Origin of the sequence: Pseudomonas sp. W2Oct36 (assembly GCF_041060465.1) — a bacterium.
Taxonomy (GTDB): domain Bacteria; phylum Pseudomonadota; class Gammaproteobacteria; order Pseudomonadales; family Pseudomonadaceae; genus Aquipseudomonas; species Aquipseudomonas graminis_B.
Window position 1 is genome coordinate 1 of record NZ_JAUERW010000009.1, and the last position, 57671, is coordinate 57671.

A 57671-nucleotide genomic window follows, 5' to 3' on the forward strand; every position below is an offset into this window, starting at 1 on the left:
AGCCGGGAAGAGGCCAGCTGCAGTACCCTCAGTTCTGCGGCGTGACGACCGACGCCTTCCCGGCTAAAGCCAGTCCTACAAGGGTTACGCGCGGTGTTAGTAGGACCGGCTTCAGCCGGGAAGAGGCCAGTGGCAACACCCTCAATTCTGCGACGTGACGACCGACGCCTTCCCGGCTAAAGCCAGTCCTACAAGGGTTACGCGCGGTGTCAGTAGGACCGGCTTCAGCCGGGAAGAGGCCGGTTGCAGCATCTTCAATTCCGCGGCGTGAATGCCGACGCCTTCCCGGCTAAAGCCAGTCCTACAAGGGTTACGCGCGGTGTAAGTAGGACCGGCTTCAGCCGGGAAGAGGCCAGCTGCAGTACCCTCAGTTCTGCGGCGTGACGACCGACGCCTTCCCGGCTAAAGCCAGTCCTACTCGAGCACCCATTCACAACCCCACAATGGATAGTCCTCCCTCTGCCTGACCAGACCTGCCCGTATTGGGTTATTCACGACGTAGCGAGCCATCTCGACGAGGTCCTCTTCGGCCCTGACCCCGTGATCGTGATAACCCTTCTGCCATGTGAGTGTTTTTGTGCCGTGAGCCTTGTTCACTGCGAAGGCACTTCTACCCTTCAGTGCTTGCATGAGCGTGGGCAGCAATCCTGACTTGAGCTCGAACAGCCAATGCAGATGGTCGGGCATAACTACCCACGCCATCGAGTGCACAAGGTCTGAGGAATGCAGGTGCTCCATTTCCGCGACGACCCTGCGAGCTATCTGAATATCACTGAATATAGGCAGGCGATTCTTGACCACAGAGGTCACGAGATAGACGTTCCCTGGCTGGGAGGCTCGACCGATGCGCAGAGACCGAGCATGTTTGAGTTCCTGCATTCCATTGCTCCTCTTCGTGTGAGGGCAAACAATAAAGGCAGAAAGCGGATTCAAGGATGGCGAGTGATTGTCAGAAGATTTCTGGCGGCCGGTGATGTTCAGTAGGACCGGCTTCAGCCGGGAAGAGGCCAGTGGCAACACCCTCAATTCTGCGACGTGACAGCCGACACCTTTCCGGCTAAAGCCAGTCCTGCGAAGAGCGCCCGGTGTGTCAATGGGACTGCTTAGTTCCCCGCCAGACTCGGCGGCATGCAGACGCCGGTGCCGCCAATACCGCAGTAGCCCTGGGGGTTTTTCGCCAGGTATTGCTGGTGATAGGCCTCGGCGAAGTACACGGTGGGCGCCTGGTCGATCTCGGTGGTGATTTCCCCCAGGCCGGCCTTGCTCAGCTCGGCCTGATACACCTCGGCGCTGGCCTTGGCCGCCTGCAGTTGCTCAGGCGTTGTCGCATAGATCACCGAGCGGTATTGCGTGCCGATATCATTGCCCTGACGCATGCCCTGTGTCGGATTGTGCAATTCCCAGAACATCGCCAGCAGTTGCTCATAGCTGACCTTCGCAGGCTCGTACACCACGAGGACCACTTCGGAGTGGCCTGTCAGCCCCGAGCAGACTTCTTCGTACGTCGGGTTCGGCGTGAAGCCGCCCGCGTAGCCCACGACGGTGCTAACCACACCCTCCTGCTGCCAGAAGCGCCGTTCAGCCCCCCAGAAGCAGCCCAAACCGAAGATCGCGAACTCAACGTCGTTGAAGAACGGCCCAAGCAAAGGAGTGCCGTTGACGAAATGGGTTTCGGGCAGGGCCATGGGAGTTTCGCGCCCTGGCAGTGCCTGCTGAGCGGTGGGGAGAGCGTTTTTATTCACAAGAATTTCCGAGCGCAAGACCATGAGGCACATCCTCTCTGGGGCAGGACAACCAACATGCGTTGTCAGTGAAAACCGTATATGGGGTCAGAATCGGCTGATGCAAATGCAGGGCGGCAAGTGTGCCGCACTGGTGTGATGCGGGGAAGGGGGGTCAGGCCAGTGGGCCACGCGGGTAGCGACGCAGCTTCTCGATCAGCTCTTCGCCAGGAATCGGTTTGTCGAACAGATAGCCCTGACCCACATCGCAACGATGACGACGCAGGAACGCCAGTTGTTCCGCCGTCTCGATGCCTTCGGCGACCACGGTCAACTTGAGGTTGTGGGCCATGGCGATGACCGCCGAGGTGATTTCCATGTCGTCCTGATCATCCGGGATGTCCCGAATGAAGCTGCGGTCGATCTTGATCACGTCGATGGGGAATTTCTTCAGGTAACTGAACGACGAATAACCCGTACCGAAATCATCCATCGCCAAGGTCAGGCCCAAGGTTTTCAGCGACTCAAGTTGCAATCGCGTGTCCTCGGTCGCTTCCAGCAGCAAGCCCTCAGTCAATTCCAGTTCCAGCAGGGACGGGTCGAGCTGTTCGTCACGCAGAATGCTGGCCAGCGACGAGACCAGCTCCGGATCGGAAAACTGCTTCGGCGAGACGTTTATGGCCACATGCAGCTTGCCGTAGCCGGCAGCAGTCAGTTGCTTGCTCATGCGGCAGGACTGACGCGCGACCCATTTGCCGATCGGGATGATCAGGCCGGTCTCTTCGGCGACGCTAATGAACTGGTCCGGGCGGATCATGCCTTTTTCCGGATGATTCCAGCGCAACAGCGCTTCCATGCCCAACAAGCGGCCGCTGCGCAAGCATAGTTTCGGCTGGTAGAAGACTTCCAGTTCGTTCTGCGTCAGCGCGCGGCGCAGGTTGTTCTCGACGAACAGCTTGTAGCTTGCTTCGGCGTTCAGCGCTTCAGTGAACACCTGCACCTGATGCTTGCCGTTGGCCTTGGCCTTGTGCAGCGCCAGGCCGGCGTTCTTCATCAGCGTCTGCGGGTCGCGGCCATGGATGGGGGCGCAGGCGAGTCCGACGGAGCCGGTCACGCTGATCAACTGATTGTCGACGAACATCGGCTTGTCCAGCGTGCTCAGCACTTGGCTGGCAACGCGTTGGCCTTCTTCGGGACTGGTGTCGTCGAGCAGTACAGCGAATTCGTTACTGGCGAAGCGCGCCAGAATGCCGGTCGGGCTCAGGCTGTTGCGCAGGCGGCGAGCCAGGCTGATCAGCAACTTGTCGCCAGTCTGGTGGCCGAGGCTATCGTTGATGCGTTTGAAGTTGTCGATGTCCACCAGCAAAAGACTGATCGGCGTTTCGACGTCGCGGGCAAAGTGCTCGTCCAGGGTGCGGATGAACGCCGGACGGTTGCCCAGACTGGTCAGATTGTCGGTGTACGCCAGGCGCTCGATCCGCTGTTGGGAGAGCTTGGCCTGAGTGATGTCTTCGTAGATGCCGATGTAATGGGTCAGCTCGCGGTTATCCCCGTACACCTTGGAAATCGACAGCTGGCCCCAGTACGGTTCCAGGTTTTTGCGTCGGCTCTTGAACTCGCCCTGCCAGCTGTTTCCGTTGACCAGGCTGGAGTTCGCATCGAGCAGCAGCGTGCTGAGATTCTCCAGCGCCGGAAGCTCCGAGAGTTGCTGTCCGTGGACTTCCTCGGCGGGGTATTGAGTGATCTCGGTGAAGCTCGGGTTGACGTACTCGACCACGCCGTCGCGATTGACCAGCAAAAACGCATTGGCGCTCTGCTCCACGGCACGCTGAAACAGGTGCAGGGCGCTGGTGGCGGTGCGGCGGTTGTGGTTGTTGATCGCATGGGCAAACTGATCGGCGAGCTCACCGGCAAAAGCAATCTCATCGGACTGCCATTCCCGTGGCATACCGGTTTGCTCGAGGCACAGGACGCCCACCACCTGGCCATCGATGCGCACAGCAGCGTCAAGAATGGCGGTGATGTCCTGGGTTCGCAGTCGCTGAACCAGCTCGCGCGTGCGCGGGTCCTGCTCGACATCGTTGACGTCGATGGCGCGGCTGGTGTGCAGCACGTCCAGATAGCTGGGAAATTCGCTGATATCGATCGCGCCAGTCTTGGGGAATGTGCTGGTATCGCGGCGATACTCGGCAATCGGCTCAAGGGTTTTGCCGTTGAGGTTCCACAGGCTGGCGCAGGAGATGTTGTAGATCTCGCAGGCGCTTTTGGTGATCAGCTCCGCCGCTTCCTGCAGCGAATTGTTCGAACTGTAACGATGGCGCGCCAGGCGCAGGATCAGGCTTTGCTGCGCGCGGACCCGCTCCAGATGCAGCAACTGTTCGTGCTGGGCCCGTTGATTGAGTTCCAGCGCGATCTGCAGGCGGGAGTTCTGCACCTCCAGATCGGGGCTGATGATCAGTTCGCCGGGCTCGACCTGCCCATCGACCACCATCAGGTAACCTCGCAGCAGATGCCGATTGTGTTGCTTGTACCCTTCACCAATCTCCACCAGACCCAACGGGCCGCGCGTCGTGTGCAGGGTGTAGCGGATCAGGTAATGGGCGCTGCCCGCCAGCTGCATCTGCACGGCGTCGTGCAATTGATAGCGCGCTTCGGGCTCCATGAGACTGGCGTAAGGCGTACCCACCAGCGCGCAGAGTTCGACGGCGGGCATGCTGAAGTGCTTTTCGCAGTTCGGGTCCAGGTACAGCATGGCCCAGCTGGGTTCATTCAGCCGCTCGAAACGCAGCATGCCGAGCCGCGAGGGCACCGGTAGTTGCGTCACGACCTCGGCCGCCGGTCTTCCGGCAGCATCAGGTTGGCTTTTCATGGAAGGAACTCGCTTTCAGGGTGCTGTCGCGCGGGCAAGGAGCCCGTCTTTAAGTCGCGTGCCGCAAGGTTGCATCATGGCGCACGGGCTGACAAGTGAGCGCGATGGCTTAGTGCTATAAATCTGTCGGCAGACGGTTGATTTACTGGAGGTAATTGGTCGGATTGTCGGGGTGAGGGTTAAGCGGCTGGTGTTTGTGCATGATCAGCTATCGGCAGCGCGACCGAATACTGTAGGAACTTGTTGCCGTGAATGAGTGCTTTTCAAACGGCAAAAAAAGCCCCGCCAGTGAGCGGGGTTGAGGTACGAGCGTGGCAGCTCGTTAAACCTGGCGCTGAACGGGGGCGCTGAACGGGGACAGATTCATTTACGGTGGAGCGTTGTAAATAAATCAGTCCCCTTTACCGTCCCTTTACCGCCCGTTGGCGGCTTAGAGCAGAATTGTGCGGATGTCCGCCAACAATTCGCTCAGACGCTTGGTAAAGCGTGCAGCAGCGGCGCCGTTGATCACGCGGTGATCGTAGGACAGCGACAGCGGCAGCATCAGGCGGGGCTGGAAAGCCTTGCCGTCCCAGACCGGTTGCATGGTGGCCTTGGACACGCCAAGGATCGCCACTTCCGGCGCGTTGACGATCGGCGTGAAGCCGGTCCCGCCAATGTGACCCAGGCTGGAGATGGTGAAGCAGGCGCCTTGCATGTCGTTGGCCGACAGCTTTTTGGAGCGCGCTTTCTCAGCCAGCTCAGCTGCTTCGGCCGCCAGTTGCAGCAGGCTCTTCTGATCAACGTTCTTGATGACCGGGACCAGCAGGCCTTCCGGTGTGTCCACCGCGAAACCGATGTTGAAGTATTTCTTGCGAATGATCGCCTTGCCACTCGGTGCCAGCGAACTGTTGAAGTCCGGCAGCTCCTTGAGCATGTGCGCGCTGGCCTTGAGCAGCAGCGGCAGCACGGTCAGCTTGACGCCGGCTTTTTCGGCCACGGCTTTCTGCGCGATACGGAAAGCTTCCAGGTCGGTGATGTCGGCCTGGTCGAATTGCGTGACGTGCGGAATGTTCAGCCAGCTGCGATGCAGACCGGTTGCGCCCAGCTGCATCAGACGCGTCATCGGCACTTCTTCGGTTTCGCCGAAACGGCTGAAATCGACTTCCGGAATCGGCGGGATGCCCATGCCGCCGGCAGCGCCGCCAGCAGCAGGCGCGTCCTTGGACTTGGTCATGATCGATTTGACGTACGCCTGCACGTCTTCTTTCAGCACACGGCCGTGAGGGCCGGTTGCCGAAACAGCGTTCAGCTCGACGCCGAACTCGCGAGCCAACTGACGAACCGCCGGGCCAGCGTGAACCTTGGCGCCATTGTTCGCAGGTGCAGCGGCAGGTGCAGGAGCGCTTTCAGCTTTGGCAGCCGGTGCGGGAGCAGCGGCAGCCGGAGCAGCCGATTCTGCCTTGGCCGGAGCCGGGGCAGCCGCCTGAGCAGGCGCGGCAGCCGGTGCAGCACCCGCCACTTTCAATTTCAGGATCAGGTCGCCAGTGCCGACTTCATCTTCGACCTTGACGCTGATGCTTTCGACAACGCCTGCGGCAGGAGACGGGATCTCCATCGAGGCTTTGTCGGATTCCAGAGTGATCAAGGATTGATCAGCTTCGATGCTGTCGCCCACTTTGACCATCAGCTCGATGATGCGAGCCTTGCCCGACGAACCGATGTCCGGAACGTGAATATCCTGAACCGTATCCGACGCAGCAGGTGCAGCCGCTGCGGCAGGGGCTGCTTCGGCTTCGGCTGGCTTCTCGGCTGGCTTATCAGCAGCAGGGGCGGGCGCGGCAGCAGGTGCAGCAGCAGGCTCGGCCGCCGCTTCGCCTTCCACTTCCAGCTCAAACAGTTCGTCGCCTTCTTTCAGACGGTCGCCCAGCTTCACTTTCATCGCCTTGATGACACCGGCTTTAGGCGCAGGGATTTCCATGCTTGCCTTGTCCGACTCCAGCGTCAGCACGCTCTGGTCAGCTTCGATGCGATCACCGACCTTGACCATCAACTCAATGACTTCACCTTCACCGTTGCCGATGTCGGGTACCCGAATTAACTCACTCACAATGTCTCTCCTTAGGAGAACCTGTTCCTCGACTGCGCTGATTCATCTGCGACGAAACAGCCTGGATGCTCATTTACCGAAGTAAATTCCGCATCGGCGGCTGTTTCGCGCACATTTCAGCGCTCTATTCGATCGTTACGCAGACCTTAGCAGTCCAGCGGGTTGCGCTTTTCAGGATCGATGCCGAACTTGGCAATGGCTTCCGCCACGACCTTAGGTTCGATATCGCCGCGATCGGCCAAGGCTTCCAGGGCGGCCAGCGCCACGAAGTGACGGTCAACTTCGAAGAAGTTGCGCAGCTTCTTGCGGCTGTCGCTACGGCCGAAGCCGTCGGTGCCCAGAACTTTGTATTCCTTGGTCGGAACCCACTGACGGATCTGGTCAGCGAACAGTTTCATGTAGTCGGTCGAAGCGATCACCGGACCTTTACGGCCGTTGAGGCATTCTTCAACGTAGCTCAACTGTGGCTTCTGGCCGGGCTTCAGGCGGTTGCTGCGCTCTACGGCCAGGCCGTCGCGACGCAACTCGTTGAAGCTGGTGACGCTCCAGACGTCCGCGCCAATGTTGAACTGCTCGCGCAGGATCTTCGCCGCCTCGCGCACTTCACGCAGGATAGTGCCCGAACCGAGCAGCTGTACGTGGTGTGCGGCTTCCTTGGTGTCTTCTTCGAGCAGGTACATGCCCTTGATGATGCCTTCCTCGGAACCGGCCGGCATGGCAGGTTGCGTATAGGACTCGTTCATCACGGTCAGGTAGTAGAAGACGTCCTGCTGTTCTTCGAACATCTTCTTCATGCCGTCCTGAATGATCACCGCCAGCTCGTAGCCGTAGGTCGGATCGAAGGTGCGGCAGTTCGGGATGGTCGAAGCCAGGATGTGGCTGTGGCCGTCTTCGTGCTGCAGACCTTCACCGTTCAGGGTGGTACGACCGGCGGTGCCGCCAATCAGGAAGCCACGGGTGCGGCTGTCGCCTGCGGCCCATGCCAGATCGCCGATACGCTGGAAACCGAACATCGAGTAGAAGATGTAGAACGGAATCATCGGCTGGTTGTGGCTGCTGTACGAAGTACCTGCAGCGATGAACGAAGACATCGCACCGGCTTCGTTGATGCCTTCCTCGAGGATCTGACCTTTCTTGTCCTCGCGGTAGAACATCACTTGTTCTTTGTCGACCGGCTCGTACAGCTGGCCTACGGACGAGTAGATGCCGAGCTGGCGGAACATGCCTTCCATACCGAAGGTACGGGCTTCGTCCGGAATGATCGGAACGATGCGCTGACCCACTTCCTTGTCCTTGACCAGTTGGGTCAGGATGCGGACGAAGGCCATGGTGGTGGAGATTTCGCGGTCGCCGGAGCCATCAAGGATCGCCTTGAGGGTTTCCAGTGGCGGGGTCGGCAGGCTGAAGCTCTGCGCGCGACGCTGTGGCACGAAGCCGCCCAGTGCAGCGCGACGCTCGGACAGGTAGCGCGCTTCGGCACTGCCTTCTTCCGGCTTGTAGAACGGCAGGGCTTCGAGCTGATCGTCTTTGATCGGGATGTCAAAGCGGTCACGGAAGTGACGCAGGCTGTCGACATCGACCTTCTTGGTGTTGTGCGCGGTGTTTTTCGCTTCACCGGCGCCGGTGCCATAACCCTTGATGGTCTTGGCCAGAACCACGGTCGGCTGACCCTTGTGGTTCACCGCTGCGTGGTACGCCGCGTAGACCTTGTACGGGTCGTGACCGCCACGGTTGAGTTTCCAGATTTCGTCGTCGGACATATCCGCAACCATCGCCTTGAGTTCTGGCGAGTTGAAGAAGTGTTCGCGCACGAACGCGCCGTCTTTGGCTTTGTAGTTCTGGTATTCGCCGTCGATGACTTCGTCCATACGACGTTGCAGGATGCCGTCGACGTCCTTGGCCAGCAGTGGGTCCCAGAAACGGCCCCAGATGACTTTGCTCACGTTCCACTGAGCACCGCGGAACACGCCTTCCAGTTCCTGGATGATCTTGGCGTTGCCGCGAACCGGACCGTCCAGACGCTGCAGGTTGCAGTTCACGACGAAGATCAGGTTGTCGAGCTTCTCGCGACCGGCCAGGGCGATGGCGCCCAGGGATTCCGGCTCGTCGGTCTCGCCGTCGCCCAGGAAGCACCAGACTTTCTGCTTGCCTTCAGGGATGTAACCGCGGTGCTCCAGGTACTTCATGAAGCGCGCCTGGTAGATCGCCTGAATCGGACCCAGACCCATGGAAACAGTCGGGAACTGCCAGAAGTCTTTCATCAGCCACGGGTGTGGATAAGACGACAGGCCGTTGCCATCGACTTCCTGACGGAAGTTGTTCATCTGGTCTTCAGTGATGCGGCCTTCCATGAACGCACGGGCGTAAACGCCTGGCGATGCGTGACCCTGGAAGTAGATCAAGTCGCCGCCGTGTTCGTCGGTCGGGGCCTGGAAGAAGTAGTTGAAGCCGATGTCGTACAGGGTTGCACTGGAAGCGAAGCTGGAGATGTGGCCGCCCAGATCCGGGTCGCCGATGTTGGTCTTGACCACCATCGCCAATGCGTTCCAACGTACCAGCGAGCGAATGCGGCGTTCCATGAACAGGTCGCCAGGCATGCGTGCTTCGTGGGTAACGGGGATGGTGTTGCGATAAGGCGTGGTGATGGCGTAAGGCAGTTGCGAACCACTTCGTGTGGCCAGCTCACCCATACGGGTCATCAGGTAGTGAGCACGGTCTTCGCCTTCTTTGTCGAGAACCGATTCCAGGGCGTCCAGCCATTCCTGGGTTTCGACGGGATCGAGGTCTTGCATGGCTTGCTCCAGGGCGGAAAGGCTTCCAGAATCGGTTGCCTGAGTTTGTTACGACTGGCCTTGTGGGCAGACGATGTAAATTCTTGGATGGCCGGATGGGTTCCCGGCGTTGTGTAGTTTTACTACAAATCTTGGGCTAATTCAGCTTTTTGACTTGTATATACAGTAGTAAAACTACAGCGCAGCGATGTTTTCGCTCGTGTTGCAGTGTCCGATAAGGCAGCGTTGTCGGTGCAAAAATCTGACGAATCGCCTGATATAACCTGCTGGCAGCCAAGAAACGCCAGCCATCAGCAATTTTTAACCTTTGTTCGACAGTCCGTCCGTGGCGTGTTTACGACCGCCTTGTCGGGTTGGCAATTGAACGCCGATCAAGGATAGAACATGAGCCTTCCCCTGCTGGCCGAGCTGCCGGCTGTCCTTATGCCGTTGGTCGCGCGGGCCGGCCAATCCTGGCGCACCGCGCTTGATTCCCTGACAGATGAAGCCAGGCAGTCGTTTCAGACCTGGCCCGAGGCGCGGCTGCAGGCGTTCGAACGCGTCTGTGCGGCCAGCGATTTTGTTGCCGATCAGGTTTCGCGCGATCCGCTGATGTTGCTCGACCTCGCTGAATCCGGTGAGCTGGAGCGCAGTTTTGCGCCCGGCGAGCTGCTTGGGCACATCGCCAGTGCCGTCATTCAGGCTGCCAGCGACGATGAACTGGGGCGTAATCTACGTCGTCAACGTACGCGCCAGCAAGTGCGAATTATCTGGCGGGATCTGACCCGGCAGGCCGATCTGGTGGAAACCTGCCGCGATCTCTCGGACATGGCAGATGGCTGCATTGATCTGGCTTACAAGTGGCTGTACGAGCGGCATTGCCAGCAATTCGGCACGCCGACCGGCCGTCGGACCAGCGAGCCGCAGCAGATGGTCATCCTCGGCATGGGCAAGCTGGGCGCCGTCGAGCTGAACCTGTCCTCGGACATCGATCTTATCTTTGCCTACCCCGAAGGCGGCGAAACCCAGGGCGTCAAGCGGCCGCTGGACAATCAGGAATTCTTCATCCGTCTGGGGCAGCGATTGATCAAGGCGCTGGACCCGGTCACGGTCGACGGCTTTGTCTTCCGCGTCGACATGCGCCTGCGGCCGTACGGGTCTTCCGGTGCCTTGGTGCTCAGTTTCAACGCGCTGGAGCAGTACTACCAGGATCAGGGCCGCGACTGGGAACGCTACGCCATGATCAAGGCGCGGGTGGTGGGCGGCGATCAGGAGAAGGGCAGTGAGTTGCTCGACATGCTGCGGCCGTTTGTCTATCGCCGCTACCTAGATTTCTCCGCCATTGAAGCGCTGCGCACCATGAAGCAGCTGATTCAGCAGGAAGTCCGCCGCAAGGGCATGGCCGAGAACATCAAGCTCGGTTCCGGCGGCATCCGCGAAGTGGAATTCATCGCCCAGGCGTTCCAGCTGATTCACGGCGGTCGCGATTTGAGTCTGCAGCAGCGGCCGCTGCTCAAGGTGCTGAAAACCCTGGAAGGCCAGGGCTATTTGCCGGCTGCGGTCATCGATGAGTTGCGTGAGGGCTACCAGTTTTTGCGCTACACCGAGCACGCCATTCAGGCGATCGCCGATCGGCAGACGCAAATGCTCCCCGACGACCCGCAGGATAAATCGCGCATCGCCTTCATGATGGGCTTTGCCGACTGGGCGAGTTTCCATGAACGACTGATGTATTGGCGTGAGCGGGTCGCGTGGCACTTCCGGCAGGTCATCGCTGACCCGGACGAGGAAGATGGGCAGCAGGACCACGGCGAAGAAATCGTCGGTGGCGAGTGGCTGCCGCTGTGGGAAGAGTCGCAGAACGAGGAAAGCGCCTGCCTCCAGCTTCAGGAGGGCGGATTCGCCGACGCGCAAAAGGCCCTGAAAAATCTGAGCAACCTTCGCAACAGTTCACAGCTGCGCTCAATGCAGCGTCTGGGGCGCGAACGGCTTGATGCCTTTATTCCGCGCCTGCTCGCCCAAGCGGTCGAGCACGACAATCCCGATCTGGTGCTGGAGCGGGTACTGCCGCTGGTGGAAGCGGTGGCCCGTCGCTCAGCGTATCTGGTGTTGCTCACCGAGAACCCCGGCGCACTGCGTCGATTGCTGACCCTGTGCGCGGCCAGCCCGTGGATTGCCGAACAGATCGCCCGCTTTCCGTTGCTGCTCGATGAGTTGCTTAACGAAGGTCGCCTGTTCAGCCCGCCCCAGGCGCTTGAATTGGCGGCTGAGCTGCGCGAGCGTCTGACGCGAATTCCCGAGGACGATCTCGAACAGCAAATGGAAGCCCTGCGGCATTTCAAGCTGGCGCACCGTCTGCGCGTGGCTGCGTCGGAAATCACCGGCAGCCTGCCGCTGATGAAAGTCAGCGATTACCTGACCTGGCTCGCCGAGGCGATTCTGGAGCAAGTGCTGGCGCTCGCCTGGCGCCACACTGTTGCCCGCCATGGCGCGCCGCGGCGTCCGGATGGCACCTTGTGCGATCCCGGTTTTGTCATCGTCGGCTACGGCAAGGTCGGCGGCATTGAGCTGGGGCACGGCTCTGATTTGGACCTGGTGTTCATCCACGACGGCGATCCCCAGGCTGAGACCGACGGCGCCAAGCCGATCGATGGCGCGCAGTTTTTCACCCGGCTCGGTCAGCGGATCATTCACCTGATCACCACCCAGACCAACTCCGGGCAGTTGTACGAAGTCGACATGCGCCTTCGCCCGTCTGGCGCGGCGGGCTTGCTGGTGAGCTCGCTCGGGGCGTTTTCCCGGTATCAGGAGAACGAGGCCTGGACGTGGGAGCATCAGGCGTTGGTGCGCGCGCGGGTGCTGGTGGGCAGCACCGATGTCGGCCGGCAGTTCGAAGCCGTTCGCGCTTTGGTGCTGGGCCGTGAGCGGGATCTGCCGAAGCTGCGTCAGGAGGTCAGCGAGATGCGCGCCAAGATGCGCGACAACCTCGGCACCCGCGCAACGGCGGCCGGCAAGGGGGCGAATGCATTTGAACCGACGGTGCGGTTCGACCTCAAGCAGGACGCCGGAGGTATCGTCGATATTGAATTTATGGTGCAATACGCGGCTCTGGCGTGGTCCAGAGAGCACCCCGCGCTGCTTCGTTACACCGATAACATCCGTATTCTCGAAGGCCTTGAAGAGGCGGGCTTGATGGCCGCCGCCGATGCAGGACTGCTGCGTGAGGCCTACAAGGCCTACCGCTCGGCCGCTCACCGACAGGCGTTGCAGAACGATCCGGGTGTTGTGGCCGGCGACCAGTTCGCCACCGAACGGCGTGAAGTGATGCGGCTCTGGGGGCAGCTGGGGCTGGGTTGATTGCTGGCAGGGTCCGGATCTGACGGATCTATATAAAGCTATGACAGGGAGGCGTCAGGCTGCGTGTGCAAGCATCACGCAGTTTGATGGGCCTCCCTGCTCGTTTCTGGTCGTTTTTGGATGAGCATGAGAATTCTGATCGTAGGGCCCAGCTGGGTGGGTGACATGGTGATGGCGCAGACGCTGTTCCAGTGCCTGAAACAGCGTCACCCGCAGTGCGAAATCGATGTGCTGGCGCCCGAGTGGAGCCGGCCGATCCTTGAGCGCATGCCTGAAGTGCGCACGGCCTTGAGCTTCCCGCTCGGCCATGGCGCGCTGGAACTGGCCACGCGCCGGCGCATCGGCAAATCCCTCAAGGGCCAGTACGATCAGGCGATTCTGCTGCCCAACTCGCTGAAGTCGGCGCTGGTGCCGTTTTTCGCCGGCATTCCCAAACGCACCGGCTGGCGTGGCGAGTTTCGCTACGGCCTGCTTAATGACGTGCGCACCCTCGACAAACAGCGTTACCCGTTGATGATCGAGCGTTTTATGGCGCTGGCCTACGACAAAGGCGCTGAATTGCCGCGCCCTTATCCCAAACCCAGCCTGCAAATCGAAACCGCCAGCCGTGACGCGGCGCTAACCAAGTTCGGTCTGAGTCTTGATCGGCCCGTGCTTGCGCTGTGCCCGGGCGCCGAGTTCGGTGAATCCAAGCGCTGGCCTTCCGAGCACTACGCCAAAGTCGCCGAAGCAAAGATTCGTGAAGGCTGGCAGGTCTGGCTGTTCGGCTCCAAGAACGACCATGGGGTGGGCGAAAGCATTCGTGAGCGGCTGATTCCGGGGCTGCGCGAAGAATCCATGAACCTCAGCGGTGGCACGTCACTGGCCGAAGCCATTGACCTGCTGTCCTGCGCAGACGCCGTGGTTTCCAACGATTCCGGGCTGATGCACGTGGCGGCCGCGCTGAATCGCCCGCTGGTGGCGGTGTACGGCTCGACCTCGCCGGGCTTCACGCCGCCGCTGGCCGATGAAGTCGAGATCGTCCGGCTCGGCATCGAGTGCAGCCCGTGCTTCGAGCGCACCTGCCGCTTCGGCCATTACAACTGCCTGCGCCTGCTGGAGCCGGATTCGGTGATCCAGGCCCTTGGCCGCATTGGCGCCGCCCCGGTCGAGGTCGCCTGACTTGCGGGTACTGCTGATCAAAACTTCGTCACTGGGTGACGTGATCCACACCTTGCCCGCGCTGACCGACGCCATGGGCGCGCTGCCGGGCATCCAGTTCGACTGGGTGGTGGAAGAGGGCTTCTCCGAGATCCCGACCTGGCATCCGGCGGTCGCCAACGTGATTCCGGTGGCGATCCGTCGCTGGCGCAAGAACCTCTGGCAGACCGTCAAGAATGGCGAATGGCGCCAGTTCAAACAGCGCCTGCGCGACACTCGCTACGATCTGGTGATCGACGCTCAGGGCCTGCTGAAAAGTGCCTGGCTGACCCGCTACGTCAAAGCGCCTGTCGCCGGGCTGGGCAAGACTTCTGCGCGCGAGCCCATGGCCGCTCGTTTTTACGATCGCCCCTACGCCGTTGCCCGGGGCCAGCATGCGGTCGAGCGGTTGCGTCAGCTGTTCGGCCAGGCGCTGGGCTATCAGGTGCCTGCGGGACTGGGCGATTACGGCCTTGATCGCAGCCGCCTGCTCACTGCCACACACGACGCGCCCTTCGTGCTGTTCCTGCATGGCACCACGTGGGACACCAAGCACTGGCCCGAGCTGTATTGGCGACAATTGGCCGAACGCATGATCGGCCAAGGACTGGAAGTGCGACTGCCGTGGGGCAACCCGGCCGAGAAGGCGCGTGCCGAGCGCATTGCCGATGGCCTTGATAATGCCGTCGTGTTGCCCAAACTCAATCTGGCAGGGGTGGCTCGCGTACTGGCGAGCGCCCAGGGCTGCGTCGCCGTTGATACCGGTCTTGGTCATCTGGCTGCCGCATTGGACGTACCGACGCTTTCGTTGTTCGGCCCGACCAATCCGGGCCTGACCGGCGCCTACGGCCGGTCGCAGGTTCATCTGGCGGCCGATTACCCCGCCTGCGCGCCGTGCCTGCAAAAGAAATGCACCTACCGACCGACGCCTGAAGATCAGCGTCAGGTCGATACCGAACGCGAGTGGCCCATGTGCTTTACTCGCCTGAATCCCGAGCGGGTAGCGAACCAGTTAGGCGCGCTATTGCTGGCAAAGGAACATCCCTGATGCAACTGGCATTCGTGCTTTATAAATACTTCCCCTTCGGCGGCCTGCAGCGTGACTTCATGCGCATCGCCCTGGAGTGCCAGCAGCGCGGCCATAAAATCCGTGTGTACACGCTGATCTGGGAGGGCGACGTGCCGCCCGGCTTCGAAGTGCTGGTGGCGCCGGTCAAGGCGATCTTCAACCACCGCCGCAACGAAAAGCTCACCGACTGGATGAATGCCGACCTGGCCAAGCGTCCCGTGGACCGGTTGATCGGCTTCAACAAGATGCCCGGTCTGGACGTGTATTACGCCGCCGATGGCTGCTACGAAGACAAGGCCCAGAACCTGCGCCACGGCCTGTACAAATACTGGGGCCGCTACCGTCACTTCGCCGACTACGAACGCGCGGTGTTCGGCAAAGACGCCAAGACCGAAGTGCTGATGATCTCCGAAGTGCAGCAGCCACTTTTCATCAAGCATTACGACACGCCCCTTGCGCGCTTTCATCTGTTGCCGCCGGGGATCTCTCAGGACCGCCGCGCACCGCCGAATGCGGCTGAAATCCGCGCTGAATTCCGTCGCGAGTTCAAGCTGGCCGACGATGACCTGTTGCTCGTGCAGATCGGCTCCGGCTTCAAGACCAAGGGCGTCGACCGCAGCCTCAAGGCGCTGGCGGCGCTGCCTGCTGAACTGAAAAAACGCACGCGACTGTTTGTCATCGGCCAGGACGACCCCAAGGTATTCCAGCTGCAAAGCACGACGCTGGGCCTGGGCGATCACGTCACCTTCATGAAAGGGCGCAGCGACATTCCGCGTTTTCTGTTGGGCGCTGACCTGTTGATTCATCCGGCGTACAACGAAAACACCGGCACCGTGCTGCTTGAAGCGCTGGTGGCAGGACTCCCGGTGCTGGTCAGCGCGGTGTGCGGCTACGCCCATTACATCGCCGAGGCCGACAGCGGTCTGGTGCTCGATGAGCCGTTCGAACAGAACCAGCTCAATCAGTACCTGGCCCGCATCCTCAAGGACGACGCCGCGCGCAGCACCTGGAGCCGCAACGGGCTGACATTCGCCGACACGGCTGATCTTTACAGCATGCCGCAGCACGCTGCGGATGTGATTCTGGCGGAGCACCACGGATGAAACTGATCCTTGCTGAACCCTTCAAGAGCCTCTGGGCCGGGCGCGATGCGTTCGAAGCCGTCGAGGCGCTTGAAGGCCAGGTCTATCGCGAGCTCGAAAACCGGCGCACGTTGCGCACCGAGGTCAACGGGCGCGGTTACTTCGTCAAGATCCATCGCGGCATCGGCTGGGGTGAAGTGGCGAAGAACCTGCTGACCGCCAAACTGCCGGTGCTCGGCGCGGGTCAGGAGTGGGACGCGGTCAACCGTCTGCATGAAGTCGGCGTGCCGACCATGACCGCTGTGGCGTACGGCGAGCGCGGCAACAATCCAGCCACGCAGCATTCGTTCATCATCACCGAAGAACTGGCGCCGACCGAGAGCCTGGAAGACGTCAGCCTCAACTGGCGCACCGAGCCGCCCGAGCCGCGCATGAAGCGCGCGTACATCGCTGAAGTCGCTCGGCTGGTGGGCATGATGCACCGCGCCGGGGTTAATCATCGCGACTGCTACATCTGTCATTTTCTGCTGCACACCGACACGCCGGTCACGCCTGATGATTTCAGGCTCTCGGTGATCGACCTGCACCGCGCCCAGACGCGCCCGGCGATTACCCAGCGGTGGCGCAACAAAGACCTCGCCGCGCTGTATTTCTCGGCGATGGACATCGGCCTGACCCGGCGCGACAAACTGCGCTTTCTCAAGGGCTATTTCCAGCAGCCGCTGCGGCAGATCCTGGCCCAGGAATCGGCGCTGTTGAGCTGGCTTGAAGCCAAGGCCGAGAAGCTCTATCAGCGCAAACTGCGTTACGGGGATGCGCTCTGATGGCGGGTTGGAAGCTGGAGCCTGGCTACGCCGCGCTGACGGACGACTTCGGCACCCTCGACGCCGTGTTCGCCCTCAAAGGCGAGCGGCTGACCCGCGATCCGTTGTCCGAAGTCATCCGCGTCGAACGCGGTGGCGTGAACTACTACGTCAAGCGCTACGTCGCAGCGGGCAAGGGTCTGCGCCGGTATCTGGGACGGCCACGGGTCAAGTCCGAATGGCAGAACCTCAAGCGCTTCGCCAAGTGGGGCATTCCGACGGCAGAAGTCGTCGCCTGGGGCCTGGAGCGCAACGGCGCTGCGTATGATCGCGGCGCGCTGATCACCCGCGAGCTGCCGCGCACCGAAGATTTGTCCGAACTGGCGCGGGTCAACGACACGCGCCTGGACAGCCGTTCATGGGTCAACGGCGTCAGCCAGCAGGTGGCGCGTTACACCCGAACCATGCACGACCATCACTTCACCCATAACGATCTGAAGTGGCGCAACTTGCTGGTGGACGATCAGGCAACGGTGTTCTTGATCGACTGCCCCAACGGGGCGTTCTGGGTCAGCTTCATGCTGCGCTACCGGATCACCAAAGACCTTGCGTGCCTGGACAAGGTGGCTAAATATCATCTGTCGGCCACTCAGCGTCTGCGCTTCTATCTGCAATACCGTGGGCGCGAACGCTTGAACGAATCAGACAAAAAGCGCATCCGCCACATCGTCAGTTTTTTTGAGGGTCGTGAATGAGTGTTTTCATTGCTGACGCCGACAGGGGGCTGCTGGAGCGGCACGGTCTGGCGGACTTCGATGCGTTGTGGAACGTCGAACTCGACGCGGTGGATGAACCCAACACCGGTCGCGGCGGCTGGAGCAGTGTGTTTCGCCTAGAGCTGGAAGGCTCCGGTTATTACCTCAAGCGCCAGAGCAACTACCTGACGTACACCCTGCATCACCCGTTCGGCGAGCCTTCGTTTTCCCGGGAGTTTCGCAACATCAGCCTGTATCAGAAGCTGGGCATTCCGGCGCTGCATGCGGTGTTTTACGCCGACAGGAAAGTCGACGGCGAGCGCCGCGCGATTCTCATGACCCGGGCGCTGGATGGCTGGACAGACCTGGACACGCTGTTGCAGGACTGGCACGAGCGGCCGGCCACCGAGCGTCTGGCGATTCTGCAGGCCTGCGGGCAACTGGCGCGCACGCTGCACAAGGCCGGGCAGGTGCATGGCTGTTTCTATCCCAAGCATATTTTCATGCGTGCGCGGGGCGGCGAGTATATGGCGCAGCTGATCGACCTGGAGAAGACGCGCAAGTCGATCTTCGGCCAGCGCGACCGGGTCAAGGACATCGAGCCTTTGCTACGCCGCGCACCGGTCTGGAACGAGACGGAAATCCGCGAACTGCTCGCCGCTTATCTGCACGCCCCGACCGACAGCGGGCTGGTTGACGCTTGGTGGCAGCGGGTTGCCAAGCGGGGCAGTCACAAGCGCCGTGACCGGTGATTTCCGGTTTTGATGCACACGAGATTCACTGCCTGTCAGATCTGTAATCTGGACAGGCTTGATCAAAGAGGGCGCCGATGCGTTTGTCTGAACTGAAAAACGCCGGTCGCACTCCGGCGCTGCCGATGAACATTGCGCTGGAGGATGCGGCCGGTCCTGCCGAGCTGCAATTGCTCAGCCTGCTGCGCGTCCTGCCCGGGCAACGCTACGTCGGCGCGGGCATCTGGCGCGGACGCACGGTCCTGGCCAAGCTGCTGGTCGGGCCGAAAGCCCCGCGGCATTTCCAGCGCGAGCGCGACGGCGTGCAGGCTTTGGCAAAGCAAGGCTTGCCGACGCCGTTGCTCTTGGCCGACGGGCTGCAGGAAGGTGAGGGCGGCTGGCTGCTGTTCGAGTTTCTGGATCAGGCCGAAAGTCTGGGCGATGCCTGGAAATCGGTGGAAGCGCTGCCGTCGCTGGCCGATGAACAACAGTCGGTGCTCGGCGATGCGCTCGCCGTTGTGGGCCAGATGCACGCCAAAGGCCTGTGGCAGGAAGACCTGCACCTGGACAATCTGCTGCGTCAGGGCTCGACCTTGTACGTGATCGACGGCGCAGGCATTCGCGTCGAGGAAGCCGGCAAGCCGTTGTCGCGGCAAAAAGTGCTGGAAAACCTCGGCGTGTTCTTCGCCCAGTTGCCGAAGTCGCTGGAGCCGTTCACCGAAGAATTACTGGTCTATTACCTGCTGAGCAATGGCGAGCATGGCTTGCCGGTCGAGGCGCTGCAAAAGCAGATCGACAAGGTGCGCAGTTGGCGCTTGCGGGATTACCTGATCAAGATCGGCCGTGAATGCAGCCTGTTCAGCGTCGAAGACGGGCCGTTCGCCCTGCGCGCGATTCGTCGCGAGGAAGTGGCGTCGATGTTGCCGGTGCTGGAAAAGGCCGACGTGCTGGTCGAGGGCGGTCATCTGTACAAGACCGGTGGTGCGGCCAGCGTCGCCAAGGTAGACGTCGCCGGCCGCGAGCTGGTGATCAAGCGTTACAACATCAAGAACCTGGCGCACTGGCTCAAACGTTTCTGGCGACCGTCCCGCGCCTGGCACTCATGGCGCGAAGGCAATCGGCTGCGGTTCCTCGGCATCGCCACGCCCAAACCGCTGGCGCTGCTGGAAAAACGCTTCGTATGGCTGCGCCGAGAGGCGTTCCTGGTCACCGAGTTTCTGCCAGGCCCCGACATCATCGAGCGCTTTGCGCCCTACGTGGCCAGCGGCGATGCGCCGGAAGCCGAGTTGCAGGCGCTGGATCTGTTGTTTGCGCAGTTGATCCGCGAGCGCATCAGCCACGGCGATCTCAAAGGCCACAACGTGTTCTGGCACAATGATCGCTGGTCGCTCATCGATCTGGACGCCATGTGTCAGCATGGCTCCCAGACCTCGTTCGCGGCGGCGTTCGCCAAAGATCGCGCGCGCTTTATGCGCAACTGGCCGGCGGACAGCGCGCTGCACCAATTGCTGGAGCAGCGCATTCCGACGGTTTCAAAAGCGCCGGACTGACCCGTCAGCTCACGTGATTGAGGTTCATCTCCACCAATGCGTCGATCAGGGCCTGCACGTCATCGAACGGCTGACGATTGACCTGCGGCCATGACTCGCGCTCGACGTAGGCTTTGCCCGCGGTATTGAAGCGCACCGGCGTGTGCTTGAGCGTGCGGTCCCTTGAGCGATGCACGATCGTTGGCCGCAAGGCCACGGATTCGTCGAGCAGGAACATGCCCGGACTGTGCAATCTGCCGCCCACCGGGGTCGCGAGTTGAGGTCGCGCGGGCAGTTCGATCTCCACGCGGAAGTCATTCTTCACCAGCACCGGCTCGTGTCCCAGCCCCGCAGCGACCTGTTCGCCCGGATCGATCATGATGCCGCGCGCCTTGCCCGGGGCCACGTCCATCACCCGCACGCCAATCCCTTGCTCCAGTTCAGCGATGCCCGGCACGCTGTTCTTGAACGTATTGGCATGGCTTTCACCCACCAGGGCAATCCACTTGTGTGGCCCCATCACCTGCTGGTGCTTGCGTATCGTACGAGACGCAAAATAGCTGAGCACCTGTTGGCGCGTGGTGTTGGAGCTGCTCGGCAGATGGCGGATGAAATAGCTGGCGGTGCAGTCGATGGCACGGATTTCAATGCCGTGCCGCTTGGCCTGAATCACCAGGTTCTCAAATGAGTAGGCGCCAGTTGGGTCTGTCAGAAATGTTCTGTCCATGTGCTTGAGGTCGTGCAGCAGACGTTTGCTCATCAGCCCGGTTTCAGCGAAGCGATCAAGATCGGCTTGGTGGAGGTCGGTCAACAGGTGCTCCATGTACAGCGTGCGCACGTCCTGGCGCGCCAGATGTTCCATGTTGTCGAGGATGAAGCGCTTGCTGGCGCGTGCCGAATGGGATTCCCCGATGACCACGCCGGACGTGTTCTCGTACAACTCTTCGATGAACATGCTTAACGGCGTGTCGGCTTTTACTTCAGGCAACATCACGCGCTCAGGCAGGGCGAGGTTGAGCACCGAGCGCGCGTCTTTTTGCAGCGTATTCGCCAATTCGAAGAACCGTTCACGCACCTCGATCAAATGACTTTCGATGAAAGAGTAATCAGGATTCAGGCCTCTGTGACGGAAGTGAGCAAGGTCATGGAAGATGCTCTGCATGTCGCCAGGCAGTTGATAGCGGTCATCGATCAGTGACTGCTGAATGGCGCCCAGAGGATAGTCGCTGCTCCAGTTCGCCGCCTCGGCGCGGGTCCAGTAACCGGCCGGATTCCATTCAAAGCCGTGCTCGCCGATGTACGGGTTTACCTCGCTTCTGCGATGGGAAACGATGGCGCGGCGGTTAGGGTCCAGGCCCCACTCCATGGGCGAGCGTCGTTCGAAAAAGCTGTAAAGCGCGTCGTCCAGTGACGTGCCGGCCGGACTGTCGGGCGACGATGCGCCGGCCACGTTGTGGACAGTCGGGTTGCCGATCTGCACTTTGAAATCTGCGCGCGAGGCAGCGCTGCTGATAACGGCATCGCTGTCCAGGGATATCTGGGGTGGTGTGCCCACCGGTACGTCTTCGACGCGCACGCTGAGTACGCCTTGCAGTTCACTGATACCCGGCTGTTGCTGCCAGGTGTTGGCGGTGCGGTGGTCGAGCAGCGCGATCCAGCGCCTGCCAGGATGCGTCTGCACGTCGCCACTGATCACTTTGTGACCAAAGAAAACCGCCATCTTTTGCGGCGCAAGGGCGTCACCAGCAGCGGACGCCACTTCGTTATCGGCGTAGTCATAGCTGACCGAGGAGCTGAACGGCCGAACGTCGATGCCGTTTCGATGGGCCGCTTTGATCAGATGGTAGTAGTCGTATCGGTCGCTGCCGTTCTTGAGTGCGCCCTCATTCACGGTCTCCAGATAATGCTTGAGCATGTGGGAGCCGCTGCGCGTCTTGCTGCCGAGCGCTTTGTATTTCTGCAGCTTGTGCGTGTGCTGGTCGGTCTGCAGATGCTCGATGTACAGCACCTCGACCTTGCGCTCTGCCAGCAACGGCATGTTGTCGATCAGCAGTTGCTTGCTGGCAATGGACGTCGGTGCCTCACCAATCACCAGGCCGCTCGATTTCTCAAGTACTGCATCAAAGAAGCCCTGGGTCGTCACGCCATCTGCGAGCACTGGCAGCTCGGGTTTGCCGGGGAGGGGCGGCTGCTCGAAGAACGCTTTCGCATCGCGGTACAGATTCTGGCGCAGGGTCCTGTAGGTCGAGCGACCGCCCTGGAAAATGTCGTCGAAAAACTCATGCAGACCAAACGGGCCTTCTTCAAAGTGTTCAGCCTGCTTTGGGCTGACGATGCCGAAGACGTAGGGCTGCAGCGATTCCGGCATTTCGTAATCGCTCAAGTCACCCACCGCCGTGGAGGGGCCTGCCGGGGTTTCGTCCAGCCGGCGGAATGAAGGCAGAACGCCGCCGCGCAACCGCGCTGGCTCAAGCAGTTGCCAGTGCCCCTGGCTGTTGAGGCGCACCGTTTGGCGGCCAAAGAAGGCGAACGGGTTACGCGGATCGACGATCTGCCAAATGGCGAGCCGGGCGTCGTACTGGACCTGGTAGGTCTGGCCCTGCAGGGAAATGTAGCAATTCCCGCGAACGACGCTGACACCCTGCCCGTGCGGACGGGTCAGAGGCACGGCGTCCGCCAGAGAGACATCAACGGCGTGAAGCGGATGGACGAGTGTGTCTGCGGCGCGCACCGGCGGGTTGTCCTGCTGCAAGGCTCTCCACACACCGGTCACATCGGTTTGCGCATAACGCCCGGTGGGCTGAAGCGTTTCGGGGATCAGCGCGCGGGTTCTGTGGAGCGGAACGTGGCGGTTGGCAGATTGTGGCGGGGCCCAGAAGAGTTCGTTCTCCACCACGACCGGCTGCAGCGTTTCATCGGTGGCCTGGGCAACCGACCGGGCATACCTGCCGCCCGCATTTTGGTCGGTCAGGTCTTTGAGCACGCCGCCCAATCCTTTCATTCCCGAGTGCAGATCGCCCGCAGCGCCCGCCGTGTTCAGCCAGGCGCTGAGCACGTAGAAGCTGGCGGTCGCGTGATCCCGCTCGTCGAGGGCTTGCAGTGCGCGATAGCCGTCAGCGCCCGCGATGACCATGCCGACGGCAAAGCTGGCAGGGGGGAAAGGCAAGGTCACCGCGGTCGCGATCAGCTCCAGGCTGCTCCAGACCTGTCGGCAGAGCATGTCGGCACGACCGGTCGTGGTGTCCTCGACATCGCGGATCTTGCGCTCGATGACGTGGTTGAAGCACACCTCGTGGAGGTTGCTGAACGGCTTGCTCGGCAACGCAGGTTTGTGACCGCCGCCTTTCTTCAGTTCAGCCAGGGCAAATGCCAGCGGCATCCCGGCCTTCACACTGGCGCGCTTCAAGTAGTAGTCGCCCATGCCCGGGCTCAGCAGGGTGTTGCTGAAAGTACTTAGCAGTCGGAAGGCGCGGCCATCGGGCGCCTGAGGCGTATACAGCATTACCTGCCCCAGCGTGCTCGCCTCGGGCGGTGTTAGCAGGAAACAGCCTTGAATGGTCTCGGCGCGTGAGGCGACGCCCATCACGTTCACATTCAACTTCAGTGGATAGACGGGGTAGTGCAGGCGCTCCGCGGGGCTGCCCTGATGCATGTTGAGAATGGAAGTGCTAAGCCAGCGCAGTTGTGAAGCGTCGATGTGTCCCTGAAGAAAACCGCGCAGCGCGTCAGCGCGCATTTGCAGCTGTGTCAGCACCAGACTGTGTTGACGGCGCCAGTCATAACCCTCGCTGTCGGGCGCCAGCAGTTGCTGACGAATCATCGTGATGTACTGATCGGACAACCACTGGCCACGAACCGAACCGGCGACTTTCTCCGGACTCAGTGGCGTAAGGTCGACGCCCTCGGGGCCGCTGAAGGTGGCGGTGGTGTCGGCAGACGGCTTGAGCAGCCCAAGCGTGTCGTCGTAACCGTCGCGCAGCATCTGGGTGTAGGACAGGGTTTCGCGGGGCGTATGAATGATGATTCGGTCAGGGTCCACCGTGGCGGGCGGCAGACCAAGTAGCTCGTTGATCTTGCGGGTGGCTGTCTGATGGGCGTAGGCGTCGAACTCGGTCACCTGCGTGTGCGGAGCGGCCTGATAGATTTCACCTGCACCCACAATCGCATCTTCCAGTGCTACCAGTTGCCTGCGGTGTTCGGCGGAGGCTCGCAGGAACCAGTCAGGCGTGTGCAGCCGTTGTTCGGACAGTTTCACCTTTACCCGTGCCGACACCAGTGCCCGCAAACCGGCGTTGTAATCGGGCAGGGTCGCGTAGCTGATCCAGTCCTGAGCCGGCGCCGGTTTTTCGCTCAAGTCGCGCAACTGGTCTTCCAGGGCTTCGCGTCTGCCGACGGTGATCTGCTCCAGCAAGAATCGACTCAGATCTGCGGACCGACTCCAGCTCACGAGTTCGCCCAGCAATTGGCGTTCGTTCTCGAAGCGGTAAAACTGCCGAGGCAGTGGGCTGTCCGGGGTAAACATCAGCAACCCGTCCGACTGCCCCGAGGCATCGAGCGTACGCAACAGCAGCACGCTGCTCAGGGTATCGTGCACATTCAGCTTGATCTGCTGAACGGCCACTGCGGGGTTTCTCGGCGCGACGGTGTCCGGATTCAGTGCCTCGATGAGGGCCAGATCGGAGGGCTGAATGTGCCCTTGCAACTCCGCACCGCGGGCTTGGGCGATGAGTTGATGATGCATGGCCTCGGCCATCAGACGCTGGGTGGTCGGCGAGCCGAGGGATTCGCGTTGCGCGGGCCCGAATCGGATCCGCAGGTCCTGCTCGTTGACGACGTCGGCGAGGTAGGCCGGCGTCAGGGCACTGTATTCAGGCTCAAGCGGCTGGCCGTTGCGGGTCAGGCGGGTGCTCATCTGGAATGCCGAACCTGGCGTTGCATCGCCCGGGTGCAGGCCGTAAAGCGCCAGCTTCGTCAGCGTACGGCTGGCTGTGAAGGGTGTACCGGTGATGGGGAGTGTTCGTTGGGTGCTGATCAGGATGTCGTCAGGATTGACGTCGATACCCAAGTCATTGGCCAGTCGCGCGCGCAGACGGCTGCGTGCGAACTGCTCCGGGGACGCGGCACCGTCCATGACGCTCATCAACACGCTGCGCGCGCGCTCGTAATTCATCAGGCCCGAGGCGTAACGCTCCCGCTGCTCGGTGCTGGCCATTTCCAGCCAGCCGGGGCGTGCGCGGCGTTGATCGCGGTGGGCGCGACGTTCCTCGGCAGCGGCAATCGCGCCGTCGGGGCCCCAGGATTTCGGCTGGTGGAGCAGGTCTTCAAGTCGGGCCTGAAGGGTTTGATGCGACAGGTTGTGGGCGGTCGCGAACAGCGCGTCAATGTCCACACGCTGCCTGGCCAGCAGGCGATCAAAGGCATGGTCGTAGGGCGAGCCTTTGATGGGCTTCAGTTGAAAGTCCGAAGGCTGGGCCGGTTCCAGAAAGACATCGCCCCCAGATGAGATCTCGAGCCAGGCGTCGCGCGTGCTGTCTTGCATCAGGCGCAGGAGGGGCAACCGCAGAAGTGGGTGGTTGGTTCGACGGGCGAGCTCATGGCGCAATGCCTCGTTCGACACGAAGCATTCGACGGCTTGTCCGGGCAACCAGAGCAGCGTGTGCCCCGGTTGGGCGGTCGCAACGATCGCTCCGGCGAATTCGATGCTGCGCTGTGCATCGAGCTGGAGCTCAAGTGCGCTGAACACGACATGCTCCCGAGCCTCCATGCCTGGCAGGCAGTGCGCATAGTCGCGGTGCAGTTCGCCTTCTTCGATGTTCAGCAGCAGGTCATCACGCAGGGTTAATTCGATGCAAGTCACGAACAGCTCGCGGCGCGAAATGTCACGGGCGCTGGCGTGGGCCCAAAAGCGCTCGATGGTCGAGAGCAACAACCTTTGGTGCGCCGCGCTCAGCGGCAGGGGCAGGGTATTGAGGCAAGCCTCTGCATCCGGAAGATGCTGGAGCTCGGCGTCGAGTACGGTGGCCAGCGTCGTCAGCCGATCCAGCGCCGGCGGGTTGGGTGAAAATGTTTCCATGGCGTTAAGCATTCCTGAGTGAGCTCTGCGCAAAATGGCAGGCGCGAGCCGGGCGAGAGCCCGATGATTCGTCGAGCGATCAATCAATCAGAACGCCGGAGCGTGTGGTGCTAAATAGTTAACGCACGGGATGAGGAGCGAACCTGTAGGCCCGCCTCCAGCCGCGAAGGCGCCGGGTGTCACACCGCAGAATCGAGGGTGTCAATGCGGGCCTCTTCCCGGCTAAAGCCGGTCCCACTAGGACAGTGAGTTCAGTCAGTGAGATGGGCGAACGCGGACGTAGGACCGGCTTCAGCCGGGAAGGCGTCGGGTGTCACACCGCAGAATCGAGGGTGTCAATGCGGGCCTGTTCCCGGCTAAAGCCGGACCCACTAGGACAGTGAGCTCAGTCAGTGAGATGAGCGAATGCGGACGTAGGACCGGCTTCAGCCGGGAAGGCGTCGGGTGTCACACCGCAGAATCGAGGGTGTCAATGCGGGCCTCTTCCCGGCTAAAGCCGGTCCTGCGCATGCATCGCGCGGCACTTCATTCCCTGCGACCACTTCCAGAGCCATTACGCTATAATCCCGCCCTTTAGCTGTCTGCCGCCGTGGCGCCAGACACACCTTATTTGTCAGGCGCGTGATGCCTGCATGCAGACTTAAGAGGCTAGACCCTAGTGGCATTGACGATCCTTGGCCTGTCCGGCGCCCTTAGCCATGATCCTTCCGCAGCCCTGTACATCGACGGCAAGCTGGTTGCTGCGGCCGAAGAAGAGCGTTTCGTTCGCGACAAGCATGCCAAGAACCGCATGCCCTATGAATCAGCGAAGTTCTGCCTCGAACAAGCGGGCATCAAGCCTTCCGATGTCGACGTCGTCGCCATTCCTTTCGCGCCCATCAGCCTGTTCGGCGAAGCGCGCTGGCACTACGCCAAACGCTACTGGTATGCCCCGGACCGCGCACTCGACGCGATCCTGATGGGCAACCGCCGCTACAAGCGCTATCGCAACAAGATCGTCTGGTGCCTGGAACAACTCGGTTTCGATCCGAAAAAGATCAAGATCGAACCCGTCGAGCACCACCTGGCTCACGCATCGAGCGCTTATCACTGCTCCGGTTTCCAAGAGAAAACCGCGATCCTCGGCATCGACGGCAAGGGCGAGTACGCCACCACGTTCTTCGGCTACGGCGAAAACGGCAAGATCCACAAGATCAAGGAATTCTTCGATCCGGATTCCCTCGGCGGCCTGTATGGCGCGATCACCGAATTCCTCGGTTTCGAGATGCTCGACGGCGAATTCAAAGTCATGGGCATGGCGCCGTACGGCGACGCGACCAAATACGATTTCTCCCGTCTGGCCACCTTTGAAAACGGCGAACTGGTGATCAACACCGAATACGCCAACGTCATCGGCCTGCGCCGTTACAAAGAGAAGGGCAAAGGCTTCTACTTCTCGCCGAAACTGATCGAGTGGCTGGGTCCCAAGCGCGAAGGCGACATCGCCGACGAGCCGTACATCCATTACGCCGCCAGCATGCAGGCGCTGTTCGAGAAGCTGTCGCTGCAGATGATCGATCATTATCTGGGGGACATCCTCAAGGAAACCGGCAAGCTCGCCTTTGCCGGCGGCTGTGCCCTGAACGTGAAGCTGAACCAGAAAATCATCGCGCGCCCTGACGTCAAAGAGCTGTTCGTTCAGCCGGCGTCGGGTGATGCCGGCACTGCTGTGGGTGCTGCCGCCTACGTTTCCCACGCCCGCGGCGTGCCGGTCGAGAAGATGGAACACGTCTACCTCGGCCCGTCCTACAGCAACGAAGACGTGATCGCCGCCTGCGCCCGCCACCCGAGCAAGCCGGCCTGGCGCCAGATCGACAACACTCCCGAGCGCATCGCCAAGATCATGGTCGCGGGCAATCCGGTGGCCTGGTTCCAGGGCCGCATGGAGTTCGGCCCACGCGCCCTCGGTGGTCGTTCGATCATCGGCTGCCCGAGCGTTGCCGGCGTGGCCGATCGCATCAACCATCAGATCAAGTTCCGCGAGCGCTGGAGGCCGTTCTGCCCGTCGATGCTCGACACCGTCGCCCCGCAGATGATCAAGATCGATCACCCGGCGCCGTTCATGACCTTCACTTTCGAAGTGGCGGAAGAGTGGAAAACCCGTGTGCCGGAAGTCGTCCACGAAGACGGTACGTCCCGCGCCCAGGTGCTCAAGCGCGAGTACAACCCGCGTTACTACGACATGATGAAGGCGCTCGAAGACCTGACCGGCAACGGTGTCTCGCTCAACACGTCGCTCAACCGCCGCGGCGAGCCAATGATCTGCTCGCCGACCGACGCGCTGAACATGTTCTTTGGCTCGGATCTGGAGTACCTGATCATGGAAGACATTCTGGTGGTCAAAGACGGCGTGGACACCCATGACGCGCTCAGCTGAGCGTCATGTTTTACAGTTCTGCCACGGCTATGACGGGCCGTTCCTCGACTGCGCCCGTCAATACGCCAGCCTGTTCGTGGGCAGGGGATACCGGGTCACCACGGTATTTCTGACCGGCGCCGCCGATGCCGACGTTGCAGCCAGCTGCGCGTCGGACGAAGTGCTGTTCATGGAGTACAGCTCCAAAGCCATTGGTGGCATGAAGGTGGGAGCCATTCGCGATCTGCGCAAGATCGCGGCGTCGCGCAGCTTTCAGTTTTGCATCACCCACCGTTTCAAGCCGACCTACATCGCCCTCGTCGCGACTCGCTTGCCGGTGATCGGTGTTCATCATGCGTTTGGTGATTACCGGCGCCGCAGCCGCAAGGTGCTGGCTAACCTGTTCCGCTCCCGTTTGAGCCTGCTCGGCGTGTCTGATGCCGTGCGCGATGACATACGCAAATGCCTCCCCAAGTGGCCGGCCGAGCGTATCCAGACCCTCTACAACCGCATCGATGTCGATCAGCTCAGCGCTACGCTGCTGTCCCGCGAAGAGGCCCGCGACGCATTGGGCCTGGCGCAGGAGGCGTGGGTGGTGGGCAATGTCGGTCGGCTGCACCCTGACAAGGACCAGTCGACGCTCCTTCGCGGTTTCGCCCAGGCGTTGCCCGACCTGCCCGCTGACAGCCAGCTGGTGATTCTCGGTCAGGGCCGACTGGAGCAAGACCTCAAGCACCTGGCAGTCGAGCTGGGCATCGGCCACGAGGTCATGCTGGCGGGGCAAGTGACCCAGGCCAGCCGCTACTTCAAGGCCTTCGACGTATTCGCGCTGAGTTCCGATCACGAGCCCTTCGGCATGGTCTTGCTCGAAGCCATGGTGGCCGGTGTGCCGCTGCTGGCCACAGCCTGTGGCGGCGCGAAGGAAGTCGTCGAAGGCGTGGGCATTCTGTTCCCCCTGGGCGGTGCCGAGCCGTTGGCTCAAGGGCTGGTACATCTTTCGCGGATGGACGCCGAACTGCGCCAGTCCTGCGCGGATGCGATGCTGCAGCGGCTGCGCGACCGTTTCAGCGACGAGGCGGTAAAAGCGGTTTTCTGGCAGCTGCCGCAAGTCGTCGCGCTCACTTCGGAAACCTGATTTCACTCGAACCGCTGGCAGCCATTGGCCTCTGATAGCAATGAACACCCGGCTGCATAGCACAGGATATGGATTGGAATGGTTGTAAAAAATTTGCCGGCACGTGCGGGGTACATTGCAGGTTTACTGCTTGCAGTGGTGATGCTGATCATATTTCTCGGGCCGTTCTGGTGGCCCGGTGAGTCAAGTTCCTGGGCTGCGTTCATTCGCGCGGCGCTGGTCATTGCCTTGCTCTGCGCCGCGCCGGCGCTGAGTCGGCGGTCATTTTCAGTCAGTCCGCTGACGTATACCGTCCTGCTACTGTTCGCCTATCTGCTGATCAACAGCCTCCTGGCCGACGACGACATGAAATCCCTGCGCCGGCTTCTGCTCATTCTCGTGTTTTTCATCGGCGTTGGCGTGATACGGGCGAGCGGCACCTTCGACTGGGAAAAAATCCTCAAGATCTCGGTGGCGGTGGTCGCCCTGTTCGCCGGGTTTTCGATGCTCAATCTCGCCATTCACGGCGCCTTTGTTCTGGGCTATCGGCAGATGTCACTGGCCGGCTCGGGCGTGACCGATGTGGCCGACTTCGGCAACACCATCGTTGCCGGCATGAACTACGGCTTGTTTCTGCTGGCCGGGGTCTGGCTGACGCTACGTTCACGGCGTCGTGCCGAAATCGCTCTCTGGTTGCTGTGCTGCGCCCTTATTGCCACCTACATCTACTTCACGTTCGCGCGCAGCGCCTGGCTGGCTTCATCGGTCGGCGGTCTGGTGCTGCTCGGCACCATGACCAGCGGCAAACTGCGCCGCAACATTCTCATCCCGGCGGCTATCGTCATCGCGCTCGTGCTCATATTCGGCTTCAGCGAGCTGGCGTACGAAGTGCAGACCCGCGGCGTGACGGGGCGCAACGAAGTCTGGCTGGCGGTGTTCGAGCGACTGGCCGGGCACTGGTGGTTCGGGGTTGGCGCCGGTACGCCGCTGGGGGAAGTTCACCTTTCCACCGGGCAAATCGTACGCAATACCCACGGCCTGTATTTCGAGGTGCTCTACCAGTTCGGCATCGTCGGTCTGGCGCTGCTGCTGGCGACAATGCTGCACGCCGGCGCTTGTCTGGCGCGAGCGCGTAAGACCTCGGAGACCGCCCGGCTCTGGCTGGCGATCCTCTGCGCCGGTGGCGTGGTGATGACGGTCGAGCTGCACACTTTCGTTGGGTCACCCAATCTGGTGTGGGAATGGCTCTGGCTGCCGCTGGCCGGCGCCGTGGCGATCTCCCGGGAGGCGCGGCGTGCTGAGGGTTGAAGCGCGGGGCGAGCAATGCTGGCTGGTAGGGCATGATCTGGAAATTTGCCTGCAGGACTTCGCGCATTCACGGCGTTCTGTCACAGGGCCGGTGCTGCTGCTGGCGTCCGGACCCTCGGCGAACGAGTTCCCGCTTCACAATTACCGGAGCCTGCCGGTTGTCGCCATGAACGGCTCGATCGTGCGCTGTGTCGACGAGGGCATACGGCCTTTCTATTACCTGTGTGACGATCCGAATTTCGTCATCGGGCGGCCGGCGCTCGCACTGATGGGGGTCAGCCATGGCGAGCATCTGGCGATGAGCCTTGATGTGCTTCAGGCGATTCACGCGGCTGACGCCACTGCCCTGAACGGCAAAAAGATCTATCTGCTGGAGCGGGTCAATCGCCAGGAAGGCAAGGCCGTCATGTCAGATCGAGCCTATGCGTGGTCTATCCGTAACGACGATGAGCTGATCTCGAACTTCTCCCTGCTGCGTCGCAAGCCCAACCGTATCGGCTTCAGCCTGAACCTCAAACGAGGCTATTTCGGCAGCCGGACCATTCCTTTCGGCGCCTTGCAGCTGGTCTGTCATCTGGGGTTTCGTCAGGTGTTTGTGATCGGAATGGACCTGCGTCAGGGTGGGGGGCGCTTTTACGAGAAGGGAGAAGCGGCTTTGCCCAGCAGCCTGGACGAGGATTTCGAGCAGTACATCCTGCCAAGCTTCGCGCTGATGGCTCGCAGGATTCTTCCCCGAACCGGCATGCAGGTGTTCAACCTATCCCGCGTCAGCCGCATGCCGGAGCGGGTGATTCCCAAAATCACCCTGCAGCGCCTCGACGAACTGCTGGGCGTCCAATCCGACGCCTCTACGCAAACAGCGCCTGCAAACGCGCCGTAAAGTGCGCGCTCCGGCCTTTTGCATAAGCCGAAATAAAGGCCACGCCCGCGTCGCTTTCCACCAGCCACGCGCGATCTTCCTTGTAGCGGAGCAGGTGTTGGAAATTGCGCAGCCGCTTCGAGTCGCTCAACGTCCTGCGCTGGCACTTCATGTCAGAGATATCGATCAGCCCCAGTTTTGACTCGGGGGTGAGGATCACGTTGCCCAGATGCAGCGAGCGGAAATAAACACCTTGATCGTGCAAGCGGGCGATGAACGCACCCAGCTCAGCCCGCAGTGGCGCGCTTTCACCGTGCTCTTTCAGCACCTGGCGGATGGTCAGGCCGGGGAGCGGCGTGTAGCGCACGCCGTCGCGGCTGATGCTGGCAATTCGGTAGGTGGCGATGACGTCCGGGCAGGGAATGCCGCGCTTTTTGAGGGCCTCGATGTTGTCGGCGAAGCGTTGCGCGTAGGGAAACAGCAAGGCCGAGCTGATCAGGCGCTTGCGGCGGAACAGTTTGAGAATGGTGCCGTCCTCAAGCAACAGAACCTTGTCACCGGATCCGTCCGCTTCGAGCACGGTGGCGTTTTCTCGCAAGGCCAGATAGGCGCTGTGTTCCATTGGGTGCATCGGCATACTTACCTGAACAAATGCGGCATGTTACCCGAGTCGGCCCCGCTTGGGTCGCAGCAGGGGTCGACAAATATGGGTTGTGCTACCATGCCCGCCTAATTTTTTCGTGCGGATTCCCATGAGCAGTCCTGATCCTCAAGCTAAAACGACCCTGGCGATTTACTTTCGTCTATTGACCTATGTGCGGCCGTATATAGGCCTTTTCTGCTTGAGCATTGTCGGCTTTCTTATCTTTGCGTCCACCCAGCCGATGCTCGCCTACATCCTCAAATACTTCGTGGATGGCCTGGCCAATCCCGAAGCCAGCCTGTTCCCCGGCAACCCTTATATTGGCCACCTGCAATTGCTGCAGGCGGTGCCGCTAATGATCGTGCTGATCGCGGCGTGGCAAGGTGCCGGCTCGTATCTGGGCAACTTCTTCCTGGCCCGCGTCTCCCTCGGGCTGGTCCATGACCTGCGCGTCGTGCTGTTCAACAAATTGCTCACGCTGCCCAACCGCTTCTTCGACAACAGCAACTCCGGGCATCTGATCTCGCGCATCACCTTCAACGTGACCATGGTCACCGGCGCTGCCACCGACGCGATCAAAGTCGTGATTCGTGAAGGCATGACGGTCATCTTCCTGTTCGGCGCGCTGCTGTGGATGAACTGGAAACTGACCCTGGTGATGCTGGCGATACTGCCGCTCATCGCGGTCATGGTGAACAGCACCAGCAAGAAATTTCGCAAGCAGAGCAAGAAGATTCAGGTGGCGATGGGCGACGTGACTCACGTGGCGTCCGAGACCATTCACGGCTATCGCGTGGTCCGCAGCTTTGGCGGCGAAGACTACGAAAAGGCCCGCTTCGAAAAGGCCAGCCGCAGCAACACCAAGAAGCAACTGGCGATGACCAAGACCGGTGCCGTCTACACGCCGATGCTGCAATTGGTGACCTACAGCGGCATGGCCATCGTGATGTTCCTTGTCCTTTATCTGCGCGGCGATTCCTCGGCGGGCGATCTGGTGGCCTACATCACCATGGCCGGCCTGCTGCCCAAGCCGATCCGCCAGCTGTCCGAAGTCAGTTCCACCATCCAGAAGGGCGTCGCCGGTGCGGAGAGCATCTTTGAGCAACTGGACGAGCAAACCGAACAGGACCTGGGCACGGTAGAGCGCGACAAGGTTTCCGGCCGTCTGGAGGTCAAGAACCTTACGTTCACCTACCCGGGCACGGAAAAACGCGTGCTGAACGACGTCAGTTTTGTCGCCGAAGCCGGCCAGATGGTCGCGCTCGTGGGTCGCTCAGGTAGCGGCAAATCCACGTTGGCGAGCCTGATCCCGCGTTTCTACGATCATGTGCAGGGCCAGATCCTCCTTGATGGCGTCCAGACTCAGGATTACACCCTGCGCAGCCTGCGCCGACAGATCGCCCTGGTGAACCAGAACGTCACGCTGTTCAACGACACCATCGCCAACAATATCGCGTATGGCGATCTGGCGGGCGTGCCGCTGGAAGAGATCAAAAAAGCCTCGGCCGATGCCTATTCCGATGAGTTCATCGACAAACTGCCTCAGCAGTATCAGACCCTCGTTGGCGAGAACGGCGTGCTGCTGTCCGGTGGCCAGCGTCAGCGTCTGGCAATTGCCCGCGCGCTGCTGAAAAATGCGCCGCTGCTGATTCTCGACGAAGCGACTTCAGCGCTGGATACCGAGTCCGAGCGCCACATCCAGAAGGCGCTGGAAAAAGTCATGCAGGGCCGTACCACGCTGGTCATCGCCCACCGCCTGACCACCATCGAAAAAGCCGACGTTATTCTGGTGATGGACGAAGGCCGTATCGTTGAGCGCGGTTCCCATGCCGAACTGCTGGCGCTGAACGGCTACTACACGCGCCTGCATGCCAAACAGTTCGAAGAAGACGAGCCTGTCGAAATCGATCGGGCAGTCGATGCATGCTGAGTCACTTGCGCGCATGGCGTGAGCGAGGCTGGACACCGATCGATGCATCGACCTACGCCACCGCGTGGCAGCAGTTTGGCGGAAGCGTTGCCACGCACCCGCAGGTGATCGAGCGTCTGGCCGGTTTGGCGGATATTCCGGTTCGGTATCTGGGTTGGCTGCAGGACGGCAACGTTGTCGCTGCGGTCGCCTGCTGGGGCCGAGATCTGGCGCTGGCTAAAAAGGTGCTCAAGCAGCGTGATCGGCGGGTCTTCGATCTGGGCAATGCAGAGATCATTCTGCCGGTTGCCCCTGGGGTGACAGTGCCAGTGCGCCAGCGCATGAGCTATGTGTCGGAGTTGAACGCCGGCCAGATCGACACCCTCAAGCCGCAAGCCGAGAGCCTGGCGATCGCCCGCGCGCCCGAGGACTATTCCAAGAAATTCCGCTACAACCAGCGTCGCGAGCAGCGGTTGCTTGAGGAGGCGGGCGGGGTCGTGCAGCCGATGCTGGACTTCACGTCCGAGGAACAAGCGCGCATTTACTCAAGCCTGTTTCATGCCCGCTGGGGCTTCGACGTACCGGGCAAGGATCACTTGGCCAAGGTGTTCGAGCTGATGCGCGAGTTCATGACCGGCTCGATGATCCTGCTGGAGGGCAAGCCCATTGCCGCTCAGGTGCTGTACAGGGTCGAGTCGCCGCATTGGGTGTCGGTGGAATACATCAACGGCGGTGTGGATCCGGCCCATCAGGCGCTGAGCGCCGGCAGCGTGCTGAGCTTCGTCAACACGCAGAACGCCTGGGCTGACGCGAGGGCGGTGAACAAGCCATTGCGCTATTCCTTCGGCCGCTCCGATCGTGAATACAAAGACCGCTGGTGCCAGACGGTGCCTGTCTACAAGGTTGGATGACATGTCCGGGCGCAAGCAGCAGCTTCTGAAACGACATCGGCGCAACAAGCGTCTGGCGCTGATCATCGGTCTGGTGCTGCTGATCGGCATTGGTATCGGGGTCGCGTGGTGGCTGGTGCCGTTGCTGATCGTTGCTGCCTGGGTGGCCCACGAAGCCTGGTTCTCCGACCATCTGTTTTATTCGCCCAAGAGCGACTACCGCTATCAGTTTCCCGACGCGGCGCAGTCGCAGGCTGTCTCCGTCGTCAACGGCATGCTGCAACTGAGCGAGCCATTGGCCGAGGGCGAAACGCTGCTGCTGGAGCTCGATCTGCGCAGCAACTGGCTGGGTCGCTGGCTGGACCCTTACGTGGTGGCCGGCGACGACCGCCAGGATTTCGAACGGGGTTTCGCCGGGCGTCGCTACGTGAACCTCACCGGTCAGCGCGACGTCGTTGCTGACAGCACGTTGCGCCTCAAGGGCGGGTTCTGTCGCATCGGCAATGCCGCCCGTTTGTACGTGCTGAGCAACCCGGATTACCGCCAGCAACGGTTGATGATCCTCGCGCCCCACGCCGACGATGCCGAACTGGCAGCGTTTGGCCTGTACAGCCAGGCCGCCGAATGCAGCATCGTCACGGTGACTCAGGGCGAGATCGAGGCCGAACGCTATGAACGACTGGGGCTGAACCGCGCCGATGCCGCGCGGCTCAAGGGTCGCCTGCGCACGTGGGACAGCCTGGCGATTCCGTTGTGGGGCGGTGTGCCCCAGAGCCAGTGCGTGCAGTTGGGCTACTACTGCCTGCAACTGCCGGCCATGGCCCAGTCGCCGGATCAGCCGTTTGGCTCTCGCGACTCTTCAGAAACCGACATCCGCAGCGCGCGGCAGCACAATCCTTCGCCGTTGCCAGGGGATCGGGACGGCGCGCCGACCTGGAACAATCTTGTTGCCGATCTTGCAGCGTTGCTCGACGCGCATCGACCGGACGTCATTGTCATGCCGCACCCTGAACTCGACCCCCACGCCGACCACATCGCCACGACTCAAGCGTTATATGAGGCGGTGAGCAGAAGCGCGCACACGCCTGATGTGGCGCTGTTCTATGCCAATCACCTGCACGACAACGATCGCTGGCCCATGGGTCTGGCCGGGAAAGGCGTGGCGTTGCCGCCGTTCGTTGAAGCGCCGTCGGTTGATCAGCTCTGGAGTACATGGCTCAGTGCGGACGTGCAACTTGATAAAGCCATGGCTCTGGCGATGCAGCATGACCTGCAGGGACCGCCACCCCTGAAGAAGCGCCTGCGTCGGCAGATTCAACGCTGGCTGGCCGGCCGCGAATGGCCGCTGACGGGAGACGACGAATTCTTCCGCAAGGCCGTTCGCCGGCATGAGGTGTTCTGGGTTCGCCGCTTTCCGCGTCCTTGACTGCAACAGCCGATGCACCATTAAAGGCGCCATTTGAAGCGCCGTTTGAAGCACTACGGGATTCGAGGCCAACCGGCCAGCCAGCGCTGATCGCTGTGCTAAGATTCCGTCCTTGTCCATTTCTGCCACGGGTTGTTCGATGAAGTTGTCCATGCCGCGTTTTGATCAGGCTCAAGTGTTAGTTGTCGGCGATGTCATGCTCGACCGCTACTGGCACGGTGGCACTTCCAGAATCTCCCCTGAAGCGCCGGTGCCGGTGGTCAAAGTCGACCAGATCGAAGACCGTCCGGGCGGTGCTGCCAACGTGGCGTTGAACATCGCAGCGCTGGGCGCCAAGGCGTCACTGGTCGGCGTCACCGGTACCGACGAAGCCGCTGACAGCCTGAGCAACAGCCTCAAGGCCGCTGGCGTCGTCGCCTGCTTCCAACGCATCGCCCACCAGCCCACCATCGTCAAATTGCGCGTCATGAGCCGGCACCAGCAGCTCCTGCGTATCGACTTCGAAGAACCCTTTGCCACCGATCCCGAGGCCCTGAGCCGCGAGGTCGACGCCTTGCTCGACGGCGTCAAAGTGTTGGTCCTGTCCGACTACGGCAAGGGCGCGCTGAAGAACCATCAAGTCCTGATCAAGGCAGCTCGGGACCGTGGCATTCCCGTGCTGGCCGACCCGAAGGGCAAAGACTTTGCCATCTACCGTGGCGCCAGCCTGATCACGCCCAACCTCAGTGAATTTGAAGCCATCGTCGGCCATTGTATCGACGAGGCAGAGCTGGTCGCCAAAGGCGCAGCGTTGATGAAAGACCTCGATCTGGGTGCGTTGCTGGTCACTCGTGGCGAGCACGGCATGACCCTGCTGCGCCCGGACCAACCGACGCTGCACCTGCCGGCCCGTGCGCGGGAAGTCTTCGACGTGACCGGCGCCGGCGATACGGTGATTTCCACGCTGGCAGCGGCCATTGCATCGGGTGAGGAGTTGCCGCACGCGGTCGCGCTGGCGAACCTTGCGGCGGGCATCGTCGTAGGCAAGCTGGGCACCGCCGCGATCAGTGCGCCCGAGTTGCGTCGCGCCATCCAGCGTGCCGAAGGTTCCGAGCGCGGCGTGCTGACCCTCGATCAGTTGCTGCTGGCCATTGACGACGCCCGCGCCCACAACGAAACCATCGTCTTCACCAACGGCTGCTTCGACATTCTGCACGCCGGCCATGTCACCTATCTGGAACAAGCCCGCGCGCAGGGCGATCGGCTGATCGTGGCGGTCAACGACGATGCGTCGGTGAGTCGCCTGAAAGGCCCGGGCCGCCCGATCAACAGCGTTGATCGACGCATGGCCGTGCTGGCAGGTCTGGGCGCGGTGGACTGGGTGATCAGCTTCCCGGAAGGCACCCCGGAAAACCTTCTGTCCCATGTCCATCCGGACGTGCTGGTGAAGGGCGGGGACTACTCGGTTGATCAGGTCGTCGGCGCTGACATCGTCGCCTCTTATGGCGGCACCGTGAAAGTGCTGGGGCTTGTCGCCAACAGTTCAACGACAGCCATCGTCGACAAGATCCGCAGCCAGGACTGATCCGACGCCCGCAGCGCAGAGTGGCACCCCTTGCCGCTGCCATTTTTGTATTCGCAGTTCGGTATATGAACGTATGAAAGTCATGTTACTGGTGATGGATGAACAGCGCGTCATACTGGACGGCTTGTACGAAACCGTACGGCAGCAGTGTGACGACTGCGTCATCTTTCGCCTGAGCAAGCAACAGCAGCTGAATCTCGGGCCGTTTCTGGCCTCGGTCGACTATCAGAGCTACGACCGGGTGGTGATCTTCTCCCGGGTCAAACGGCTTGCTCGCCAGCGCGCGGTGCTCAAGTGCATCCCAGGGCTGATCTTTCTTGAGCACGATGCTTACCAGAATTACATGAGCGCGAGCAAATACCACGGGATGTACTCGCGCCTGTACCGGCAACTGCCGTGGAGTCGCGCGCTGCTGTCGGGCGCGGTGGTGGCGCGGCGTATGCGCGGCGAAGGCATCGATGCGGTATTCGTGTCCAAGGGCTATGACCAGGAAATGCTGCGCAATCTCGGGCAGCCCCGGGACATTCCGGTGGGCTTCCTTGGCAGTCTGAAGAGCCGCGAGTATTCCCAGCGCAAGCAGCTGGTGGAAAACCTCGCGCAGCGCGCCGGCATGCTGGTGACCCGCACGGCCTCCGGCGCCGAATACCTGGAAACCCTTAATCGCATCAGGATTTTCGTCAGCGCCGACATCGGCATGGGCGAGTTCATGATCAAGAATTTCGAAGCCATGGCTTGCGGTTGCGTGCTCCTCGCGTGGAGTCAGGGTGAAGAGGACGATCTGCTGGGCTTCGAAGAGGGGCGCAACGTCATGTTCTACCGCTCCGAAGACGAAGCCGTCGAGAAGATCCGCCTGCTGCAGAGCGACCCCGAGCTTGCCGCGCGCATCGCGGGCGAAGGGCAAAGATTCGCCGAAGAACGCTATGCCTTTGCCCGCGTGGGCCGCGATCTGGCCGATGAAATTCAGCGGCCAATGCGCCCGTGGCGGCGTCCATCCGCGCTGACCCGTGCCTGGGTCAAGTTGCGCCATGGCATGCAGGTGCCGGCCTGATGACGCTGCCGTCAGAACACGACAGCGCCGCGCCCCTTGTACCCCCTGTATTGCCGGGCGCCGATCAGGACGTGATCGGCGCACTTCCCGCTGCACTGCGCCAGTGCCTGGCAAACGCTGCACGGGTCATCCTCATCGCCAACAACCCTGCCATCACCCAGGCGGACTTCGATGCCTTGGGCGTGGGCGCCGACGATGTGGTGGTCAGCTTCAATCTGTGCATCAAGGCCGCTCTGCTGAAGCCAGAAAGCGTCAACCTGTTTGTGCATGGCTTCAATGCGCCGGACTGTTATTTCTTCGGACTCCCCGCAACCGCTGAAGTACAAAAACTCGCCGCCCAACCGGGGTCACGCTGCTTCACACTGTTGGTGGGCTGCGCCGTCCCGCTGTGCCCGCTGCCTGACGTTGCGCTCTATTGGGACCGCATTCCGTTGCCGGCACTGGCTGAGCACTATCCGGTTGATCGCCCCAACGGCAAGCGCTTCGTCGGGCCCTCCACAGGATTCAACGTGCTGGTGCTGCTCGACTGGCTACGCCCCCATGCCGGTTATCGCTACAGACTTTTGACCCTGGGTTTTTCCAATGAAGCCGGCAAGCTCTGGGGCGGCCACGCCTGGGACTATGAGCGCCACTGGCTGCTGGGCGCCGACGTCGAGGTGATCGCCCTCAAGCCCCGAAGCTGGTGGCGCAAGCTGCTATTTAGTAAATGAACGAGCCCGTCCGCCGCTTGCGCGCGCGCGTCCAGGCGCATCGCCATTGATCCCGGAGAGTTTGTCAGTGCTGAACATTGCGGTCGCGTTTTTTGGTATCCCGCGCAACTCGGAAATCTGTTTTCCGTCCATCGAGGAAAATGTCCTTGGGCAGTTGCCGAAGGGCAGCAACGTCAAATGCTTTTACCACCTCTACAAGATCGACGAAGTGCACAACCAGCGCTCGGCGGAGAAGGGCGAGCTGAAGGCGCAGAACTACGACGTTTTCCAGTCGATGATGGGGGTTCTCGAATCCACCGACGGCGTGCTCGATCGCTGGGATTTCGAACGGGTCAAGGCGATGGGAGACACCTGGGGCGACGAGTACGTTTCCCTGCGCAACCTGATCTATCAGCTCAACTCCCTGCACACGGTCACGGGCATGATGGAGTCGTTCGATCCGGACTTCGTGGTGTTTGTGCGTCCGGACAACTTCTTCCATTCGCCGCTGCCGGGTTATGTCTTTCATTCGCCGCAGGCCCGGCGGCTGAACGCCTATATCCCGGACTGGCAGTGGTGGGGCGGGCTGAATGATCGTTTCTCCATTTGCGGCCGCGATGTTTACCGGGCCTACGGCAAGCGGATCGAACGCATCTTTGAATTCTGCGAAGCGACAGGCCGCAAACTGCACTCGGAGCGCTTGCTCAAGTACGCGCTGCTCAAGGCGGATGCCCGGGTGTGCACACTGCCAACGACCGCCTCGCGTGTGCGCATCACCGGCGCCTTCGCCGATGAGTCGTTCTCACCGAAGCGCGGGATGGGCAAACGCGAAAACCGCTATTTCCACTTCTTCGCCCGGCTGCGCACCTGGCGTGACAAACGCCTTGCCGAGAAGAGCTGAGCGGCGGCTTACTTGTGCAGGCCGCTGCGAACCAGCCTGACCAGGCGCCGCGCCTTGATGCGCAGCTTGGTCAGCCCTGACTTGGGCTTCTTCTTCGGCGTCATGCCCTGCTGCACCAGCCAGTCCTTCCAGCGAATCCGCTCCTCGCGCACCACCCAGCCTTCTTGCGGAGCGAAGCTCTCGGCCAGATAAAGACCCCGCGTACCGGCAGGCGAAAGCTTGTCGTTCTTCAGGGTGTACAGCTCGGGCAGGGGCGAGCCGTTTTCCAGGGGCATCAGGTAGAGATCCGGCTTGCTGCGATTGAGGCGCGCCACCAGCTCGTTGTTTTCCAGGCTTTCATCGACGTGGAAAAGGCTCAGCGGTCGAGCCTCTTTCGGCACTTCCAGGCGCATGTCGTAAATCAGCTGCAACGAGGCGGTCGGTAAATGCACATAAGCGCGGGGCCGCTCGATCAGGGTCAGGCTGCCGCAACGTACAGGGCGTGCCGCCCCGGAAAGCGGTGTGAGGCGAAAAGGCATCGCTTCGCGGTAATGCAGCGCTGCCGCGTAGGGCGCAGGCAGCCAGGTTTCATTGAAGCGTCCGCCGAGCCAGCCTTGGGGCGTCTCGATCAGGCATTCCTCAGCGACTTCCTGCACCGCGGTGTGCAACGGCAGGTTGAGCTCGTGGGCGGGAACGTAGCCCGAGATCAGCTTGAGCACCACATCGCCACGGTCCTGACGGCGCTGGCGAACCAGCACCCAGTAATCGCGGTTCTGCCAGCGCAGAGTCAGGCGCACCGAGACGCCGAGATTGGCCAGCTCGGTGGAAAACCGTTCGCTGTCCTCTACGTCGATCTTGCGCCGCCGCGCCAGGGTCTGGGTGAAATTCAGCGGCATCCCGACGCTCTGGTAGGTCAGGCCTTCCGGGGTGGCTTCGACGAATATCGGCAGGGTCTTGAAGTTACTGGGGTTCTTTCGGATCAGGGTTCGCGGCATATCGGCTCCTTCTTGCGTTGGGGTCGGCCGTGCGTCTCAGGGCTGACGACGGATCACGGCAGCGGCGGTTGCCACGTTATGGGCCAGATGCAGCGGGTTGATGGTGCCGACGATAGCACCGGTAACGCCGGGATGTTCAAACAGCAACTCGAAACTGGCACGCACAGGATCGACACCGGGGCTCAGGCAAACGTGCCCGCTGGCCAGTGCTTTTTTGACCAGCACCCCTTTGCCGTGTGCAGCAGCGTAGTCGAGGACCGGCTGTTCGCCCTGTTCGTTGAGGTTGTACGTGACCATCGCGCAGTCGCCGCCCTGCAAGGCCAGCAACCCGCCCTCGACGGTCTTGCCGGAGAAGCCGAAGCCGCGAATCTTGCCTTCGCGCTTGAGCTCGGCCAGGGTCTGATACACGGCGCATTCGTTGAGCACGTGCAGGTCGTTGCCGTCGGAATGCACCAGCACCAAGTCGATGAAATCCGTTTCCAGGCGCTGCAGGCTGCGTTCCACCGACAGCCGCGTATGTTCGGCGCTGAAATCGTGCCGAGACTGGCCGGCTTCAAATTCCTCACCCACCTTGCTGACGATCACCCAGTCCTGGCGTTGCCCGCGCAGCAGCGGGCCGAGGCGCTCTTCGCTGCGACCGTAGGCCGGGGCGGTGTCGATCAGGTTGATGCCCAGATCCCGCGCCAGCTTCAGCAGCATCTGCGCTTCGCCGTCGTCGGGAATCGTGAAGCCATTGGGGTATTTGACGCCCTGATCGCGGCCCAGCTTCACCGTGCCCAGCCCCAGGGGGGAAACGTTGATGCCGAGGGTGCCGAGCGGTCGATGCAGATCGTGCAGGGTCTTCATGGCAGCAGTTGATCCCAGACAGGCATGGCGAGGGGCGGCTTGGGGAAGTCGGTGTGCGGCGGTTGTGGGGTGGGGTGAATGTCATCCCGGGACAACGAGGCCAGTACGCGATCGGCGAAGTCGGGAGCCAGCGCCAGCTTGGTCGGCCAGCCAACCAGCAAGCGGCCTTGCACGTCGAGAAAGGCGTTGTCGGGGCGAACCAGACCGCTTTGCTGCGGCTCGGCGCGGTCCACGCGCAGGGTGGCGAACTGCGCCTGACTGAGGTCGACCCACGGCAGCAGATTCCCGAGTTCTTTTTTTGCGGCGGCGATCTGCTCGGCGGGGTTGCGGGCAACGCCTTCGGCCTCGGCAATGTCGCCGCCCAGGTACCAGACCCACTGACCGTCGGCCGCCGGATGCGTCGTCACCGTGATCCTTGGTTTCGGCCCGCCACCCAGGCAATGGGCGTACAGCGGTTTAAGCGTCGGGCCTTTGACCAGCACCATGTGCAGCGGCCGGCGTTGCATGGCCGGCTGGCTCACGTTCAGCGCCTTGAGCAGATCAGCCATGCCTTCACCGGCGCTGAGCACCACCCGCTGGGCGTGGATGTCGCGGCCGTCGACGCGCAGTCCGACCAGTTCGCCATCAACCCGCAGCGGCTCGATGTCCTGACCCGCCAGTAGGCTGTCGCCCGCCAGCTCCGTCAGTTTTTTCACCAGGCTGGGGATGTCGATGACCAGCTCGGCTAGGCGGTACACCTTGCCTTTGAAGCGCGGATCCTGAAGCGCAGGCGGCAGGTCGCTGCCCTTGACCTGATCGACGCGCCCGCGCACGGCCTTGCTGGCGAAGAAACTGGTGAGATTGCCGGCGATGGTGCCGGGCGACCACAGGTAGTGGGCTTCCGACAGCAGGCGCACGCCCGACAGGTTCAGCTCGCCTTTGCCTTCCAGCGCTTCGCGCCAGCGGCGGGGCATGTCGGCGATCGCTTCGGAAGCGCCGGACAGCGCGCCGTGCAGGGCGTATTTGGCGCCGCCGTGAATGATCCCCTGGGATTTGAGTGTCTGGCCGCCACCCAGGCTGGCCTTTTCCACCACCACCGTCGAAAAGCCCTGATGCCGCAGTCGCGCGTTGAGCCAGAGACCGGCAACGCCCGCGCCGACAATCAGGACGTCAGTGGAAATAGCAGATGACATGGGCACCTCAAATGGCGAAACGAATGCCGGCATTATAGGGGAAGGCTGTTTTCAGTAACCCCCTTAATGACCGGCCGTCTTCGAGAACAGCTGGATAACCACAACGCCTGCGACGATCAGACCCATACCGGCGATAGCAGGCAGATCCAGTTTCTGCCCATAAATAAACAGCGCGGCGATGCTGACCATGACGATGCCCATGCCCGCCCACACGGCGTATGCCACGCCAACCGGGATGGTGCGCACCACCAGCGTGAGCATCCAGAACGCAATGCCGTAACCGACGATCACCAGCAGCAGCGGGATCGGCGTGCTCAGGCCTTTGACGGCTTTCATGGATACGGTGCCGATGACCTCGGCACAGATGGCGATGGCCAGCAGGTAGTACGCAGGCATGGTGTTACTCCTTTTCGATGGCCGTCATTAAAGCGGCTTACCCGGCACCGAACAACCGGGCGTTTTGGGGGAGGCGCGGTGGTCTCAGGTGGACTGTGCCGGGCAAGATATGTGCGAAGCTCGATGGAAATCTGACAGCAATTGGCTGATAAACTCCGCGCCCATGAATAGAACCCTCTACAGCATCCTGTTTCACCTCGGCCTCCCATTGATCGCCCTGCGCCTGTGGCTGCGCTCGCGCAAAGCTCCGGCCTACGCGCAACGGGTCGGTGAGCGCTTCGCTTTGGGGCTGCCTGCCATGCAGCGTGGCGGGATATGGGTGCATGCGGTGTCGGTGGGCGAGAGCATTGCCGCTGCGCCGATGATTCGCACGTTGCTGGCTCGCTATCCGCAATTGCCCATCACCATCACCTGCATGACGCCGACCGGCTCGGAGCGCATTCAGTCGCTGTTCGCCCACGAGCCGCGCGTCCAGCATTGCTATCTACCCTATGACTTTCCGTGGGCCGCCGGGCGCTTTCTCGATCACATCCAGCCGAAGATCGGCGTGATCATGGAAACCGAGCTGTGGCCCAATCACATTCATCAGTGTGCGAAGCGCGGCATTCCGACGGTGCTGGCGAATGCGCGGCTGTCAGAGCGTTCCGCCCGTGGCTACGGACGCTTCGCCGGGCTGACTCGGCCGATGCTCGCCGAGATGAGCCTGTTTGCCGTACAGACCGAAACCGAGGCCCAGCGTTTTCGTGACCTGGGCGCTCGGCCCGAATGCGTCACGGTGACAGGCTCGATCAAGTTTGACCTGACCATCGATCCGCAATTGCTCGAGCGGGCCGTTCAGCAGCGTGAGCAATGGCAGACCCTGCAGCGTCCGGTCTGGATTGCCGCCAGTACCCATGCGGGCGAAGACGAGGTGGTGTTGGCGGCCCATCGCACGTTGATGGAAACCCATGCCGATGCGCTGTTGATCCTTGTGCCCCGTCACCCCGAGCGGTTCAACAGCGTGTTTGAGCTGAGCCAGCAGCAGGGGTTCGCCAGCGTTCGTCGGTCTACGGCCGAGGCGGTGACGCCGGAAACGTCGGTTCTGGTGGGCGACACCATGGGCGAGTTGCTGTTTCTGTATGCCGTGGCGGACATCGCCTTCGTCGGCGGCAGCCTCGTGCCCAACGGCGGCCATAACCTGCTAGAGCCTGCGGCGCTGGATAAACCCATTCTAAGCGGCCCGCACCTGTTCAACTTCCTCGAAATCGCCGCGATGCTGCGTAACGCCGGCGCGTTGGAGGAAGTTACTGACGCACCTGCATTGGCCGCAACGGTACGTGATTTGATCGACCATCCTCAGAAAGCAAAGGCAATGGCCGATGCCGGATTGGCCGTGATGAAGGCCAATCAAGGTGCGTTGCAGAGGTTGCTGGATGGGATTGGGCGGTTGTTGCACTGATTGCGGCTGAAATGCTGCCTTCGTGAGCAACGTGGAGCGCCACCCCGGTCACTCCCACAGGTGCGCTAGCTACCGCACGACATCGGAGTGTCAGGACGCCACCAATACGACTGGTAAAACTTGCCAACTCCGCAGATATGTCTGCCGGACACTAAACCGTGGGACCGAGCTTGCTCGGGAAGAGGCAGGTACATCCGCTAAATATTCAGCGGCTGGAATATCGTCTTCGTGAGCAAGCTCACTCCCACAAGTACGTCATTCACCACGCTACTGCGCGGTTTCAGGGCACAGGTCACTGACTACGAATCAAGCGCAGTGATTCCCGTTTCAATGCATTACATCCTTTCAGTGAAGCCGCTCACCGCTCTGTCGGCCGTTCGAAGTTCTTCGCCGCTTCTTTCGCCAGATCAGGCGGCAGGAAGTCTTTGTCAGGGTTGTAATCGGCCTTCAGGAAGCGCGACAGATCCTGCAGATCCCCCGGGCTCAGCGTGCCGGCTGCCTGCTTCAGACGCAGGTTGTCGAGGATGTAGTCGTAGCGGGTGTTGTTGTAATCGCGCACCGATGCATACAACTGGCGCTGTGCATCCAGCACGTCGACGATGTTGCGCGTACCCACCTGATAGCCGATTTCCGTGGCCTCCAGCGCGCTCTGGTTGGAGATGATCGACTGTTTGCGCGCCTGGACCTGCTCGACATCGGTGTTCACCGCGCGGTGCAGGTTTCGGGTGTTTTCCACCACCTGGCGGCGCAGACCTTCGCGCTGTTGTTCGCTCTGGCCGAGGCGGGCATAGGCCTCGCGGACTTGAGAACTGGTCAGCCCGCCACTGTAGATCGGGATGTTCACCTGCAGGCCAATGGTGCGTTGCTCGACGCTGCCGTGGAAACTCTGGCCGGTGTAGTTGGGGTTGGTGAAACCCAGTGGATCGTTGTCGCCTTTCTCGTACTGCGCTACCGCATCGACGGTAGGCGCGTGGCCTGCCTTGCGCTGACGCAGGGTTTCTTCCGCGGCGCTGACGGCGTAGTTGCTGGCCAGCAAATTCAGGTTCTGCTGCGTTGCGGTGTCGACCCAGGCTTTCGCGTCGTTGGGCGTAGGTGCGAGCACAGGCAGGGTGTGCACGATGCCTTCGATGGAGTTGTAATCGCGGTTGGTCAGGGTGATCAGCGCCTGAAACGCGTCATCGACCTGGCGTTTGGCGACGATCCGCGCAGCGCGTGCGGTGTCGTAGCTGGCTTGGGCCTGAAGCACGTCGGTCTTGTCCGACAGGCCGACGTCGAAGCGTTCATTGGCCTGATCGAGCTGGCGCTTGAGCGCCGCTTCCTCTGCCTTCGTCGAGGCGAGATTGTCCTGCGCGCGGAGCACCGCAAAGTAGTCTTCGGCGCTTTGCAGAATCAGGTTTTGCTCGGTGGCCGAGAGCTGCAGGATGGCCTGCTCGTTGACGTCCTTCGCAGCCTTGAGCTGGAACCAGCGGTCGGCACGGAAGATCGGCTGACTCAGGGTCGCGCGATAGACCGTTCCGCTGCGGCTGATGACGGCGGAGGGTTGGTCAATCGATGTGCGCGTGTCATTGATGTCAGCGCCACCGGAGATGTTCGGCAGCAGACCGGCGCGAGCCTGAGGCACGATTTCCTTCTGCGCGTCATAGCTGGCGCGAGCCGCCGCGAGATCAGCGTTGTTGTTCACCGCTTCCTGATACACGCTGACCAACCCGGTCCTGGTTGGCAGCGGCACGTCTGCTGCCCCGGCCATCGCACTCGAAGCACACGACACGGCAATGGCCAGTGAAAATTTGCGCAGCATAGACATTCCCTAGTAATTCAAGCGGTATGAAGACATTGACGTTGCGTCCGATCCAGATGGCTTTGGCGCCGCGTAGCGAGTGTAGTTCCAGAGGGTAGGGACAACAATCGGGCAAATCAGCCATTTAACGCGCGTTTGAATTCCGCGCTTGGCGTTTGGCCTGCGCCGCGACTAGACTGACGCCGTTCTTGTCGGGGTGCCTTGATATGAGGCTGAGATCGGATAATCCGGATCCCGTTGAACCTGATCAGGTTAGCGCCTGCGTAGGGAACAAGATTTCTCGTCTCCCGGCGAGTCCTCTTGAGCGTCGTCCGGGGTCGTCTTTGTTCAATTTCTGAACAGTCCGCGCCTCTTCGATTCTCAGCATCCATGTCGTCTCAGGGTGCATCCGTCCGTGTTCATCAGGCTCAAGCTCCGACAATTCATTCCGCTGCTGGATGATGTCTGGAGAGCCCGTGATGACTACAACACTAAAAAACGCCAATCTGAGTGAATCCGCCCAAGTCGATTCGGGGTCGGTTCAACCGTTTACCCGCTCGCAGAAAATCTATGTTCAGGGCTCGCGTCCGGACATCCGTGTGCCCATGCGCGAGATCAGCCTGGACGTTACGCCCACCGGCTTCTCCGGAACAGACAGCGGCGGCGAGATCAATGCGCCGGTCTGTGTGTACGACACCTCCGGCCCTTATACCGACCCCAACGTCATCATCGACGTGCGCAAAGGCCTGGCCGACGTGCGTTCGGCATGGATCGAGTCACGCGCCGACACCGAGCGCCTCCCAGGACTGACCTCCAACTTCGGCCAGCAGCGTCTGGCCGATGCTGAGCTGACCAGGCTGCGTTTCGCCCACGTGCGCAATCCGCGTCGGGCAAAGTCGGGGGCTAACGTCAGCCAGATGCACTACGCGCGTCAGGGCATCATCACCGCCGAGATGGAATACGTCGCCATCCGCGAAAACATGAAGCTGCAGGAAGCCCGCGCCGCCGGCCTGCTCACCCAGCAGCACCCAGGCCAGAGCTTCGGTGCGAGCATTCCGAAAGAGATCACCCCCGAGTTCGTGCGCGAGGAAATCGCCCGCGGTCGCGCGATCATTCCGGCCAACATCAACCACGTTGAGCTGGAACCGATGATCATCGGGCGCAACTTTCTGGTGAAGATCAACGGCAACATCGGCAACAGCGCGCTGGGCTCGTCCATCGAAGAGGAAGTGGCGAAACTGACTTGGGGGATTCGCTGGGGGTCGGACACGGTCATGGACCTGTCCACCGGCAAGCATATTCATGAAACCCGCGAGTGGATCATTCGCAATTCGCCCGTGCCCATCGGCACCGTGCCGATTTATCAGGCGCTGGAAAAAGTCGGTGGCGCCGCCGAAGACCTGACCTGGGAGCTGTTCCGTGACACGCTGATCGAGCAGGCGGAGCAGGGCGTGGACTATTTCACTATTCACGCCGGTGTACTGCTGCGCTACGTGCCGCTGACCGCCAAGCGCGTGACCGGGATCGTCAGCCGTGGTGGTTCGATCATGGCCAAATGGTGCCTGGCCCATCACAAGGAAAACTTCCTTTACACCCACTTCGACGACATCTGCGAAATCATGAAGGCCTACGACGTCAGCTTCTCCCTGGGCGACGGCTTGCGCCCGGGCTCCATTGCCGATGCTAACGACGAGGCGCAGTTCGGAGAGCTGGAGACACTCGGCGAACTGACCAAGATCGCCTGGAAACACGACGTGCAATGCATGATCGAAGGCCCTGGCCACGTGCCGATGCAGTTGATCAAGGAGAACATGGACAAGCAGCTCGAGTGCTGCGACGAGGCGCCGTTCTACACCCTCGGCCCACTGACCACCGACATTGCACCGGGTTACGACCACATCACGTCGGGCATCGGCGCGGCCATGATCGGCTGGTTCGGCTGCGCGATGCTCTGTTACGTCACGCCCAAGGAACACTTGGGGTTGCCGAACAAGGACGACGTGAAGACCGGGATCATTACCTACAAGATCGCCGCCCATGCCGCGGATCTTGCGAAGGGGCATCCCGGTGCGCAGATTCGCGACAACGCGCTGAGCAAGGCGCGGTTTGAATTCCGCTGGGAAGACCAGTTCAACCTCGGGCTGGACCCGGATACCGCCCGTGCGTATCACGACGAGACGCTGCCGAAAGACTCGGCGAAGGTCGCGCATTTCTGCTCCATGTGCGGGCCGAAATTCTGCTCGATGAAAATCACTCAGGAAGTGCGTGAGTACGCCGCTAACCAGAAGATCAGCGCGGTGGACGTGTCGGTGGACGAAGGCATGCGCGAGCAGGCGGCGCGGTTCAGGCAGGAAGGCAGTCAGCTTTATAAAAAGGTTTGATCTGCATGCGCTTAGTCAGCGCCGCGTGATCGTTCCCACGCTCCGCGTGGTAATGCCGCCTCTGACGCTCTGCGTCATTCAGGACGCAGAGCGTCCCGGTAGGCGTGCCCACGCAGAGCGTGGGAACGATCAACTATTAGTTTCTTCGGGACAACAAACGTGAACACACCCGGCACCTATTCCCCCGACGCCCCCGTACCCGCCGCCAAGCGGGTTTTTGGCGGGCGCGATCTATTCTCTCTGTGGTTTTCCCTCGGCATCGGCCTCATGGTCCTGCAAACCGGCGCATTGCTGGCGCCGGGGCTGGGCATGTCCGGCTCGATGCTGGCGATTCTCCTCGGCACGCTGGTCGGCGTCTTGCTGCTCGCTGCTGTTGGCGTCGTTGGCAGTGACACCGGGCTGTCGTCGATGGCGGCGCTCAAGCTCAGCCTGGGCAGCAAGGGAGCAGGCGTTCCGGCGATTCTCAATCTGCTGCAACTGGTGGGCTGGGGCTCGTTTGAAATCATCGTCATGCGCGACGCCGCCAGCCTGCTGGGCGCGGGCGCTTTCTCCGAAGGGAGCCTTTGGGCGAGTCCGATGCTCTGGACCTTGGTGTTCGGCGCCCTCGCGACCTTGCTCGCCGTGAGCGGTCCGTTGGCCTTCGTCCGGCAGATCCTGCGCAAATGGGGCATCTGGCTGCTCTTGGCGGCGTGCGCCTGGCTGACCTTCAACTTGTTCAGCAAGGCTGATTTGACGGCGCTGTGGTCACGCGCGGGCGACGGTTCGATGCCATTTGCCGTCGGCTTCGACATTGCCATCGCCATGCCGCTGTCGTGGCTGCCGCTGATTGCGGACTACTCACGGTTCGGCAAGCGCGCCACCGGTGTGTTCGGTGGCACAGCGCTGGGCTTCTTCATCGGCAATTTCTGGCTGATGTCCCTTGGCGTGGCGTACACCCTGGCCTTCGCGCCAAGTGGTGAAGCCAACGCGCTGCTGCTGGCGCTGGCGGGCGCGGGGATGGGCATTCCGTTGCTGCTTATCCTGCTGGACGAATCGGAAAACGCATTCGCCGACATTCACAGTGCAGCCGTGTCGAGCGGCCTTCTGCTCAAGGCCAAAGTCGAACACCTGTCGCTGGCGATCGGCATCATCTGCACACTGATCGCCTGCTTTGCGCCTCTCGCCCAATACCAGAACTTCCTGCTGATGATCGCTTCGGTGTTCGCGCCACTGTTCGGCGTGGTACTGGTGGATCACTTCATCCTGCGCCGCCGCCGTCACGACGTTGCGACAGCGGGCTTGCGCTGGATGACGCTACTGGCGTGGATCGGCGGGATCTGCACCTACCATCTGCTGGCGAACCTGTATCCGGACATCGGCGCAACGCTGCCCGCGCTCGTTGTCGCCGGCATGCTGCAGCTGGTACTTAGTAAAGCGATCAGCTCCGGCCAGGAAACAGCTCAGGCTTAACGATGCCGTTCAACTGCGGATACGGAATCTTCAGCTCGATGTGGCCCATGGCGTAGGGGGCGATGGTTTTCACCGGGTACTTGAGGATCACCGCACCGTACGTCAGAGCAATGTTGGAAGTTTGCTTGAATGCCCACATGTTCTGGAACTCGGTGTCCTTGTCCAGCTTGCTGCTGATCAGCCAGGCCTGATGAGCGAGGCGGGCCTTGTCCCAGAAGGCAGCTTCCTGACCCGGCACCAGCATGTCGGCGAGCGTCAGCACGCGGTGTTGCTGGCGGGAATAGTTGATGAACGCGCGGCCCGGATTACCCTGGCCGCTGCCGGAATCGACGTAGCTGGACAGCTCCACGACCACGATTCCGTCATGCTGCTCACGTACCTTGGCTTGCAGGTAGCTGCTGTTGCGCGCCGGCGCGCGGCTCAGGTATTGCTCCTGATACGCCTTCAGCGTCGGCGGCACCGGACCATCGCTGTCGCTGCGGGTCAGTTGCAGCAGCGTGCGCTGGACGATCTCGTCAAGTTTCGGCTCATCGGGGAAATGCACGGTGTCGATGTTCACCAGCGGGCAATCATCGGTGGTGCAGCCGGGCTTCATCAGCTCGGAGGCGTCGCGCTGAACGGTCAGCGGACTGCGCAGATTGGGTTGAAACAGGCTTTGGCAGGCGCCCAAAATCAGGGCCACGCAGGCCAGTGAAATGATCTTCAGAAAAGACATGTTGATCCTTGGCATCGGCATAAGGGGGCGTCACGTGGTAGGTAACGGCAAGGTCCTTCGACTGTGGGTGGCGCAATCAGTTCGCCATCGGGCGGATTAGAGTGCTTTCCCCGGCAGTCGTCTACCCCGGTGACCGGTTTTGCGAATTCAAAGGGCTGCATCCCGCACCACAGCGCGTTAGGATGGGCCCGGACACAGTGCTCAAGCAGTGAGAAATGTATGACGGATAGCAACAGATCGACACCGACAAAGCACGAAATTACACACCGTGAGACCTGCTTCAAAGGGTTTTACCAGCTCGACCGTCTTCAGTTGCGCCACGAATTGTTCGCGGGCGGCATGGGCCCGGAAATCAAACGTGAGTTGTTCGTTCGCCACGATGCAGTGTGCGTGCTGCCCTACGACGCCAAACGCGATGAAGTCGTGCTCATCGAGCAGTTCCGCGTCGGCGTCATTGGCAAGCATGAGAACCCCTGGCTGATCGAAATGGTCGCTGGCCTGATCGATAAAAAAGAGGAGCCCGAAGAGGTTGCTCACCGCGAGGCACAAGAGGAAGCTGGGCTGACGTTCAACGCCCTTTGGCCGATCACCAAATACTTTCCATCGCCGGGCGGCAGCAACGAGTTCGTGCATCTGTACCTGGGCAAATGCGACAGCGAGGGGGCAGGTGGACTGCACGGGCTGGTAGAAGAGGCCGAAGACATCCGGGTTTCGGTCTGGTCATTCGACGACGCGATGCAAGCCGTCAGGGACGGGCGCATCGTCAACGCCGCAACTATTATTGCAATGCAATGGCTGGCGCTTAACCGCGCCGAAGTAAGGGGGCTATGGTCGTGAATCTTCTGCGCGAGCGCTATCGTGTTGACCTCGCCGGGCTGCAAGCCGCCTGCGAGGCGAACTACGCGCGCTTGATGCGTTTGCTGCCCGATATGCGCAATCAACAGCGCTCACGCCGGGTCGCCGTGACCCAGGGCGATCAAATGCTGGGCGTGCTGGCGGTCGAGGTCATCCTCGATTGCCCGTACACCACCACGCTCCAAGTCCGTCAGGAACACAGCCTGCCGTGGTTGCCGGTGCCCGTCCTCGAAGTGCAGGTCTACCACGACGCGCGCATGGCCGAAGTCATCGGCGCCGAGCACGCGCGTCGTTTCCAGGGTATCTATCCCTATCCCAATGCCGACATGCACCAGCCTGACGAAAAGGCTCAGCTCAACGTGTTTCTGGGTGAATGGCTGAGCCATTGCCTGGCGTGCGGGCATGAGTTTGAGGCGGTACGCTGAGACGGCGCGACTTATCGGCTGGACCTTCTGCACGCAGATGAGAACCAGGCCCTCTTTCCAGGTTTGCCGCCGCACCGATCTCACACCATAATCCGGCCACATCCGCTTAAGGAGATGGCCATTGTCGAGCCCATCCTCTCATTCCTCATCCGTGCTGGTCGTCCAATTGACCGACAGCCATCTGTTCGCCGAAGCGGCCGGCACGCTGCTGGGCATGCCCACGCGCGCCAGTCTCGATGCGGTGGTCGAGCGTGTCCTCATCGAGCAGCCGGCGATCGATCTGGTGCTGGCGACGGGGGACTTGTCTCAGGACGGCACGGTTGAGTCGTATCAGGCATTCCGCGAGGCAAGTGAGCGCCTGAATGCGCCCGCGCGCTGGATTCCGGGGAATCACGACGAGCTGAGGGAGATGGCGATTGCCGCGCAGAACAGCGACTTTCTCGAACCGGTCGTCGACGTCGGCAGTTGGCGGGTCACGATGCTGGATTCTGCTGTTTCCGGGTCCGTCCCCGGTTATCTGCAAGACGGCCAGCTTCAGTTGCTCGCCCAGGCCTTGAGCGAGGCGCCGGAGCGGCATCATCTGGTGTGTCTGCATCATCATCCGCTGCCCATCGGGGCGGCATGGATGGAACCCATCGGTTTGCGCAATCCCGAGGCGCTTTTTTCGGTCCTGGATCGATTTCCTCAGGTGCGTGCGGTGTTGTGGGGGCACGTGCATCAGGAATTCGATCAGCTTCGTGACGGCGTGCGGCTAATGGCTTCGCCATCGACCTGCATTCAATTCGCGCCGAACAGCGTGGATTTCGGTCTTGATGACCTTGCGCCCGGCTATCGCTGGTTGCGCCTGCACGATGACGGGCGGATCGAAACCGGTGTTTCGCGTATCGAGCCCGACCTGTTCGACGTCGACATCAACGGCGCGGGCTACTGAAAGACATTTCCTCAATTTGCCGCGATTCGTCAACAGGTGAGTCATCGCGCAGTTGACCCTGTAAACTGCGTGGCTTTGCCTTGACGGGCGGCGACAGGCCAGCCCGTCCGGGATGTATCGATTGCCGTTTGGGAGGCAACTGCGTGAACCAGGATCAATCGACGCTTCTTTATATTCACGGCCTGAACAGCTCGGCCAGGTCGCAGAAAGCCACACAGCTGACGACGCTGATGGCGCGTCTGGGTTTGAGCGATTACGTGCGCGTGCCCGAACTGCATCATCATCCGCGTCAGGCGCTGATGCAGTTGGAGGCCGCAATCGAGGAGCTCGGTCGGCCGCTGCTGGTCGGCAGCTCGCTCGGCGGCTACTATGCGACTCACTTGGCTGAGCGCCACGGCCTCAAGGCTGTGCTGATCAACCCGGCGGTCAATCCGCATCAGCTCTTCGATGGTTTTCTCGGCACCCAACAAAACCTTTATACCGGCGAGAGCTGGGAGCTGACGCACGACCACGTGAAGGCGCTGGCCGAGCTGGAAGTGCCTGCTCCGCAGGACCCGCAGCGTATTCAGGTGTGGCTGCAAACGGGCGACGAGACGCTGGATTACCGACGCGCCCAAAGTTTCTATCGGGCTTGTGCATTGCGCATCGAAGCGGGTGGCGACCACGGGTTTCAGGCTTTCGCCGCAAAGATGCCAGCGCTGTTGAGCTTCGCCGGGTTCGCTCCAGCGCTGCTGCAGGGCGTCGATCTGAGCGGGCTCTGACCTGAGCCGTCGCTGCGACACACGTGTAGAACAGTCTTGTAAAAACATTCTTGTAAAACAGTAGCACTCCGAAATTTCATGAACGACTTGATGACGAGACCCCATGGCCAATCCCAGCGCTAGCTCTTATAACGCAGACGCCATCGAAGTCCTCTCGGGCCTCGACCCGGTCCGCAAACGGCCGGGCATGTACACCGACACCTCACGCCCCAACCACCTGGCGCAGGAAGTCATCGACAACAGCGTCGACGAAGCGCTGGCAGGCCACGCCCGGTCCGTGCAGGTCATTCTGCACGCCGACAATTCGCTGGAAGTCTCCGACGATGGTCGCGGCATGCCCGTGGACATCCACCCCGAAGAAGGCGTGTCGGGCGTCGAGCTGATCCTCACCAAGCTCCACGCCGGCGGCAAGTTCTCCAACAAGAACTACCAGTTCTCCGGCGGCCTGCACGGCGTCGGGATTTCCGTGGTCAACGCGCTTTCGACCGAGGTACGGGTACGGGTCAAGCGCGATGGCAACGAATACGAAATGACCTTTGCCGATGGCTACAAAGCCAGCGAACTGGCGGTGATTGGCACCGTTGGCAAGCGAAATACCGGCACCAGCGTGTATTTCGCGCCGGACCCCAAATACTTCGACACCCCGAAATTTTCTGTCAGCCGCCTCAAGCACGTGCTCAAGGCCAAGGCCGTTCTGTGTCCGGGCCTGCTGGTTAGCTTCGAGGACAAAGGCACTGGCGAGAAGGTCGAGTGGCATTACGAGGATGGGCTGCGCTCGTATCTGCAGGATTCGGTGTCCGACTTTCTGCGCCTGCCCGACGAGCCGTTCTGCGGCGTATTCGCAGGCAATAAAGAGGCTGTCGACTGGGCGCTGCTGTGGTTGCCCGAGGGCGGCGACAGCGTTCAGGAGAGTTACGTCAACCTGATTCCGACGGCCCAGGGCGGCACCCACGTCAACGGCCTGCGGCAGGGCCTGCTGGACGCGATGCGTGACTTCTGCGAGTTCCGTAATCTGCTGCCCCGCGGCGTGAAGCTGGCACCCGAAGACGTCTGGGAGCGCATCGCTTTCGTGCTGTCGATGAAGATGCAAGAGCCGCAATTCTCCGGCCAGACCAAAGAGCGGCTGTCGTCCCGTGAGGCGGCGGCGTTTGTTGCCGGTGTGGTCAAGGATGCTTTCAGCCTGTGGCTCAATGCGCACCCGGAAATGGGAATGCAGCTGGCCGAACTGGCGATCAACAATGCCGGTCGTCGTCTCAAAGCGAGCAAGAAGGTCGAGCGCAAACGCATCACCTCAGGCCCTGCACTGCCGGGCAAACTGGCCGATTGCGCGGGGCAGGATCCGATGCGCTCCGAGCTGTTTCTGGTCGAGGGTGACTCCGCCGGCGGCTCCGCCAAACAGGCCCGGGACAAGGAATTTCAGGCCATCCTGCCGTTGCGCGGGAAGATCCTGAACACTTGGGAAGTCGACGGCGGCGAAGTGCTCGCCAGCCAGGAAGTGCACAACATTGCCGTGGCGATCGGGGTTGATCCGGGCGCTGCGGACATGAGCCAGCTGCGCTACGGCAAAATCTGCATCCTCGCCGACGCCGACTCCGACGGCCTGCACATCGCCACGCTGCTGTGCGCCTTGTTCGTCCAGCATTTCCGCCCGCTGGTGGATGCAGGTCACGTCTACGTCGCCATGCCGCCGCTGTACCGTATCGACTTGGGTAAAGACATTTATTACGCCCTGGACGAAGCCGAGCGCGACGGCATTCTCGACCGGCTCGTGGCTGAGAAGAAACGCGGCAAGCCGCAGGTCACCCGATTCAAAGGCCTGGGTGAAATGAACCCGCCGCAGCTGCGCGAAACCACCATGGACCCGAATACCCGCCGACTGGTGCAGCTGACCCTGGATGACTTTGAGGCGACGTCGGAAATGATGGACATGCTGCTGGCCAAGAAACGCGCAGGCGACCGCAAGAGCTGGCTCGAATCCAAAGGCAATCTGGCCGAGGTGCTGGTCTGATGCGGGGCTGGTTTGCAGCGCTGTTATTGATCGCCACGCCCGTTTTCGCCGCGCCATTGCCCGAGCTCAAGCTGCTGTCAGAGCATCCGGTGGACGACATGATCGGCGGCAACCTGTCCGGGCTCGCGTCCTGCAACGGCGTGCTGTGGACCGTTTCGGACCGCGACGACACCCTGCTTTACAGCCTTGACACCTCGGCAACGGTCTGGAAAGCCAAGGCCCAGACGCTGGAAATCCCACCGATTCCGGACAGCGGGCTGTCTGCGACCCTGCGTGGCATGGCCAAGGCTTCGGCGCTGATCCGTGGCGGCGGCCTGGATTTTGAAGGCGTGAGTTGCGACGCAGCGGGCAACCGTTACCTCGTCAGTGAAGCCTACGCCGCCGTGCTGAAAGTGCCGGTTGACGGTGCGCCGGTCTGGCTGGAGCTGCCCAGGAAGGTCGTCGAAGAAGCGCAGTCGGCCGGGATGCTGCAGCATTTCAACGCCATCTTCGAAGGGATCGCGGTCAATCCGGCAGGCGATCAACTATGGCTCGCCGCCGAGCGTGACAAGCGCGGCCTGTTGACCGCAAAGCTCGGCAAGGACGGCTGGGCCTGTGACGCCAGCTGCATTCTGCGAGTCGAGTCCGGCAACGATATTTTGCCGCCCGAGCTGGGTGGCAAGGCCGTCTCCAAGGACTTTTCCGACGTCTCGCTGTACAAGGGCAAGCTGTTCACCCTGGAGCGCGCGGCTTACCGAATCTGCCGTCGGACCTTGACGACAGGTCAGTT

At 61.5% G+C, this 57671-nt stretch carries 41 protein-coding genes and 1 riboswitch (1 of these 42 running past the window's edge); of the genes, 28 read left to right on the plus strand and 13 right to left on the minus strand.

Features of this window, described 5'->3' with window-relative positions:
• Positions 1-414 precede the first annotated feature (414 nt).
• The 5 genes from QWI18_RS13820 to aceE form a co-directional block, all read right to left on the minus strand.
• Entirely contained in the window at positions 415-879 is a 465-nt protein-coding gene (locus QWI18_RS13820) for a transposase (protein ID WP_065987863.1), read from the minus strand.
• Positions 880-1103: 224 nt separating this feature from the next.
• Complete coding sequence (msrA, locus tag QWI18_RS13825) at positions 1104-1766, minus strand: peptide-methionine (S)-S-oxide reductase MsrA (RefSeq protein ID WP_369319072.1); 663 nt, start codon at positions 1764-1766, stop codon at positions 1104-1106.
• A 130-nt stretch (positions 1767-1896) separates the two neighbouring features.
• Positions 1897-4590 carry a putative bifunctional diguanylate cyclase/phosphodiesterase gene (locus QWI18_RS13830; protein ID WP_369319073.1) on the minus strand — a complete coding sequence of 898 codons (2694 nt, stop codon included), beginning with the start codon at positions 4588-4590 and terminating at the stop codon, positions 1897-1899.
• A 430-nt stretch (positions 4591-5020) separates the two neighbouring features.
• Entirely contained in the window at positions 5021-6679 is a 1659-nt protein-coding gene (aceF, locus tag QWI18_RS13835; RefSeq protein ID WP_369319074.1) for a dihydrolipoyllysine-residue acetyltransferase, read from the minus strand.
• A 146-nt stretch (positions 6680-6825) separates the two neighbouring features.
• Positions 6826-9471 carry a pyruvate dehydrogenase (acetyl-transferring), homodimeric type gene (aceE, locus tag QWI18_RS13840; protein ID WP_065987859.1) on the minus strand — a complete coding sequence of 882 codons (2646 nt, stop codon included), beginning with the start codon at positions 9469-9471 and terminating at the stop codon, positions 6826-6828.
• 384 nt (positions 9472-9855) lie between these two features.
• Here aceE and glnE point away from each other — a divergent pair, with 384 nt between their 5' ends.
• The 8 genes from glnE to QWI18_RS13880 all read left to right on the plus strand — a co-directional run bounded on the left by glnE (position 9856) and on the right by QWI18_RS13880 (position 19976).
• The gene (glnE, locus tag QWI18_RS13845; protein ID WP_369319075.1) at positions 9856-12807 is read left to right on the plus strand and encodes a bifunctional [glutamate--ammonia ligase]-adenylyl-L-tyrosine phosphorylase/[glutamate--ammonia-ligase] adenylyltransferase; all 2952 of its coding nucleotides are present in this window, start codon (positions 9856-9858) and stop codon (positions 12805-12807) included.
• Between the two features lie 126 nt (positions 12808-12933).
• Entirely contained in the window at positions 12934-13968 is a 1035-nt protein-coding gene (waaF, locus tag QWI18_RS13850; RefSeq protein WP_192130982.1) for a lipopolysaccharide heptosyltransferase II, read from the plus strand.
• Position 13969: 1 nt separating this feature from the next.
• Positions 13970-15034 (plus strand): lipopolysaccharide heptosyltransferase I, encoded by a 1065-nt coding sequence (waaC, locus tag QWI18_RS13855; RefSeq protein WP_192130984.1) that lies wholly within the window; start codon positions 13970-13972, stop codon positions 15032-15034.
• On the plus strand, positions 15034-16158 hold the full coding sequence (locus tag QWI18_RS13860; protein WP_065987855.1) for a glycosyltransferase family 4 protein: 1125 nt from the start codon (positions 15034-15036) through the stop codon (positions 16156-16158). Before waaC ends, QWI18_RS13860 begins: the two co-directional genes overlap by 1 nt.
• A complete protein-coding gene (rfaP, locus tag QWI18_RS13865; protein ID WP_369319076.1) occupies positions 16155-16961 on the plus strand; it encodes a lipopolysaccharide core heptose(I) kinase RfaP in 807 nt (268 codons plus the stop codon). The genes QWI18_RS13860 and rfaP overlap by 4 nt, the downstream gene beginning before the upstream one ends.
• A complete protein-coding gene (locus QWI18_RS13870; RefSeq protein ID WP_065987853.1) occupies positions 16961-17695 on the plus strand; it encodes a lipopolysaccharide kinase InaA family protein in 735 nt (244 codons plus the stop codon). The genes rfaP and QWI18_RS13870 overlap by 1 nt, the downstream gene beginning before the upstream one ends.
• Positions 17692-18447 carry a lipopolysaccharide kinase InaA family protein gene (locus QWI18_RS13875; RefSeq protein ID WP_369303899.1) on the plus strand — a complete coding sequence of 252 codons (756 nt, stop codon included), beginning with the start codon at positions 17692-17694 and terminating at the stop codon, positions 18445-18447. Before QWI18_RS13870 ends, QWI18_RS13875 begins: the two co-directional genes overlap by 4 nt.
• A gap of 77 nt (positions 18448-18524) precedes the next feature.
• A complete protein-coding gene (locus QWI18_RS13880) occupies positions 18525-19976 on the plus strand; it encodes a lipopolysaccharide kinase InaA family protein (RefSeq protein ID WP_065987851.1) in 1452 nt (483 codons plus the stop codon).
• 4 nt (positions 19977-19980) lie between these two features.
• Here the strand turns inward: QWI18_RS13880 and QWI18_RS13885 are convergent, their stop codons facing one another.
• Positions 19981-26028 (minus strand): DUF6543 domain-containing protein, encoded by a 6048-nt coding sequence (locus QWI18_RS13885; RefSeq protein WP_369319077.1) that lies wholly within the window; start codon positions 26026-26028, stop codon positions 19981-19983.
• Between the two features lie 658 nt (positions 26029-26686).
• Between QWI18_RS13885 and QWI18_RS13890 the strand changes: the two genes are divergently transcribed.
• The 4 genes from QWI18_RS13890 (at position 26687) to QWI18_RS13905 (ending at position 31725) form a co-directional block, all read left to right on the plus strand.
• Complete coding sequence (locus QWI18_RS13890) at positions 26687-28444, plus strand: carbamoyltransferase (protein ID WP_369319078.1); 1758 nt, start codon at positions 26687-26689, stop codon at positions 28442-28444.
• Positions 28428-29558, plus strand: a complete 1131-nt coding sequence (locus tag QWI18_RS13895; protein ID WP_065987848.1) for a glycosyltransferase — start codon at positions 28428-28430, stop codon at positions 29556-29558. Before QWI18_RS13890 ends, QWI18_RS13895 begins: the two co-directional genes overlap by 17 nt.
• Positions 29559-29636: 78 nt before the next feature.
• Positions 29637-30845, plus strand: a complete 1209-nt coding sequence (locus tag QWI18_RS13900; RefSeq protein WP_192135390.1) for an O-antigen ligase — start codon at positions 29637-29639, stop codon at positions 30843-30845.
• Positions 30832-31725 carry a lipopolysaccharide core biosynthesis protein gene (locus tag QWI18_RS13905; RefSeq protein WP_369319079.1) on the plus strand — a complete coding sequence of 298 codons (894 nt, stop codon included), beginning with the start codon at positions 30832-30834 and terminating at the stop codon, positions 31723-31725. The genes QWI18_RS13900 and QWI18_RS13905 overlap by 14 nt, the downstream gene beginning before the upstream one ends.
• Here the strand turns inward: QWI18_RS13905 and QWI18_RS13910 are convergent.
• Positions 31694-32335: a lipopolysaccharide kinase InaA family protein gene (locus tag QWI18_RS13910; protein ID WP_369319080.1), complete on the minus strand. Its 642-nt coding sequence runs from the start codon at positions 32333-32335 to the stop codon at positions 31694-31696. The two genes, QWI18_RS13905 and QWI18_RS13910, sit on opposite strands and share 32 nt — an antisense overlap.
• A gap of 121 nt (positions 32336-32456) precedes the next feature.
• Between QWI18_RS13910 and msbA the strand changes: the two genes are divergently transcribed.
• From msbA to QWI18_RS13945, 7 genes are all read left to right on the plus strand, one after another.
• Entirely contained in the window at positions 32457-34277 is a 1821-nt protein-coding gene (gene msbA, locus QWI18_RS13915; RefSeq protein WP_065987845.1) for a lipid A export permease/ATP-binding protein MsbA, read from the plus strand.
• Complete coding sequence (locus QWI18_RS13920) at positions 34271-35167, plus strand: GNAT family N-acetyltransferase (protein WP_369319081.1); 897 nt, start codon at positions 34271-34273, stop codon at positions 35165-35167. The genes msbA and QWI18_RS13920 overlap by 7 nt, the downstream gene beginning before the upstream one ends.
• Before the next feature lies 1 nt (position 35168).
• A complete protein-coding gene (locus QWI18_RS13925) occupies positions 35169-36572 on the plus strand; it encodes a PIG-L deacetylase family protein (protein WP_369319082.1) in 1404 nt (467 codons plus the stop codon).
• A gap of 139 nt (positions 36573-36711) precedes the next feature.
• Complete coding sequence (hldE, locus tag QWI18_RS13930) at positions 36712-38136, plus strand: bifunctional D-glycero-beta-D-manno-heptose-7-phosphate kinase/D-glycero-beta-D-manno-heptose 1-phosphate adenylyltransferase HldE (protein ID WP_369319083.1); 1425 nt, start codon at positions 36712-36714, stop codon at positions 38134-38136.
• Positions 38137-38209: 73 nt separating this feature from the next.
• Entirely contained in the window at positions 38210-39184 is a 975-nt protein-coding gene (locus tag QWI18_RS13935) for a glycosyltransferase (protein ID WP_065987841.1), read from the plus strand.
• Positions 39184-39894 carry a hypothetical protein gene (locus QWI18_RS13940; protein ID WP_369319084.1) on the plus strand — a complete coding sequence of 237 codons (711 nt, stop codon included), beginning with the start codon at positions 39184-39186 and terminating at the stop codon, positions 39892-39894. Before QWI18_RS13935 ends, QWI18_RS13940 begins: the two co-directional genes overlap by 1 nt.
• Positions 39895-39961: 67 nt before the next feature.
• Positions 39962-40774: a hypothetical protein gene (locus QWI18_RS13945; RefSeq protein WP_369319085.1), complete on the plus strand. Its 813-nt coding sequence runs from the start codon at positions 39962-39964 to the stop codon at positions 40772-40774.
• An 8-nt stretch (positions 40775-40782) separates the two neighbouring features.
• Here QWI18_RS13945 and QWI18_RS13950 read toward each other — a convergent pair whose 3' ends face one another.
• The 4 genes from QWI18_RS13950 to QWI18_RS13965 form a co-directional block, all read right to left on the minus strand.
• On the minus strand, positions 40783-41748 hold the full coding sequence (locus QWI18_RS13950) for a metal ABC transporter ATPase (protein WP_065987838.1): 966 nt from the start codon (positions 41746-41748) through the stop codon (positions 40783-40785).
• A gap of 36 nt (positions 41749-41784) precedes the next feature.
• The gene (locus tag QWI18_RS13955; protein WP_065987837.1) at positions 41785-42594 is read right to left on the minus strand and encodes an aldo/keto reductase; all 810 of its coding nucleotides are present in this window, start codon (positions 42592-42594) and stop codon (positions 41785-41787) included.
• Positions 42591-43766: an FAD-binding oxidoreductase gene (locus QWI18_RS13960; protein ID WP_065987836.1), complete on the minus strand. Its 1176-nt coding sequence runs from the start codon at positions 43764-43766 to the stop codon at positions 42591-42593. The genes QWI18_RS13955 and QWI18_RS13960 overlap by 4 nt, the downstream gene beginning before the upstream one ends.
• A gap of 63 nt (positions 43767-43829) precedes the next feature.
• The gene (locus QWI18_RS13965) at positions 43830-44162 is read right to left on the minus strand and encodes a multidrug efflux SMR transporter (RefSeq protein WP_065987835.1); all 333 of its coding nucleotides are present in this window, start codon (positions 44160-44162) and stop codon (positions 43830-43832) included.
• A 163-nt stretch (positions 44163-44325) separates the two neighbouring features.
• Here QWI18_RS13965 and waaA point away from each other — a divergent pair, with 163 nt between their 5' ends.
• Positions 44326-45600, plus strand: coding sequence for a lipid IV(A) 3-deoxy-D-manno-octulosonic acid transferase (gene waaA, locus QWI18_RS13970; protein ID WP_369319086.1), 1275 nt, complete (start codon positions 44326-44328; stop codon positions 45598-45600).
• A 358-nt stretch (positions 45601-45958) separates the two neighbouring features.
• On the opposite strand, the gene QWI18_RS13975 is transcribed toward waaA, so the two are convergent.
• A complete protein-coding gene (locus tag QWI18_RS13975) occupies positions 45959-47398 on the minus strand; it encodes a TolC family outer membrane protein (protein WP_065987833.1) in 1440 nt (479 codons plus the stop codon).
• Between the two features lie 182 nt (positions 47399-47580).
• Positions 47581-47685: riboswitch (TPP riboswitch) on the plus strand.
• A 171-nt stretch (positions 47686-47856) separates the two neighbouring features.
• On the opposite strand from QWI18_RS13975, the gene thiC reads away from it, so the two are divergent.
• A complete protein-coding gene (gene thiC, locus QWI18_RS13980; RefSeq protein WP_369319087.1) occupies positions 47857-49758 on the plus strand; it encodes a phosphomethylpyrimidine synthase ThiC in 1902 nt (633 codons plus the stop codon).
• A gap of 159 nt (positions 49759-49917) precedes the next feature.
• The gene (cytX, locus tag QWI18_RS13985) at positions 49918-51207 is read left to right on the plus strand and encodes a putative hydroxymethylpyrimidine transporter CytX (protein WP_296313818.1); all 1290 of its coding nucleotides are present in this window, start codon (positions 49918-49920) and stop codon (positions 51205-51207) included.
• Here the strand turns inward: cytX and QWI18_RS13990 are convergent.
• Complete coding sequence (locus tag QWI18_RS13990) at positions 51176-51922, minus strand: RsiV family protein (protein WP_369319088.1); 747 nt, start codon at positions 51920-51922, stop codon at positions 51176-51178. The genes cytX and QWI18_RS13990 overlap by 32 nt on opposite strands.
• 219 nt (positions 51923-52141) lie before the next feature.
• Here QWI18_RS13990 and QWI18_RS13995 point away from each other — a divergent pair, with 219 nt between their 5' ends.
• From QWI18_RS13995 to QWI18_RS14020, 6 genes are all read left to right on the plus strand, one after another.
• Complete coding sequence (locus QWI18_RS13995; protein ID WP_065987827.1) at positions 52142-52759, plus strand: NUDIX domain-containing protein; 618 nt, start codon at positions 52142-52144, stop codon at positions 52757-52759.
• Positions 52750-53202, plus strand: coding sequence for a DUF1249 domain-containing protein (locus tag QWI18_RS14000; protein WP_065987826.1), 453 nt, complete (start codon positions 52750-52752; stop codon positions 53200-53202). The genes QWI18_RS13995 and QWI18_RS14000 overlap by 10 nt, the downstream gene beginning before the upstream one ends.
• Before the next feature lie 121 nt (positions 53203-53323).
• Positions 53324-54133, plus strand: coding sequence for a 3',5'-cyclic-AMP phosphodiesterase (gene cpdA, locus QWI18_RS14005; RefSeq protein WP_296310620.1), 810 nt, complete (start codon positions 53324-53326; stop codon positions 54131-54133).
• A 143-nt stretch (positions 54134-54276) separates the two neighbouring features.
• Positions 54277-54894: a YqiA/YcfP family alpha/beta fold hydrolase gene (locus QWI18_RS14010; RefSeq protein ID WP_369319089.1), complete on the plus strand. Its 618-nt coding sequence runs from the start codon at positions 54277-54279 to the stop codon at positions 54892-54894.
• A gap of 103 nt (positions 54895-54997) precedes the next feature.
• On the plus strand, positions 54998-56902 hold the full coding sequence (parE, locus tag QWI18_RS14015; protein ID WP_065987823.1) for a DNA topoisomerase IV subunit B: 1905 nt from the start codon (positions 54998-55000) through the stop codon (positions 56900-56902).
• Positions 56902-57671 carry the 5' portion of an esterase-like activity of phytase family protein gene (locus tag QWI18_RS14020; protein WP_296310615.1) on the plus strand. It continues 208 nt past the right edge of the window, so only the first 770 of its 978 coding nucleotides appear in the window; it begins with the start codon at positions 56902-56904; the stop codon falls past the right edge of the window. Before parE ends, QWI18_RS14020 begins: the two co-directional genes overlap by 1 nt.

Coding starts and splice junctions, on each gene's coding strand:
- QWI18_RS13830 (WP_369319073.1), bottom strand. CDS start 4,590: ATGAAAAGCCAACCTGATGCTGCCGGAAGACCGGCGGCCGAGGTCGTG.
- parE (WP_065987823.1), top strand. CDS start 54,998: ATGGCCAATCCCAGCGCTAGCTCTTATAACGCAGACGCCATCGAAGTC.
- QWI18_RS13870 (WP_065987853.1), top strand. CDS start 16,961: ATGGCGGGTTGGAAGCTGGAGCCTGGCTACGCCGCGCTGACGGACGAC.
- QWI18_RS13995 (WP_065987827.1), top strand. CDS start 52,142: ATGACGGATAGCAACAGATCGACACCGACAAAGCACGAAATTACACAC.
- QWI18_RS13975 (WP_065987833.1), bottom strand. CDS start 47,398: ATGCTGCGCAAATTTTCACTGGCCATTGCCGTGTCGTGTGCTTCGAGT.
- QWI18_RS13990 (WP_369319088.1), bottom strand. CDS start 51,922: ATGTCTTTTCTGAAGATCATTTCACTGGCCTGCGTGGCCCTGATTTTG.
- msbA (WP_065987845.1), top strand. CDS start 32,457: ATGAGCAGTCCTGATCCTCAAGCTAAAACGACCCTGGCGATTTACTTT.
- QWI18_RS13880 (WP_065987851.1), top strand. CDS start 18,525: ATGCGTTTGTCTGAACTGAAAAACGCCGGTCGCACTCCGGCGCTGCCG.
- msrA (WP_369319072.1), bottom strand. CDS start 1,766: ATGGTCTTGCGCTCGGAAATTCTTGTGAATAAAAACGCTCTCCCCACC.
- QWI18_RS14000 (WP_065987826.1), top strand. CDS start 52,750: ATGGTCGTGAATCTTCTGCGCGAGCGCTATCGTGTTGACCTCGCCGGG.
- glnE (WP_369319075.1), top strand. CDS start 9,856: ATGAGCCTTCCCCTGCTGGCCGAGCTGCCGGCTGTCCTTATGCCGTTG.
- QWI18_RS13950 (WP_065987838.1), bottom strand. CDS start 41,748: ATGCCGCGAACCCTGATCCGAAAGAACCCCAGTAACTTCAAGACCCTG.
- QWI18_RS13875 (WP_369303899.1), top strand. CDS start 17,692: ATGAGTGTTTTCATTGCTGACGCCGACAGGGGGCTGCTGGAGCGGCAC.
- QWI18_RS13900 (WP_192135390.1), top strand. CDS start 29,637: ATGGTTGTAAAAAATTTGCCGGCACGTGCGGGGTACATTGCAGGTTTA.
- QWI18_RS13935 (WP_065987841.1), top strand. CDS start 38,210: ATGAAAGTCATGTTACTGGTGATGGATGAACAGCGCGTCATACTGGAC.
- QWI18_RS13925 (WP_369319082.1), top strand. CDS start 35,169: ATGTCCGGGCGCAAGCAGCAGCTTCTGAAACGACATCGGCGCAACAAG.
- waaF (WP_192130982.1), top strand. CDS start 12,934: ATGAGAATTCTGATCGTAGGGCCCAGCTGGGTGGGTGACATGGTGATG.
- QWI18_RS13920 (WP_369319081.1), top strand. CDS start 34,271: ATGCTGAGTCACTTGCGCGCATGGCGTGAGCGAGGCTGGACACCGATC.
- hldE (WP_369319083.1), top strand. CDS start 36,712: ATGAAGTTGTCCATGCCGCGTTTTGATCAGGCTCAAGTGTTAGTTGTC.
- thiC (WP_369319087.1), top strand. CDS start 47,857: ATGACTACAACACTAAAAAACGCCAATCTGAGTGAATCCGCCCAAGTC.
- QWI18_RS13820 (WP_065987863.1), bottom strand. CDS start 879: ATGCAGGAACTCAAACATGCTCGGTCTCTGCGCATCGGTCGAGCCTCC.
- QWI18_RS13860 (WP_065987855.1), top strand. CDS start 15,034: ATGCAACTGGCATTCGTGCTTTATAAATACTTCCCCTTCGGCGGCCTG.
- QWI18_RS13960 (WP_065987836.1), bottom strand. CDS start 43,766: ATGTCATCTGCTATTTCCACTGACGTCCTGATTGTCGGCGCGGGCGTT.
- QWI18_RS13955 (WP_065987837.1), bottom strand. CDS start 42,594: ATGAAGACCCTGCACGATCTGCATCGACCGCTCGGCACCCTCGGCATC.
- QWI18_RS13910 (WP_369319080.1), bottom strand. CDS start 32,335: ATGCACCCAATGGAACACAGCGCCTATCTGGCCTTGCGAGAAAACGCC.
- QWI18_RS13885 (WP_369319077.1), bottom strand. CDS start 26,028: ATGGAAACATTTTCACCCAACCCGCCGGCGCTGGATCGGCTGACGACG.
- QWI18_RS13895 (WP_065987848.1), top strand. CDS start 28,428: ATGACGCGCTCAGCTGAGCGTCATGTTTTACAGTTCTGCCACGGCTAT.
- QWI18_RS13965 (WP_065987835.1), bottom strand. CDS start 44,162: ATGCCTGCGTACTACCTGCTGGCCATCGCCATCTGTGCCGAGGTCATC.
- rfaP (WP_369319076.1), top strand. CDS start 16,155: ATGAAACTGATCCTTGCTGAACCCTTCAAGAGCCTCTGGGCCGGGCGC.
- QWI18_RS13940 (WP_369319084.1), top strand. CDS start 39,184: ATGACGCTGCCGTCAGAACACGACAGCGCCGCGCCCCTTGTACCCCCT.
- aceE (WP_065987859.1), bottom strand. CDS start 9,471: ATGCAAGACCTCGATCCCGTCGAAACCCAGGAATGGCTGGACGCCCTG.
- waaA (WP_369319086.1), top strand. CDS start 44,326: ATGAATAGAACCCTCTACAGCATCCTGTTTCACCTCGGCCTCCCATTG.